The sequence below is a fragment of the Pseudoduganella sp. R-32 genome (assembly GCF_049913245.1).
Lineage (GTDB): Bacteria > Pseudomonadota > Gammaproteobacteria > Burkholderiales > Burkholderiaceae_D > Rugamonas.
Genome location: NZ_CP183987.1, coordinates 2,877,141 through 2,932,741 on the forward strand (window position 1 = coordinate 2,877,141; position 55,601 = coordinate 2,932,741).

Here is a 55,601-nt window from a genome sequence, read left to right on the forward strand (position 1 = left end):
AGGCGAAACCGAGGGCTGCCCGGCAAAGTCCTGCGTCGCGCTCGAACTGCGCAGCCGCAACGAAGCGGCCACCTATGCCAGGATCAAGCTGCTGGCCGCAAGGCAGGACGGGCGCTATGTGCCGCTCAAGGCAATGCTCTACGTCGCCAGCGGCAAGCTGCTGAAGATCGCCACTTTCGATGCAGCGCATGGAGGCCTGCCGCCGACCACGCGCTATGCCGACCCGCAGCAGCCCGGCGGGGAGACGCGGGTGGTGTTTGAAAAGGTGAGGGCGGCCGAATTCCCCGCCAATATGTTCAACCCGCGCACGCTGGAGCAATGAAGCGCCTGCAATGCCTGCCGCTGGCGGCGGCCGTCGCTGCCGCCGCTCCAGGCGATGCCTCGGCCGGCGAAGACTGGACCGGCGGCTTCGTTCTGGGTGCGCAAGAGCGCACGATCTTGCAGGACACGCCGCTGAATCGCGACAATTTTCTCGGCATTGCCGGCAGCGGCACGCGCGCCGTCGCACTGTTCGAAGGACGCCGGCAGGACTTCACGTGGCGCCTGCGCACCGAGGCGCTGCATACGGAGCGCGATGGCATGCGCGGCAAAGCAGTGCTGCAGGAACTGAACCGCGTGCTCGACCTTGGCGCAGGCGCATCGCTCTCGCTCGGCAAACGCCTGTATGCACTGGATCCCTCGTACATCAACCAGCCGCTAGGCTTCCTGCAAAAGCGCACGGACCTGAGCGACCCGCTGGACACGCTCGGCAATTCCGAAGGCATCCCGATGGCTGTCCTATCCTGGAGCGGCGCGCGCGCCAGTGCAGCGGCCCTGCACGCCCGCGAGGCAGGCGGCCGCGTGCAAACCATCCTCAAACTCGGCTACGAATTCGACGCCGTCAGCGCCGGCATGGTGCTGCGCCGCGCACATGGCGAACATGCCGGCATCGGTGCCACCATCAGTGCCGCGCCGGCCGATGCCCTGTCCTGGTACGCCTCCGCCTACCGCGCCGGCGGCGCGGCCCGCTACACCCGCGCCACCGCCGGCCTGGTGCTGACACCCGCGGCCCAGCCCAAGCTGCAACTTGAATACGCCTACAATGGCCGGGGCATGCCGGACGGCGAATTCGAATTGCTGCAACAGCAAGCGCAATCAAGCCTGCCGCCCTATGTGCTGGCAACACTGGCAAGCCGCCTGCCCAGCCTGGGCGCAAGGCAGCACTACGCCAGCCTCACGATATCGAAAGCAGCAGGCGCCTGGGATGCCGGCGGCGGGATGTACCTGGGGCTGGACGACAGCAGCCGGGTGTGGCACGGCCAAGCCGACTACGCCTTCAGCGCCCGCACGCACCTGATGCTGTCAGCGATGCGCCAGCAAGGAAAGAACGGCAGCGAACGCGCCCTCTCGCCGGTAAAGGAAACGCTGGCACTACGGTTACGCCATGCGTTTTAAAAGTCGGGGTCAGCTCCGGCAATCTGCCACAAAACGCACGAATGTGCGTTTTGTGGCAGATTGCCGGAGCTGACCCCGACTTTTATTTTGGTTGGAAGCCGTCGGCGGTGATGTCGAGGTTGCTGACGTCGCCGTATTTGGCGGCGATCTTGCCGATCTCGGATGCTTTGCCTATCAGCACCATCTGCAGGTTCTTGCGTGGGAAGTGCTTCTCTACCAATTGCCTGGCGCGCTCGGGCGTCAGGCTGTCGACGTCTTGCATGAAGTTGTCGATCTGGCTGCGGCCTACGTCGTTGGCATACATGTCGCCGAGCAGCGATGCCAGCTGTTCGCTGGTCTCATAGCGCGGCGGGAACTGGCCTTTCACGTAGGCCTTGGCGGAATCCAGCGTCGCCTTGTCGATGCCTTTGCTCCACAAACGGTCGTAGGTTTTCAGCGCCAGGTCCAGCGCGGCTTCCGTCGTCGGCAGTGCGGTGAAGCTGGAGATCGAGAACGTCCCGGTTTGCGACAGCGTGTTGAAGCCGGAATTGGCGCCGTAGGTCAGCCCGGAGTTCACGCGCAGTTCGTCGTTGAGCCATGAAGTGAAACGGCCGCCCAGCACGGTGTTCAGCACTTGCAGCGGCACGTAGTCGGGGTCGTTGCGCGCAATGCCGGCGCCGCCGATCAGGAACGTGGTCTCGATCGCATCGGACTTGTTCACCACCCAGACGCGTGCCTTGTCCGCTTTCACCGCTCCGTAATCGGCGTGTTGCGGGGCGGGGCCTTCGGCTTTCCATTGGCCGAACAGTGTTTCGACTTTCCTGCGCATCTCTGCCGGATCGAAATCGCCGACCACCACCAGCGCTGCGTTGTCCGGGCGGAAGTAGCGCTTGTGGAAGGCTTTCACGTCGTCCTGCTTCAACCCCGCCAGGCTGTTGACTGTGCCCGAGGGGGGATTGGCGTAGGGCGCATGACCGAACAGCATGGCGCGGTAATAGTTGCCGGCCACCATGCGCGGGCTTTCCTTGGCCTGTTTCAAGCCGTCGACCTTGCGCGCACGCAGCTTGTCCAGTTCCGCGGCATCGAAGCTTGGCTCCTGCACCAGTTCTGCGAACAGCGGCAGCAGGGTATCGGTGTCTTTGCGGGCGAAGTTGGCGGCGATGGTCGATTGCTCGACGCTGCCGCCACCTGCCAGGACGGCGCCGCGGAAGTCGAAGGCCTGGTCGATTTCGGCCTTGCCATGCCTGGCGGAGCCGAGCAGCACGCCGTCGCCGGTCAGGTTGGCCAGGCCGGCCTGCGTGCCGTCGTTGACGGCGCCAGCTTTCACCACGGCGCGCACGGCGACCAGCGGCACGTCGTGGCGTTCCATCAGGTAGACGGTCAGGCCGTTTGGCAGCCTGGCGGTTTCAAACGCGGGCAGCTTGAATTCGGCGCCTTGTGCGGAGGCGGCAATTGCGCCGGTGAGCGCGATGGAAATCAGTTTCTTCATCAATCAGTCCTCCTTCGCGGCCAGCACGCCGATGGTGCGCTGCGATTTCTTAAGGTACTTGGCCGCGGCGGCCTGGATGTCGGCGGTCGTCAACTTTTCGTAGGCGGCAGGGGCGTTGAAGGCTTTCCTGTAGTCGCCGTTGAAGACTTCGTAATTGCCCAGCAACTGCGCTTTGCCGTTGATGGTTTCCTGCAGGCGGTAGATGCCCAGCAGGCGGGAATTCTTCACCTTTTGCAGTTCTTCCTCGCTCACGCCTTCCTTCACGACCTTGTCGATCGCTTCCAGCATCGCCTTCTCGATCCTGGACGGTTCGACGCCGGCGGCGGCCACTGTCATGATGTACAGCAGGCCGGGATCGAATCCGTCGCTGCTGTTGGCGCCGACGCTGGTTGCCAGCTGGGTTTCCACCAGGGCTTTGTACAGGCGCGACGTCTTGCCTTCGGTGAGCACGGATTGCAGCAGGTCCAGCGCGTAGGTGTCGGCGGAAGCCCGCTGCGGCACTTTGTAGGCCACGATCAGGTTGGCCGAAGTCGCGGACGGCTTGGCGACAAACAGGCGGCGTTCGCCTTTCTGTTCCGGCTCCACGGTGCGCACGGCGGGCGGCGCTGCGCGTTGCGGAATGCTGCCCAGGTATTTGGTGGCCAGCTTTTTCACTTCGTCCGCCTTCACGTCGCCGACGATCACGGACACCGCATTGTTCGGCGCATAGTAGGTGCGGAAGTAGTTCTCCAGGTCCTTCTGGGTCCAGGCCTTGATATCCGATTCCCAGCCGATGGTGGGAATCGCATAGGGGTGGGCCACGAAGGCGACGCTGTCCAGGTCCTGCATCAGCATCTGCACATTGGAGTTTTCCAGGCCGGTGCTGCGCTCGGACAGCACGACACCGCGTTCGCTGTCCACCATCTTCGGATCGATCGAGAGGTGGCCAATGCGGTCGCCTTCCAGCTTGAAGATGGTCTCCAGCGAAGAGGCGGGGAACCAGTCCTGGTACACCGTCACATCGCTATTGGTATAGGCGTTGTTGGAGCCGCCATTGGCTTCCATGGTGCGGTCGAACATCTTCGGCCCGTAGTGCTTCGAGCCGTTGAACATCATGTGCTCGAAGAAGTGCGACAGGCCGGTAATGCCCGGCGCTTCATTGCGCGAGCCGACCTTGAAGTAGGTGTACATGGTCGCATTCGGAATGCTCGAGCTTTCCAGCACGATGAACTTCATGCCGTTCTTGAGCGTGAAGGTCTTGACCTGGTCGGCCGTCAGCGCGGCCTGGGCGTGCGAGGCGGCCGCGCAGGCCAGCACCGTTGCCAGCATTTTCAACCTCATCTGGGTTTCCTTTTCATGACAGAGTTGCCGAAAGAGTACTAGATCCATAGGGGAAATGCCATTTTTTCAGGAAGGGCTAGAATGGGCCAGGAGCTGAGATGCCGATGAATGCGCCGAATACACTGAAGGCTGAGATGGGCATGGCCAGCGTAACCTTTCCGCTAGTCGGGATTGGTGCGTCGGCGGGCGGCTTGGCGGCGCTGGAACGTTTGCTCCCAGGCCTGCCGGCGCAACCGGGTTTTTCCATCGTGGTCATCATGCATCTGTTGCCGGACCATCCGAGCCAGTGCGCCGAAGCCTTGCAGCGCTTCAGCAAGCTGCCGGTGTCGCAGGTGACGCAGCACCCGACCGAAGTGCTGGTCAACCACATCTACGTCATTGCGCCCGGCACGCTGCTGAAGGTGGAAGACCGCTACCTTTTCATCGATGAAGCCAACGCCGGGCATACGACGCTGGGCGCCATCGATTATTTTTTCCATTCATTGGCCTTGTCGCACCGCCAGCGCGCTGTTGGTGTGCTGCTGTCGGGCATGGGGCACGACGGTTGCGGCGGGCTGGCGGCCTTGCGCGAGCAGGGCGGCAGCACCATCGTCCAGTTGCCGCAGGACGCGCAGTTCGGCACCTTGCCGCAGGCGGCCATCAAGGCCAGCCAGGCCGACATCATCCTGCCGGCCAACGATATCGCGGCGCGCCTGCTAATGCTGTGCAATGCCGCTGCCAGCCCCGTACTGGTTGGCGACGGCACGGAAGCGGAAACCGAGGCGCAAGCCTTGCAGGAAGTGCTGGAGATGGTGCACCGGCACACCGGGCACGATTTCCGCCATTACAAGCGGCCGACCATCCAGCGCCGCCTGGAACGGCACCTGCATCTGCATGGGGTGCACAATGTGGCGGCCTATCGCACGCTGATGGCCAATGATGGCGACGAAGCGCGCAGGCTGATGAAAGACCTGCTGATTGGCGTGACCGGTTTCTTCCGCGACCGGCAGGCATTTGAGAAGTTGCGCGAGACGGTGCAGCCGGCCGTGCTGGAGGCGCGCACCAAAGGCGAGTTCCGGGCCTGGGCTGCTGCCTGTTCGACCGGACAGGAGGCGTATTCCTTGGCCATGCTGCTGGCTGACGCGGCGCGCAATATGAGCGATCCGCCGCGCATCCACATTTTTGCTTCCGATATCGATGAACAGGCGCTGGGTGTGGCGCGTGCCGGCCTGTATCCGGCAACGATCCAGGACGAGGTGCCGCAGGAGAGCCTGGAGCGCTATTTTGTACGCTCCGGCAAGCAATACCGCGTGCGCCAGCCCTTGCGCGAACTGATCACTTTCGCCAGCCATAACCTGCTGCGCGATCCGCCATTTTCCGACCTTGACCTGGTGAGCTGCCGCAACTTCATGATCTATCTCGACCGCGCGATGCAGAGGCATGTGCTGCAGCGTTTCCACTTGAGCCTGGGCCGCGGCGGCATGCTCTTTCTCGGCAGTGCTGAAACGGCGGGGGGCGTGCCGGAACTGTTTTCACCGCTTGACCGCACGCACCGGATATACCGCGCGCGCGTCATCAAGAAGCTCGCGCCGGTGACGGAACCAGGCGGCGAGGTGCTTGCCGCTGTCGAACCGCCGTTACCGCCTTTGCAGCACCGCGTCAGCTTTGCTCACGTGCCAAATGGCGCCGGCGCCGCGCTTCCGCTGCATCTGTCGCTGGACGAGTTGCGCGACCGGCTTTCGCTAGCGGAAAGCGGCTGCGAAGAACTGCAGTCGCACAACGAGGAGCTATCCACCGTCAACGCCGAGCTCAAGGCGCGGCTTGACGATAGCGGCCGGGCCCACGACGACCTGGCCAACCTGATCGCTTCGGTCGACCTGGCCACCATCTTTGTCGGCCCCGACCTGACGGTCAAGCGCTTTACCCCGCGCGCTGCCGGCATCTTCAACCTGATCCCACGCGACGTGGGGCGCAGCCTGCTGGACATTACGAATCGCCTCGATTATCCCCAGCTCAAGGAGGACGTGGCCGCCACTTTTGGCAGCCTGCAGCCGCTGGAGCGGGAAGTGGCCGCGACCGACGGCAATCACTACATTGTGCGGATGCGGCCTTACCGCACCGGGGAAGACGTCATCGCCGGCGCAGTAATGACTTTCTTCGACATCAGCCTCCGCCGCGCGGCGGAGGATGTGGCGCGCGCCCTGGCCAGCGACCAGGAATTCCTGCTGCAGTTGGGCGACATCCTGCGTCCCCAGTCGGACCCGATGCAGGTGCTGGCGCTGGGCTGCCGCTTGCTGGGCGAACGGCTAGCGGTGCCGCAGCTGGCCTTCGCCAGGATCCAGTCCGGTCGCTATGCCGTGCTGCCGGGCCACGCGGCCGGCGTGCCAGCGCTGCACGGCGAAGGCGAGGTGGAGGACCTGGGCCAGCAGGCACTGGCCTGCTGGCGCGCCGGCGAGACAGCGGTGGAGGCGGACCTGTCGCGCGCCTGCGCCGGCGGCCTGGCCGAACTGGCCGGGGGGCGCGGCGCCTTGCTGGCGACCGCCTGCCGCAAGGGCGAGCAGTGGCTGGGCTTCTTCCTTGCCTGCCAGGCGGCTGCGCGCGAATGGAGCGCGACGGACATTACCTTGTTTTCCGAGGCGGTGGCCCGCATCGGTGTTGAATTCGAGCGTGCCCGTTCGCAGGCCGCCTTGTGCGCCAGCGAAACCCGCCTGCGCGACTTGCTGCGCGGGATCGCCAAAGTGTGCTGGGAGGCCGATGCCAGCGGCAAGGATGGCGAAGCCTGGCTCGCGGCTATCCATCCCGATGACCGAGCCCGCGCCCTGGCCATGTGGCGCGAGGCGGTGCGCACTGGCGGCAGCCGCGAAGCCGAAGTCCGGCTGGAAGATGCCGGCGGCGGCTGGAGCCGGGCCAGCGTGCTGGCCAACCCTTTGCTGGACGAGCAGGGCAACGTGCGCAAATGGACTGGCTGCATCATCGACATCGATGAGCGCATGCTCGCGCCATCGGGTAGCATATAGCCATCTATAACTACCCGTGGCAATAGCGATGGAAAATACGATGCACTGGTCGGCGCACGAGCTGTCGATGACGGTCTTGATGACGCCTGACATGGCAAACTTCTCTGGGAATGTGCACGGCGGCGCCATCCTCAAGCTGCTGGACGGCGTGGCCTATGCCTGCGCCAGCCGCTATTCGGGCAGCTATGTGGTGACGCTGTCGGTGGACCAGGTGATGTTCCTGCAGCCTATCCATGTCGGTGAACTGGTCACTTTCCTGGCCTCGGTCAACTACACCGGCACCAGTTCGATGGAAGTGGGCATCCGCGTCGTGGCGGAAGACATCCAGAAGCGCCTGGTGCGCCATGCGAACAGCTGCTACTTCACGATGGTGGCGGTGAGCCAGGACCGCAAGCCGCAGGCGGTGCCGCCGCTGGTGCCGCAGACGCCGGAACAGATCGCGCGCTGGGAAAAGGCAAAGCTGCGCAAGGCCGCGCGCCAGCAAGTGGCGGGCGCGGCCAAACAGGCTTAATTAAAAGCGACAGTAAAACCAGGCGGGTCTGGCCCTTGGGTCAGACCCGTCCAATCTGGCCTAGAGCGCGCGGCGGTGGGTCGGGTAGACCAGCGTGCGCAGCGCAATCGGCTGCGGCACGCCCATCGCGAACAGGAATTCGGCGGCGCGGCGCAAGCCCACTTCGGGCAGGGCGGCGACGGCCTGGTTGATGATGTCGCGCGTCCGGTGGTCGGTGCGCACTTGCTGCCGGTGCAGGTCTACGCTGTTCATGTCCACTCTCCTTATCTCCTCAGGCTCGCAGTCGGCGGGGCGCCGCGCTGGCTAGGTGCTTGCCTTCCTGCAACATCTGGCGCATGGCCGATGCGTCCACAGGACGGCTGAAATGAAAACCCTGGATCTCGTCGCAGCCATGGCGGCGCAGGAACTCAAGCTGCTCTTCAGATTCTACCCCTTCCGCAATCACGCGCAACTCAAGGTTGTGCGCCAGGGCGATCACCGACACCACGATGGCCGCATCGTCGGCGTCGGTGGCGATGTCGTTGACGAAGGAACGGTCGATCTTCAGCACGTCGATCGGGAAATTGCGCAGGTAGGACAGGCTGGAATAGCCGGTGCCGAAATCGTCGATCGACAGCGCCACGCCCAGTGATTTCAGTTCGTGCAGCAGGTTCACGCCTTGCGCCACGTCGTGCATGAACAGGCTTTCGGTCAGTTCCAGTTCCAGCGCGGAAGGCGGCAGGCCGGATTGCTCCAGCGCAGCGGCGATGGTGGACACCAGCTCCGGCTGCGCGAACTGGCGCGCCGACAGGTTGACCGCCATGCGCAAGTCCCTGAAGCCGGCATCGCGCAGCGTACGCGCCTGCTGGCAGGCCGTGCGCAGCACCCAGGCGCCGATCGGCACGATCAGGCCGGTTTCCTCGGCCAGGCTGATGAAGCGTGCCGGCGGCACCATGCCCAGTTCCGGATGCTGCCAGCGCAGCAGGGCTTCCATGCCGACGATCGCGCCGGAGGCCAGGTCCACCTGCGGCTGGTAATGCAGCACGAATTCATCGCGCTCCAGGGCATTGCGCAGGGCGCTCTCGATGCGCAGGCGCTCTTGTGCCTCGTCGTTCATTGCCGGCTGGTAGAACTGGTAGGTGTTGCGGCCCAGCTTCTTGGCCGAGTACATCGCGATGTCGGCGTGCTCGATCAGGTTCTGCGCCGGCGTGCCGCCGGCATCGTAGACCGCCACGCCGATGGAGCAGGTGACGAAGAATTCCTTGCCTTCCAGGAGCACCGGCTGCGCCAGGGCCTTCATCACCCGGTCGATGATGGCCGGCGACAGTTGCTCGTCCGGGTACTGGCTCAGGATCGCCACGAATTCGTCGCCCGACAGGCGCGCCACGGTATCGCTCTCGCGCACGCTCGATTGCAGGCGGCTCGCCACGGTCTGCAGCAGCTGGTCGCCGGCCTTGTGTCCCAGGCTGTCGTTGACGAACTTGAAGCGGTCCAGGTCGATCAGCACGACCCACATCGGCAGGCCGCTGCGGTTGGCGTAGGCGATGGCTTGCTGCAGGCGGTCTTGCAGCAGTACGCGGTTGGGCAGGCCGGTCAGCACGTCGTGGTGGGCGATGTGCTGGATGCGCTGCTCGGCTTCCTTGCGCTCCGTGATCTCGCTGCCGGTGCCGCGGTAGCCCTTGAATTCGCCCTGCGCGTCGTACACCGGCTCGCCGCTGGTGTTGAACCAGCGCGTCGCGCCGTCATGGCCGACGATGGCGTACTCGAAATTCGAGAAGGGCAGGCGGGCCTGTACCTTGTTGATGTGGTCGCGGCCGGCGCTGCTGGTATACAGCTCCGGCGTGCATTCCCAACGGGTGCGGCCGAGGAAATTCTCCTTCGCCACATGGCCTTTTTCGAAGAAGCCGCCGGTGATATGGGTGAAGCGGAACTGCGTGTCCTGTTCCCAGTACCAGTCGGAGGACAGGGCCAGCAGGCGGCGGAAGCGGTGCTCGGATTCCTGCAGCGCGCGTTCGGTGCGCTTGCGCGAAGCGACGTCTTCGGCCAGGCGCTGGTTGGAGCGCTGCAGGTCGGCGGTGCGGGCATCGACCAGCCATTGCACGCGGCGCGAGCGTTGCACCAGGGTGTGCACGAAAGCCGCAGCCAGGGCGCTGAACAGCAGGCCGCCAAGCAAGGTGCCGAGCGAGCCAAGATGGTCGGCCAGGAAGGGGCGCGGCAAGTCGTCGCTGCGGATATGCCAGGTGCGGCCCAGCACGTCGAAGCTGCGCATTTCGCTGCCGTGGTAATCGAAGTCCAGCCAGCGATGCAGCCAGTGCTGCTTGCGGTCCGCCGGCAACGGGCCGTGGCGGTAGGCCAGGGTGCCGTTCTCAGACGGGTCGCCGGCGTACACGCTCAGGCCCAGGCTTGCGTCGTCCAGCAAGCCGTTCTGCTGCAGGATGGTATGCACCAGGTGCGGCGTGCGGATCACGGCTGCCGTATCGCCAACCCAGGCCGCATGGCGCTCGTCGCGCGTGCCGGTCGGCATGCCGGGGCGGTACACCGGCATGATCATGATGAAGCTGTTGTGCTGGGCCGGGTCCTGTGCCAGTTGCAGCTGCTCGGTGGCGGAGGGGCGGCCGTTGTGCAGGATGCGGTCGATGGCGCCGCGCACATGCACGTTGTTGCCGGTATTCAGGCCCAGTGCAGGCTCGTTGCCGCGCATCGGCTCCAGGTATTCAACCACGTTGTAATAAGGCCGTTCCGGAGCGGGCACGGTCTTGCCTTCGGCAGAAAGCTCGGTGATCTGGAAGCCGGGGAAGCGCGCTTGCATGGAGGCTTCGAAAACCGGGCGCTCGGCTTGCGTCAGCACACGGTGGTAGTTGAAGGCCTGGATGAAAGGGTAGCGCTGCAGCAGCGGTGCCGAGAAGGTGTGGAATTGTTCACGGCTCACCGGTTGCACGGTGCGGAACAGTTCATTGATGACATTCAGTACTTCTTCGGCATCGGCCAGTCCGCGCTCGATGGCGGTCATGCGGGCATTGGCGCGCTGCTGGAAGCCCAGTTCCATCTTGCCGAATTCCAGGGCGCTGACGGAGACGAAAAGAACGGCAGTGGCCGCCAGGCCTGCGCCGAGCGTGAGTGCGGCTGCACCGTAGTGCGATAGTCTCCTGCGCCGACCTGCCATGGTGTCCCTTGCATAAAAAATGTAGTTTGTCACAATTCTCATGGCTTTGGGGCAATACCCATTAATTTCCCGTCAAATCTCCCTTGCGCAGGCGGGCAACGGTGTAAATTGCCAACAGTCGATTGGCCAGGCCAAAGCCAAGCCCGGGCGTTGGGCTGCCCCAGGCGGCCACGCGGCGCTGCATGGTGCTGGCCAGCGCACCGGGCGCGCGTCCTGGACGAATCGCAAACAGGATGTGGTTGTTGCCGGCGATGCCAGTGAACTGGCAGATGCGGTCATGGAAGGCATTGGACAGGCGCACCAGCACGCTGCGGTACTTGGGGTCATAGCTGAACACATTGGCCGCCAGCACGCCGTCCGGCCGCAAGGCGCGCCGGCAGTCGGCGTAGAAGTGCTCGCTCGCCAGGGCATTCGGCAAGCCGTCGGCATCGAAGCCGTCCACCAGCAGCACGTCGGCGCTGTCCTTCAATTCCTTCATGTAGCTGGCGGCATCGCAATGGATGACGCGGAAGCGCTCGCTGTCCGGCGGGATGGCAAAGCGTTCGCGCAGGGCGATGACGTCGGCGCGCAATTCGAGCACGGTAATGCGGGTGCGGGGCAGGTAACGATGGCAGAATTTGGCCAGCGAGCCGCCACCCAGGCCCACCATCACGATATGCTCCGGGTTGGGCTTGAACAGGACAAAGCACATCATGGCCCGGGCGTAGGCCAGCACCAGCGCGTCAGGATCGGCCGGATCCATCTGGCTTTGCACTTCGCCGGGCGTGAATTCCAGCGACAAGCGACCGCGCCGGTGGCGAACCAGGGGACGGTGGTGGTCGGGGATGGAAGTCATTTTGTCAACTTGTTACGAGCCGTGATGATCTGCTAAGCTGCCGGGCTCCGGTTTCGACCCCAGTGTACCGGATGAGCACTGCGTTTGGGCGCTCGCGTTTACATCGGCAACTTTTATAGGTACATTGCCAACATAGGCAGCTTGGAGACGATAAATGTTCTTAGACCATCCAACCATTACAGCGACCAACAGTTTTACCGAGCCGGATCGCATCGAGCGCCTGACCCGCGTGTATGGTTACGTGGCCGCACTGGCCGACCACGCCGGCAAGCAGCAGTTCATCGAAAAGGTCAGCCAGCTGCATGACCATAAAGGCACGCTGATCGTGTTCTGGCACGACGCGCCGACCGAAGACGAAAAAGAGTTCTTTTCCAAAGCCTGGGCCAGCAAGATCGGCGACGGCAGCAGCAACGTCGAACACGAAGTCTGATCGCGGCCCGTCCGCCAAGCAATGGATATCAAAACCCTGGTTCTCGCCCTGGCGCTGGGCAATCTCAGCCTGTGTGCAGCGCTGTTTTTCTTCGAGTACGAGAACAAGAAGTCGCTGACCCTGTCCACCTGGGCCATCGCGAAGCAGTGCCAGGCCGTGGGCTGGATCCTGCTGTATTTCCGCGGCGTGGTGCCGGAACTGCTGGCCGGGCCGCTGGCCAATACGCTGCTGCTGGCCGGCTTCGCGCTCGATGCCGGCGCCCTGTGGGAAGGCGTGGGCCGGCCGCGCTGGCGCAACATCCTGTACCCGGCGCTGTCGCTGGCAGTCGGCACGCTGCTGGCCTTCCACATCCTGGATACCTCGCCGGCGATCCGCATTTCTGTGGGTTCGCTGTTCGTCGGTTTCTTCTTCCTTGCCGGCGTGCTGGCGCTGGCGCGCGCCTGGCGCGGCGGCAGCATGCTGCGCCGGTACCTGGTGGTCGCCATGTTCGTGCTGGCGCTGGTGATCGTCGGGCGCGGCCTGCTGGCGGCGGCTTACCCTGAAGGCCTGTCCTGGATCAGCGCCAATGCGATGCAGCTGTTCGGCTTCGGCGGCTTCTACCTGATGATGCTGGTGAACGCTTTCGGCTACCTGCTGCTGTCGCGCGAAAAGCTGCAGATGGACCTGGCCCGCCTGGAAACCACCGATGCCCTGACGGACGTGCCGAACCGGCGCGGCTTTTACCAGGCGCTGGCGCCGTGGATGGCGCTGGCGCGCCGCCCCGGCCAGCCGACTGCCATGATCATCCTGGCGCTGGACCAGTTCAAGCGCGTCAACGACAGCTACGGCCACGCGGCGGGCGACGCTGCCCTGAAATCCATGGTGGAGACCTGCAAGAAGCAATTGCGCGATTCGGACCTGATGGGCCGCCTGGGCGGCGCCGAATTCGCCATCCAGCTGCCGCGTACCGAGCAGGAGGCCGCCATGCTGGTGGCCGAGCGCATCCGCCGCGCCATCGAGGCGACGCCGGTAAAGACCGAGCGTGCGATTATCAAGCTGACCGCCAGCATGGGCGTCACCACCATCCGTGCCGACGACAGCACGGTCAGCCTGTTCAAGCGCGCCGACGAAGCATTGCAGGCGGCGAAACTGCGCGGCGAAAACCAGGTGGCGCAGCCGCCGGAACCGCAATCCCTGGAGGCATTGTCATGACAGCGTAACACTGACGGCGTACTGTGCTACCATTTTCGTTATAAACGATATAAATGGATTCCTCGATGTACGCCGCAGTGGACCTGGGCTCCAACAGTTTTCGACTCTCCATCGGCCAGCACGATGGAGGCAAGATCCGCGTGCTTAACAGCATGCGCGAGCCGATCCGCCTTGCCGCCGGCCTGGATGCCGCCGGCAACCTCACCGACGAAGCCCTGCAGCGGGCGCTGATCTGCCTGAAGAACTTCCGCGTGGCGCTTGCCGCCTACCAGTTCGACGGCGTGCGCGTGGTTGCCACCGCCATCCTGCGCCAGGCGCGCAATGCAGCGGATTTCCTGCCGCAGCTGGAGCAGGCCATCGGCTACCCGATCGAGATCATTTCCGGCGAGGAGGAGGGGCGGCTGATCTACATGGGCGTGGCCAATGCGCTGGGCCAGCCGAACGAGAGCCGGCTGGTGGTGGACATCGGCGGCGGTTCGACCGAACTCATTCTCGGCCGCGGGCTCGATATCGAGCGCGTGGAGTCGTTCAGCGTGGGCAGCGTCAAGCAGAGCCTGTCCTTCTTCGTCGGCGGCCGCGTCGATGCGCGCTCCTTCGAAGCAGCCGTGCTGTCGGCGCGCTCGCATTTCGAGGATGGCGCACCGCCTTATCATCCGGAGTACTGGAAGCGGGCTTATGGCTCCTCCGGCACCATCCGCGCCATCGGCGAGATCATCGAAAAGAACAAACTGGGCGAGGGCATCACCCTGGCCGCCCTGAATGCAGTGCGCAAGCGCTTCATTGAATTCGGCCAGGTGTCGAAGATCGACATGCCGGGCCTGCGGCCGGACCGCGCCAGCACCGTCATCGGCGGGCTGGCAATCCTGATTGCGGTAGTGCAGGAGCTGGGCATCGAAAAGCTGGAGCCGATCGATGCTGGCCTGCGCATGGGGGTGATGTGGGACCTGTACCTGCGCTCGACCCGCCGCGACCGGCGCGACGAATCGGTAGGCGAGTTCCTGGCGCGCTTCCATATCGAATCGGAACGCGGCGTTCGCGTGTCGGAGGCGGCAACCATCCTCTTCCAGCAGATGAAGCCCGCCAGCGATGCCTTGCTGCGCCACCTGTCCTGGGGCGCCCAGTTGCACGAAGTAGGGCTGGTGGTATCGCAAACCGGCTACCACAAGCACTCGGCCTACATGATCGAGAACGCCGACTTGCCGGGCTTCACTACCCGCGATCAAAAGCTGATGGGGCGCCTGGTCCTGGCCCAGAAGGGCAACCTGCGCAAGGTCAGCGAGCACCTGACCGACAGCGATTTCGCCAAGGCTGTCGTGGCTTTGCGCCTGGCCATCGTGTTCATGCACTGCCGCATCGAGGTCGACGATCGCGCCGTGCGCTTGCGCATGAAGAACCGCATTGACCTGGAATTGAAGCGCGACTGCGTTACCAGCCATCCGACCCTGTCCTACTGGATGGAGAAGGAGCAGGAGTTCTGGGATGAAATCGGGGTTGACTTCAGTGTTCGTGCCGTTGCGTAATAATCGTATATACTGTTTATATTATTCAATAATGGAGTATCCATGAACGCAACCAAAGCGAAAGCCCCTGCCGCCAAGCCGGCAATCAGGACCACGGCCAAACCCGCCGCCAAGCGCGCGCCAGCCGCCGCGAAGGCCGCCGCAGCCGCCAAGCCGGCGCCAGTCAAGGCTGCAACCAGGCCGGCGGCAACCAAGCCCGCCGCCGCCAAACCGGCCTCGAAGGCTGCCGCCAAGCCTGCCGTGAAGCGCGCAGCCGCCCTCAAGCCCGCTCCAGCCCCGGCGCCAGCCGCCAAGCCGGCCAAAGTAGCCAAGGCCGAAAAACCAGCCAAGCAGCACAAGGAAAAACTGGTGCGCGACAGCTTCACCATGCCGGAATCCGAATACGCGGTGCTGGGCCAGGTCAAGAAGACCTGCCTGAAAAACGGCGTGGAAGTCAAAAAATCCGAGCTGTTGCGCATTGGCGTCGCCCTGATCAGCCGCCTGGACATGGCCACGCTCAGGGAAGTCCTGGCCTCCCTGCCGCAGCTGAAGACCGGCCGTCCGAAGAAGGCTTGATGTCATATTACTGACATGGAGTTGTCATGTTCGTGCAGCAATAGCGCAGCAAACTGGCTTCGTCACTACAGAAAGGACGAAGCATGCAAACTACGACGATTGCTACCGCCGAACAGCGGGTTTCCACCCCGCGACTGGCATTGAGCATGGCAGCCACCCCGGAAGAGGTGCGCGAAGTCCAACGCCTGCGCTATAAAGTCTTCATCGAAAACCAGGGCCTGACCGCCCTGGCGACGCCGGATGGCCTGGATTGCGACGAATTCGACGCCGCCTGCGACCACCTGATCGTGCGCGACACCGCCACCCTGAAAGTAGTAGGCACCTACCGCCTGCTGAACCCCGCCGGCGCCCGCAAACTGGGCCGCCACTACTCCGAAAACGAGTTCGACCTCGGTCGCCTGAAGCACCTGCGCAGCCGCATTGTAGAAGCTGGCCGCGCCTGCATCCACCCGGATTACCGTGGCGGCAGCGTGATCATGCTGCTGTGGTCCGGCCTGGCCGAATACATGCGCCGCCACCAGTGCGAATACCTGATCGGCTGCGCCAGCATCAGCCTCGCCGACGGCGGCCACAATGCAGTTGCCGTGTACCAGCAACTGCGCGAGAAGCACATGGCGCCAATGGAATACCGCGTCACGCCGCACCTGCCTTTTCCGGTGGAGAAGGTGGAGTCGGCACGCGCGGCCCAGGTGCCGGCCCTGCTGAAAGGCTACCTGCGCTCCGGCGCCTGGATTTGCGGCGCACCGGCCTGGGATCCTGATTTCGAAAGCGCCGACCTGTTCGTGATGATGCCGCTGGCGAACCTGGACGGCCGCTACGCCCGCCACTACAACGTTTGAAAAAACGTGCTATTCTTTCTGTACCGATCGGTAAATTGTGATCCGATCGGTACATTTGAAAGGATAAAACCATGTCGGTCCGACCACCTGTACCACCCTTCACCCGCGAAAGCGCCATCGAAAAAGTCCGCCTGGCCGAAAACGGCTGGAATACCCGCGACCCGGAAAAGGTCTCCCTCGCCTATACGGAAGACAGCTGGTGGCGCAATCGCAGCGAGTTCGCGCAAGGCCGCGCCGCCATTGTCGCCCTGCTGAAACGCAAGTGGGCGCGCGAACTGGAATACCGCCTGATCAAGGAATTGTGGGCCCATGACGGCAACCGCATCGGCGTGCGCTTTGCCTACGAATACCATGATGACTCGGGCCAGTGGTACCGCGCCTACGGCAATGAAAACTGGGAGTTCGACGAAAACGGCTTGATGCACCACCGCCACGCCAGCATCAACGAGCACCCGATCAAGCCTGAAGAACGCAAGTTCTTCTGGGATCGCAGCGGGCCGAGGCCTGACGATCATCCCGGCCTGACCGAGTTGGGGCTGTAAGCATGGCACGCGTTGTCGCAGAACGGGAAGACGTCATCCCCCTGGTGGCGGAAGTGTTCCGCACCTATGGCTTTGAAGGCTCCAGCCTGTCCCGCATCACCGAGGGGACGAAGCTGGGCAAGGGCAGCATCTATCACTTCTTCCCAGGTGGGAAGGACGAGATGGCCGCGGCCGTGCTGGAGGAAATCGACCAGTGGTTCCGCCTGCACGTCTTCGAACCGCTGCGCGAGAGCGCAGATGCAGGGCAGGGCATCGCCGCCATGTTTGCGGAGGTGGAGCGCTATTTCCTGTCCGGACAACGTGTGTGCCTGGTGGGCGTGTTCGCGCTTGGCAATGAGCGCGACCGCTTTGCCGAAGCTGTGCGCGACTACTTCGAAGAGTGGATCGAGGCGCTGGCGGCAGCGCTGGTGCGCAGCGGGCGTAAAGGCAAAGAGGCCACGGCGCTGGCGGAAGAAGTCGTGGGCGGCATACAGGGGGCGCTGGTGCTGGCTCGCGCGTTCAACAGGCCGGCGACGTTTAGGGCGGCGTTGAAGCGCTTGCGGGAAAGGCTGTAGAACAGCCTGAAATGGCGCCGGTGAATGCGATGCCGGCGCCTGGCATCTATCTCAGTGTGAACCGAGCTCAGTGTACTGAGGCATTCGACAGCTCTTTGAGCTCACGGATAGAGAGCTCGGATTTCTCATGCATGCGCAGCAGGATGGTGGCCCCGACTGCGAGCTTGCGGTGACGGATCTTGCTGATAATAGGCGGTTGCACTTCCAGCACCCTGCAGAGTTCCGCATCATTCTTCAGGTGCATCTTCTCGATTAGCGTGTCGAGCAGTTTATTTGGTACGAAACTGGATGGCTCCAGCGCGCGCGCCCTGTTCATTGCCTCGATTAGTTCGAGTTTCTTCTGCCTGACGCTCATTTGCTCCTCCTTGACGTTGTTAACTACGTGGATAGAAAAAGCAGGCTTGCATCTTGTATTGATAACGAAGCAAGTTAATTAAATAATACTCCGCTTACCAAAAAAGCCAAGAATTTGTGAGAAAAATAATGAGTTTTATTGCGTGGCAGGGTTGACGACTGTTGTAACTTTGAGTCCATTTTTAGTGAGGCGCAGAACTTTGTCGGCGCGCGCAGCGGCGGCCGGCGAATGCGTCACCATGATGGTCGTTGCGCCGCTGGATTTAAGTTCCTGGTGCAACAGTTGCAGTATGGAATTTGCCGTGTCTGGATCGAGGTTGCCGGTCGGTTCGTCCGCCAGCACAAGGGCCGGGCGGTGCACCAGGGCACGAGCTATTGCAACCCGTTGCATTTCACCGCCGGAAAGTTGATGGGGGTAGTCGTGGCCGCGGCCGCCGAGGCCAACGGCGTCGAGCATCTCGCGCTCGCGCCCATGCGGCATGCCGTTCAGCAGCAGTGGCAGGGCCACGTTTTGCTGCAAGGTCAGGTGGGGCAGCACATGGAAAGCCTGGAAGATGAAACCCATGCGCGCCCGGCGCAGGCGCGTGGCCGCGTCGTCGTCGAGCGAGGCGAGGGGCGTGCCATCGACGATGATCGCCGGCTCCTCGCTTGGGTCGGGCTGGTCAAGGCCGGCGATCAGGTTCAGCAACGTTGATTTGCCGACGCCGGAGTCGCCCATGATGGCGACGAATTCGCCGGGCTCGAAAGTCCAGCTCAGGCGATCGAGGACGCGCCTTTCGTTCGAGTAACTCTTGGTCAGGTTCTTTAACTGGAGCATGATTTAGCGGGTCAGGGAACGGCGCAGCGCAAAACTCAGGGCATCGACCACGGCCACCAGCAGCAGCATGGCCAGGATCACGGTGGCGGCGCGTTCCATCTGGAACAGGGACAGGTGATACTTGAGCATTTGCCCCAGGCCTCCGGCGCCCACCACGCCCAGCACTGCCGCGGCACGAATATTGTTCTCCCACCGATAGAGCGTGTAGGACAGCATCTGCGGCAAGGTTTGCGGCAGCGTAGCGTAGAAGAAGGCCGCCATCGGGCTGGCGCCGTTCAGGCGCAGGCTTTGTTCCGGCAGCGGCGGGGCATTTTCCAGCGCATCGGCGAACAGGCGGCCCAATACGCCGGCGGTGTGCGCGGCCAGCGCCATGGTGCCGGCGAATGGCCCAAGGCCCGCCGCCACGAGCAGGATCGACGCCCACACCAGTTCCGGGATGGAACGCAGTACGTTCAGCATGCCGCGCACCAGCGCACGCGGCGCACGCCCAAAGCGCCCAGCGCCGGGAATTGCCAGCAACAGCCCGCCAGCAACCGCCAGCAAGGTGCCGAGCGCCGACATGGCCAGCGTTTCCATGGTCGCGATGCCGGTCTTGCGCAGGAAGCCGCTGGCCATCTCCGGCGGGGCGAAGCCGGCCAGGAATTCGCCCATGCTGCGCATGGCTTCAATGGTGAACAGGTCGCCCAGCTTGAGCGACAGCGTGGCGAAGCTGGCGATGACCAGCGCCATGAGCGCGGCGGCAAACAGCCAGCCGGACCAGTTGCGTGCAGGCGGTGCGGGCATATGGCTCATCCCAGCCTCCTGCGCAGGAACTTGGAAACCAGGTCGGCCGCGGCAACCAGCAGCACGAACACGATCAGCATGGTGGCCACTTCACCGCCGGCCAGCATCTTGGTCGATTCGTCCATGCGCTGCCCCAGGCCGCCAGCGCCGACAAAACCCATGATCACCGAGCCGCGAATCGCGCACTCCCAGCGATAAACCGTATAGGAAACGAGTTCGGAAGCCGCCTCCGGCAGTGCACCGTACAGCAGGGCTGCCAGCCGCCCGCTGCCGTTTTGCAGCAGGACTTCGCTGGCGTGATGGTCGGTCGATTCCAGGATTTCGGCGTACACCTTGCCCAGCATGCCGGCATAGGTCAAGGCGATGGCCAGCACGCCGGCGGTCGGCCCCAGGCTGAAGATGCGCACGAACAGCAGCGCCCACACCAGCTCCGGCACGCTGCGCAGCAGGACCAGCAGCCAGCGCACCAGCTGGCGCACGGCGCGCGGGAAAGCAGCGATACGGCCGGTGCCGATGCGCGAGATCGACAAGCGCTCGGTGACGATCAGCGTTGCAGGGATCGCGCCGAGCAGCGCGAGCGTCAGGCCACAGGTGGCAATGGCCACCGTCTTCCATGCTTCGCGCGCCACCATGGCAAGGAATTCCGCGTCATGCGCCGGCTTCAGGAAATCGGACAGGAAGCGCCAGGTGGCCTGCAGGCTTTGCAGGTCGAACAGCGTCCACGGGTAGAACTCTGTCGCCACCACCAGCGGCCAGAGCAGCACGATGCCGACAGCAATAGCCGCCAGGCGCTGGCGCCACGCTGGATCGGGATGGTGGGGCGAAAGGGGAACGGCAGGAACGTTATGCATCGCTTACAGGCAGGCCCCAACGGCCAGCTTGGCTGCCATTTCTTCCGGTTGCGGCGAATTCGCCGGCGGCAGTTCGCCGAGATAGAGCTCATCGATCATCGCTTGCGTGACTTGCTCGCGCGGCAAGTCGAAGGCGACGCGGCCGTTTTTCAATGCCACGATGCGCGGGAAATAGGCCAGCGCCAGGTCGACCTGGTGCAGGCTGCACACCAGCAGCGCGTTGCGCTCGCGCGCTTCCTGCTGCAAGGTGTTCAGCGTCAGTTGCGACAGCGCCGGATCGAGCGCGGACAGCGGCTCGTCGACCAGCAGCGCCTGCGCTGACGACAGCAGCAGGCGTGCCAGGCCGCAGCGCTGGCGCTCGCCGCCGGACAGGCGATCGACGCGCGAATACAGCTTGTCGCCAAGGTTGAAGCGCGCCAGCGCGCGGTAGGCCGCCTCCGGATCGGAGGGCTTAAACAGCGACAGCAGCGCCTGGCCCAGGCTCCACTTCGGCAGGCGTGCCGCCAGCACAGCCGTCACCACGCGCTGGCGCGGCGGCAGCGGCGGCGTTTGCGGCGCCAGGAAAAGGCGTGCCCGCATGGCGTGGCGCCCGGCGTCCGTCAGATGCCAGGGATCGGTGCCAAAGGCCTTGAAAGCGCCGCTATCGGGGCGATGCGAGCAAGCCAGGGTGGAGAGCAGGGTGGTCTTGCCGGCGCCCGAAGGACCGATCAGCGCCACCTGTTCGCCAGGCTCGAAGTTCAGCGAGATGTCTTGCAGCGCAAGGCCGCGCGAACCGCCGATATGGCGGACCGAGAGGCCTTGCAGTTCGTACCAGGCAGAAGACATTGATTACTTCAGCAGGCCGGCGTTCTTGGCTGCCGCTTCGATATTGGTGTAGTTGGCAGCCTTGGTCGGGATGAACTTCGACGCGCGCTGCAGGTCCAGGATCGCCTTGTCTTCAGGCTTGGCGCTGTCCAGCGCCAGGAAGGCGTCGGTGATCTTCTTTTTCAGCGCTTCCGGCATGTCGGAGCGGACGGTCCAGTTGTAGTCGTAGTAGGCCGGGGTGGTGTAGAACACGCGCACCACGGATGGGTCGACTTTCTTCTGTTCGTTCAGCTTTTCCCACACCGAGATATTCAGTGCGCCGGCATCGACCTTGCCGCCGGCAACGGCTGCCACGGTTGCATCGTGCGCGCCGGAGAAGGAAATGCGTTTCAGGTCGGTGTCCGGGTCGATCTTGGCCGCCAGCAGGAAGGAGCGCGGCATCAGGTGGCCGGAAGTCGAGGACTCGGAGCCGAAGCTCAGGGTCTTGCCTTTCAGGTCGGCCAGCGAGTTGATCGACTTGTTGGTGGTCACGAAGACGGAGCGGAATTTTTCATCTTCCACACGCTGCACCAGCGGCACGACCTTGCCCTTGCTCATGTGGTTGGCCTGCACGAAGGTGAAGCCGCCGAACCAGACCATGTCCAGTTTGCCGTTCACCAGGCCTTCCACCGAAGCGGCGTAGTCGGTCACCGGGGTGAATTCCACTTTCATCGCCAGTTTCTTCTCGAGGTATTCGCCGAGGGGCTTGAATTTACGCTGCAGCTCGGTTGGCGCTTCATCAGGAATCGCGGAAACGCGCAGGACTTGCTGGGCTTGGGCGCCGGCAGCGGCGAAGAGCACACCGGCTGCAAACAGGGCCGATTGAATGGTGCGGAGGGAAAACAGGGACATGGAAGATCCTTTTTTATGTTAATGACGAGCCGCACGCCTCGGGCGAGGGTCCGGTACCTGGTCTTGGATATTCAGCTATGATAGCAAAAATGTCCCTGGAGCCTGAGCCATGACCTTGTCACGCACGGCTGCGATCCGCGTGGTCGCACCGGAAACGAGCAGTGTGTTGTCCCCCAGAACCGCCCACGGCGATGCCGCAACCATTGCAGAGATCAGCGCAGGGCTGCTGGCGCCGCAAGCTTCCACCTCGCCCAAATACTTCTACGACAGCCTCGGTTCGCACCTGTTCGAAGCCATCTGCGAATTGCCCGAGTACTACCCGACCCGTACCGAAGCAGCGATCTTCGCCCGCCACGGCGCCGACATGGCAGCACGCATCGGACCCGGCATGACGCTGGTCGACCTGGGCGCCGGCAATTGCGCCAAGGCTGCCAGCCTGTTCCCCTTATTGCAGCCAAGCCAATACGTGCCGGTCGACATCGCCGGCGAATTCCTGCAGCAGGCCGCCGCGCAACTGCGCCAGCGCTTTCCCGCCATCGAGATCACGCCGCTGGTGATGGACCTGTCGCAGCCCTTAATCTTGCCGCCGTCGTTGCCGGCAGCGCGGCGCCAGTTCTTCTATCCCGGTTCATCGATCGGCAACTTCACGCCCCACGATGCGGTAACCTTCCTGCGCCAGGTGCGCGAGAACGTGGGCGCGGACGGCGGGCTGCTGATCGGCGTGGACTTGGTCAAGGACCCGGCGGTGCTGGACGCGGCCTATGACGACGCGATCGGCGTCACCGCCGCCTTCAACATGAACCTGCTGCGCCACCTGAACCATCTCGCCGGCGCAGACTTTGATCCGGCGCAGTGGCGCCACGTGGCCTTCTTCAATGACGCGGAAAGCCGCATTGAAATGCACCTGGAAGCGCGCTGCGCATTGAGCGTGCACTGGTGCGGCGGCGAGCGCAGTTTCGCCCAGGGCGAGAGAATTCATACGGAGAACAGCTACAAATACACGCTGGAAGGCTTCCGCAGCCTGCTGTGGGAGGCCGGCTTCCGCGTCGACGGCACCTGGACGGACGATGCCCACTGGTTCGCAGTGATGCACGCCGCGGCGGCATATGCGTGACGCCAGCCCCTGGACCGAACGCTACGCGCAAGTGCGCGCGGCAACCATGGCGCTGGCCGCGCCGCTGTCCGACGAGGATTGCGGCGCGCAGTCGATGCCCGATGCCAGTCCGGTCAAATGGCACCTGGCGCATACCACATGGTTTTTCGAGACCTTTATCCTGGAACGCTTCGAGCCCGGCTTCCAGCCTTTCCACCCGGCGTTCAGGGTACTGTTCAACTCTTACTACAATGGCGTCGGCGACAAACACCCACGGCCGCATCGCGGCCTGCTGACGCGGCCCTCGATGGCCGAAGTGCGCGCCTATCGCGCCAATGTCGACGCCCGGATCGCGTTGCTGGCAACGCGGCTCGCGGCCACGGATTCCCGCCTCGCCGCGCTGCTGACGCTTGGACTGCAGCACGAACAGCAGCACCAGGAACTGATCCTCACCGACCTCAAGCACCTGCTGGCGCAGAATCCGATGGCGCCAGCCTACCTGCCCGGCCCGGGGCCGGCCGCGCCCGCTGCTACAGCCCTGTCCTGGCACTGCTTCGAAGGCGGCGTACAGGAAATAGGCCATCATGGCGACGGCTTCTGTTTCGACAATGAGCTGCCGCGCCACAAGGTCTTCATCGCCCCGTTCGAACTATCCACGCGCCTGGTGAGCAACGCGGAATACCTCGCCTTCATCGAGGCCGGCGGCTACCGCGACCCGAGCCTGTGGCTGGCGGAAGGCTGGGACTGGATTCGCGCCCAAGGCATCGAAGCCCCGTTGTACTGGCGGCGCGGGGAGGGGAGCGCAGGCTGGACCGCCTACACCCTGCATGGCCAACAGCCGCTGGAGATGGGGGCGCCGGCAAGCCACATCTCCCTGTTCGAGGCCGACGCCTATGCCCACTGGTCCGGCGCCCGCCTGCCGACCGAAGCGGAATGGGAGCACGCAGCCGGTGCCGGCGCACTCACGCAAATGTTCGACCATTGCTGGCAATGGACCAGCAGCAGCTACGCCCCATACCCCGGCTTCCGCCCGGCCGAAGGCGCCATTGGCGAATACAACGGCAAGTTCATGGTCAACCAATACGTACTGCGCGGCTCCAGCGTGGCGACCCCGCCAGGCCACGCCCGCTCCAGCTACCGCAACTTCTTCCCCGCCAGTGCACGCTGGCAATTCACCGGCATCCGCCTCGCAAAATAAAAGTCGGGGTCAGGTCTGGCAATCCGCCACAAAAGGCACGCATGTGCCTTTTGTGGCGGATTGCCAGACCTGACCCCGACTTTTTAGTTGCGAGTTACAGGCGGATGCCGAGGGCCTGGACGATCTCTGCCTTGAACTTGGCTGCCTGGTCGGCGTTAGGAATCTCGCCGGCCAGTTTCAATGCCAGCAGGCGCACGTCGGTGATCTCGTCGAAATAGTCCCCGCAGACGATCGCTGCCATCGGGCCAATGTAGGTGGCCAGGGTGTTTTCGAAGATGCTGCGCTGCGCTTCCGTCAGTGCCGGCTTGCCGGCAGGCTTGCTGGCGGGGGCCGCTTCCGGTGCTGCTGCCGGGCGGCGTGCGACGCCGGCCAGCAGGGTGGACGCCGGGGAGCTGCCTTCCGGCAGTTCAGTGATGCTGCCGTACAGGTAGTCGAGAATCGCTTCGGTCGACCATGGCAGAGGCTCGTTATTGCCCACGCTCGGACGGTCCATGCTCATCCGTGCGCGCTGGATGGTGCGCAGGATGTCCAGGCCGTCACGGCCGCGGCGGCCGCGGCACAGGACGAACACGATGCGTCCGTTGTCGAGATGGATCTGCGCCATGCGGTTGTCATCGCTGACCAGCATGATGGTCGCGGTGTCGCCCTGGGCGCAGAAGCCGGCGATCTTGTCGAGCAGCTCTACGAAGGGAGTGAACTCTGGCTGTGCCATATCAGTTCGCCTTTATCAATTATTTCTTACGCAGGCGATCCATCGCCATCTGGATACTCACGCCCAGGCGTTCCACAGCACGCGCCAGCGAACCGATTTCGTCGCCGCGGCTGGTCTGTGGAATGGTCACGTCGAGCTGGCCCTTGCTGAGCTTCTCTGCGATGTCGGTCAGGTGGTTGATCGGGCGGGTCAGTTGCTTGCCCAGCACGAACGCCAGGGCGCCAACCAGGACGATAACGATGATGATCAGCAGGCGCGCCTCGCTGCGCATCTTGGTCATGGCAGCATAGGCTTCGTCGTAGCGCTGTTCAACCAGCACGGTCCAGCCTTGCGGCAGGTTGCGCACGAAGCCCACCATCTTCACGTCGCCGTCCATATAGACTTTTGGCTCGTCGGTGATGCCTTCCACTTGCAGGGCAGGGTGCTTGCTGAAGTCTTGCAGTGCGGATTTGATCTTGCTCGCGTCGCCGTGGGCGATGACTTTCTTGTCGCCGTCCAGCAGGATGGCGTGGCCGGTTTCGCCGATGCGGATGTCGGTGACGGTGCGCGATACCACGCCCAGGTCCATCGCCATCGCGAACACGCCGACGATGGTGCGGTTTTCATTGCGGATCGGGACGCCGATGTTCAGCGATGGCTTGCCGCTGGTCTTGCCGATGGCCACCAGGCGGCCTTCGTTCTTGCCGGACATGATGGCTTTGAAGTACGAGCGGTCGCCGTAGTCGAGCATGGCGCTGCCGTCGCTGCGTGCCACGTCCTTGCCGGTGGTGTCCAGGGTGTGGATCAGGTACACCCATTCGTAGGACGCGGCGGTTGCCATCAGGACCGGGGTCTGGCGGCCGGTGTTCATGGAAATGACGTCGTCCAGGCGGGCGGCCTGGCGCATGGCGCGCATATTGGTGTCGTCCCAACCGTTAACGCCAGTGGCCACGGTGTCCGTGGTGGCGATCAGGTTTTCCGAAATTTTCGTGGTCAATTCCTGTTCGGCGGAAGAATTGCCCAGGTACCAAAGGGCAAACAGCGGCACGAGGGTTACCACGAGCAGGGTGATCAGGACTTTTTGAAAGATATTAAGAGACAGTTTCATTTTTATAAATCATTCGTAATAATCGAGCTGACACAACCGCATTCAGAATACGGACAACGTCTGCATTATGGCTGATTTCGAGGCAAAGCTGATGACTTGCCCGAGGCGGTTCGCAGCGCCAAGCACGCTACTTCGGGCATATGCCTGAGCAACTTTTTGTGAAACCACAGGCCGCTTCTGGGCCCTTGTTGGCGTGATTTCGCTGTTGCTCAGTTTATAAGTACACGATTATACATCAGCCGCTTTCCATGCGGAAATGATTTATGTGTCGCGCGAATTGGCCAGGCGCGGCGTGTTGCGCGCCTGCGCCGGCAGGGCCGGGCGCTGGCGTTGCTGGCCAGCTTCCCCGGACAGGCGGAATTGGCTGACCAGGTTCTCCAGCCCGACGGCCTGGTCGCTCATGGCCGCGGCGGCGGCCGCAGCTTGCTCCACCAATGCGGCATTCTGCTGCGTGGTCTGGTCCATCTGCATGATGGCCATGTTCATCTGCTCGATGCCGTCGGTCTGCTCGCGCGTGGCCAGGGAGATCTCGGCGACGATGCCGGTGACGCGCTGCACGGCCGACACCACTTCTTCCATCGTGGCGCCGGCCTGTGCCACCAGCCTGGCGCCGGCATCGACCTGTTCGACCGAGCTGGAAATCAGTTCCTTGATCTCTTTGGCGGCGCTGGCCGAGCGGGCTGCCAGGTTGCGCACCTCGCTGGCGACCACGGCGAAGCCGCGGCCTTGCTCGCCGGCGCGCGCCGCCTCCACCGCGGCATTCAGGGCCAGGATATTGGTCTGGAAGGCGATGCCGTCGATCACTGCGATAATGTCCACCACCTTGCGCGAGGAATCGTTGATCGAGCCCATGGTCGTCACGACCTGGGACACCACTTCGCCGCCGCGCTGGGCGATGGTCGAGGCGGAGCTGGCCAGCTTGTCCGCTTCGCGCGCATTGTCGGCATTGGCCTTGACGGTCGACGTCAGTTCTTCCATTGATGACGCGGTTTCTTCCAGCGCGGACGCCTGGTTCTCGGTGCGCGCCGACAGGTCCATATTGCCGGTGGCGATTTGGCCGGAGGCCGAGGCAATGGCGACCGTGCCATTGCGCACCTGCCCGACGATCTGCGACAGTGCATCGTTCATCTCGCGCAGGGCTTGCAGCAGCTGCCCGGCTTCGTCCTGCGAATGGGCCTTGATATGGCTGGTCAAATCGCCGGATGCGACGGTGCGTGCCACCTGCAGGGCATAGTTGATCGGACGCGTAATCGAACGGGTAACCCAGTATGCGCACGCAACGCCCAGCACCAGCGCCGCCACGCCCAGCGCGACCATCATGACCTGGGCGGAGCTGATGTGCTGCTTGATCTCGGCGCCGTTGGCGGTGACGATGCCGTCCTGCAGGTCGGCGAGTTTTTCCACGGTGGCCTGCAGCCTGGCCAGGCGCGGCATGGTGTCCGACAGTGCGCGCTGCGTCGCCTGTTCGCGCTGCCCTTCCGCGAGCAGATTGAGCACGCCGGTAAACGATTGCACGTAGGCGCTGCGCTCGCTGCCCACTTGCGCCAGCAGTTCGCGGCCGGCGGGCCGGTAGACCAGCTTGTCGAGCGTGGACAGGGCGGCTGTGATGGTGGCCTTGTTCCTGTCGACCTGCTTGCGCAGTTCCGCCGCTTGCGCGGCATCGGTCACCAGCAGCAGTTGCAGCACCAGCGCCGAATTTGCGCGGGTGGTGGCGGCAACGGTGGCGGCCGCATCTGCCTTCGCCCAGTCCTTGTCGATGATGGTGGAACTCAGCTCGCCGATACTGGAGAGGCGCAGGCTGGCTACGGCAATCAGCATGGCCATCAAGGCGAAGACAATCGCGAAACACAAGCCCAGGCGGGTCCCGATCTTCAGGTTGGCAATGCGCATGACTGCTCCTTCCGGCGGCGTGGAAAACGATTTACCAGTATAAATACTTGCCAAAAGGAGATAAATTCGGGGGGCGGCGCGCAAGCCGTCCCCGAATGAAAAAGCGCTTAAGCTTCGGCTTGTGCGATGCTAGCCGAGGCCTCGGCCTTCAGCGCGATCTGGCGGTTGATGGCGCTGAGCACGGCCTTGAACGAGGCGGTGACGATATTGCTGTCGATGCCCGCGCCGAACAGGGTAGGGCCGCCGTCCAGGCGCAGTTCGACATAGCAGGCTGCCTTGGCGTTGGCGCCGTGGCCGATGGCGTGCTCGTGGTAGTCCATCAGCGTGACGTCCAGGCCGAGCGCGTCGACGAAAGCGTCGATCGGGCCGTTGCCGCCGCCCTGCAGGGACATTGACGCCTTGTTGTGCAGCAGGCCGATGTCGATCTGCACCGGCTCGTCGCTGGAGCTGTCCTCCACCATCTTGTGCGATACGTAGGCGTATGGCGTGCCCTGGGCCAGATACTCGCTTTCGAAGATCTGGTAGATGCCTTCGGAGGTGATTTCCAGGCCGGTCTGGTCGGCCACTTTCTGCACTGCGCGGCTGAATTCGATCTGCAGGCGGCGCGGCAATTCGAGGCCGTAATCCTGTTCCAGCAGGTAGGCCATGCCGCCCTTGCCGGACTGGCTGTTGACGCGGATGACGGCGTCGTAGCTGCGGCCCAGGTCTTGCGGGTCGATCGGCAGGTATGGGATTTCCCACGGCGCGCCTTCCTGTTGCTTGGCGAAGCCCTTCTTGATCGCGTCCTGGTGCGAACCGGAGAAGGCGGTGAACACCAGGTCGCCCACGTATGGATGGCGCGGATGTACCGGCAGCTGGTTGCACTCCTCGACCACTTTGCGCACGGAGTCGATGTCGGAGAAGTCCAGGCCAGGATGCACGCCCTGGGTGTAGAGGTTCAACGCCAGGGTCACCAGGTCGACGTTGCCGGTGCGTTCGCCGTTGCCGAACAGGCAGCCTTCGACGCGCTCGGCGCCGGCCATGACGGCAAATTCAGCGGCAGCGATGCCGGTGCCGCGGTCGTTATGCGGGTGTACCGAGATGATGATGGAATCGCGGCGCTCCAGCTTGCGCGACATCCATTCGATCTGGTCGGCGTACACGTTCGGCGTCGAGCATTCGACGGTGGCCGGCAAGTTGACGATCATTTTCCTGTCCGGAGTCGGCTGCCAGATGGCGGAGACTGCATCGACGATGTGCTTGGCGAAATCCAGCTCGGTGGTGGAGAAGGACTCGGGCGTGTATTCGTAAGTCCAGTCGGTTTCAGGATGCTGGGCCAGCAGTTGTTTCACCAGCCTGGTGCCGTCCGTGGCGATCTTGGTGATTTCTTCGCGGCTGGCGCCGAACACCACTTTGCGGAATACCGGTGCGGTGGAGTTATACATGTGCACGATGGCGCGCTTGGCGCCAATGCACGATTCAACGGTGCGGCGAATCAGTTCTTCGCGCGCCTGGGTCAGCACGATGATGGTGACGTCGTCCGGAATGCGGTTTTCCTCGATCAGCTTGCGCACGAAATCGAAATCGGTTTGCGAGGCGGAAGGGAAGCCCACTTCGATTTCCTTCAGGCCCACCTTGATCAACAACTCGAAGAACTTGATTTTCTTTTCCACGCTCATCGGCTCGATCAGCGCCTGGTTGCCGTCGCGCAGGTCGGTGCTCATCCAGATCGGCGGCTTGGCGATGACGGCGTTCGGCCAGGTGCGGTCGCTCAAGCCGACGGTTGGGTATGGACGATATTTGGCGGCAGGGTTCTTCAACATCATGGTGATACTCCTGTGTTTTTCAAATTTTGGGAAACCGGGACGTGGCGCGAGGGAGGCCGACGTGGGGTACTGCAGGGGGAAATCAGGCGCGTGCCAGTAGTAGCGCGCCTGGTAGTAGGGCGCCTGGCAGGTGTGCAGAAATGTGCAAATGCGAGGTCATGTCGACCAATGTAAGGCACCGGATTTGACCTTGTCAAGAAAAAATCTCAACAGCAATTTGCGATGTTTTCGCACTTTCTGCTGATAAAATGGTGGTCATGGCGAGGATAAATCGGATATGGATAAGATTGATCGAGAAATAATCGGACTTTTGCGCGATGATGCGAGGATAAGTTTTAAGGATCTGGGCGAGCGCGTAAGCCTCAGTGCGAACACGGTGGCGGACCGCGTGCGGCGCTTGGTGGCCGACGGCGCCATTCTCGGATTCGAGGCTCGCCTCGACCACGCGGCGCTCGGCCTGCACCTGCAAGCCTATATCGACGTCAAGCTGAAGTCGGGCACCAATACCCACGAGTTCGAGGAAATCGTCAAAACCATCCCCGGCGTGCTGGAAGTGGCGCTGCTGACCGGGAATTACGATGGCTTGCTTCGTGTGGCCTGCAAAGACCAGGCCCACTTGCTGCGCCTGATCGACACCTTGCGCGACCGGGCGGGCGTGCAGGATACCTACAGCCGCGTGATCCTGCACCAGACTCCGGTCAGCGCGCCGCTGACTGTGACAGAATAACGGCCCTGATGTTTGATTGCGGAATTCCGATGCAAAAGCTGAATGCAGAATTGACCCGGCTCTATCTCGCTCCACCGGCCGGTGGCACGCGCAGCATTTCCCTTGCGTTCAAGCGGCTGGCGGGCGACGGCGAGGCAGGACATTGGGAGCGCCTGTGCCAGGTGGCGAATGCACTGCATGCGGAGCTGGGCTTGCCGGCGCCTGCAGTGAGCATTTCGGGCGCCGGCGCTTTCGGGCTCTGGCTCTCGCTGGAAAAGCCGGTGACGGAGGCGCAAGCGCAGGAGTTTGCGGCGCTGCTTTGTCCCGAGGCCGAATCCGCTGCGGCAGCGCTGCCGCCATACCTGGACCAGGCGAGCGGTAAATGGGCGGCATTCATTCACCCTGGCATGGGGGCGTCCTTTGCGGGCGATGAGGGCCTCGATATGCAGCCGCCGGAAGCGGGGCAGGTCGCCTTGCTGGAAGGGCTTGAGAGCATCGGCCCGGCCCCGTTTGCGCAAGCGCTTGACCAATTGCGGCGACCTGTTGGCACCGCGCTTCAGCCGTCCCCGCCAGCGCCCGAGGCCAGCGCCACGCCAGGAGGTTTGCTGTTGAAGGACGCGACGCTGGAAGACATCGTCAACTTCCTCCATTCAAAGAACATCGAGCCTACTTTCCGCTTCCTGAAATAAGCGGCAACTGCTCGACGAGTTGCGCTGTGGCCTCTGGCGTCATGTTGATGAATTTGCAGCCTATATGAAGCTGTTCGCCCAACAGGAAGGAGCGGAAACCTCGCGTGAAGCGCACTTCCAGCTCGGTGGGAATCTCAATGTCCGGCCCCAGCTCCAGTACCACCTCAGGAATCTTGCGGCCCTTGAGCAAACCCTTCGCTTCGATCTTCGAGCAGCGCAGCCCGATGCCGCCTAGCGAAAAATCGTAGATCGGCAGCTCGTAGCGGTGGCCGTTCAACTCGAAGGCGGCCATGAAATTCGCCCCCAGCGGCGTTTCCACGCGCTCTGATGCGCGCCGGTTCAGGACCGTGCAGGTTTCAGGGAAGGTCATCGGAATGAGCTGGGGCTTGCCGGGCACCGGCTTCCATTCCTGGTCTGACAGCTTGAATTGCAGCTTCGCCGTGCGCAGCCAGCTTACAAAGGTGACCTTGCCCGGCTGAAGGACCGAGCCCGCGTTCAACTCCATCACGAAATGCGGCAACTGGGGATCGACCGACAGGATGCGGCCAAGGACCGGCTCACGGCTGCCGGGCACGTACATCGAGATCGCATCGCCGCTTGCGGCCAGCAGGGTCAGCGCGTCGCCGATGTCGTCTTCGCTCGTCATGTCAAACGAACTCGCGGAAGCGATGAATGGGGCTAACGCGTCCTGTGGCCGTGGCGGACCTTTGCGAATCGGGACCGCATGGTGCTCATTGAGCTGCATATCGCGTAGATGGGTCAGGTGATGACTTCATCATAGGACGTGAATTGCCAAATAGCAACCTAGTTTAAACCTTTGAAAATAAACTGGAACAAGCCCGCCCTGGCGGGCCTGCTGCATCAGGATGCGTAATTGCAGCGCTGCCTGACGTTCGCCCAGTTCCTTTTCCAGGGCGGGTGACGCGGCGAATGCCCTGCACCGGGGCGCGGCCTTCGGGAGCAGACGGTGCCTAGGCGGCGACCTGCACGCTTGCTTCGCCGGCGGCCATTGCGCCGATGACGGCGGCGTGTTCGAAGCCGTGGTTGCGGAACAGGGCCAGTACTTCGTCGACGCTCGCCGGATCGCAGGAGACCAGCAGGCCGCCGGAAGTCTGCGGGTCGGTCAGCAGGGTATGCTGCGGCTGGGTGATGTTCGGCGACAGCAGCACGTCCTTGCCGTAAGCATCCCAGTTGCGGCCCGAAGCGCCGGTGAAGAAACCGTCGTGCGCCAGCTTCTCAACCCCTGGCAGCAGCGGTATTTGCGACATATTCAGCTTGGCGGTCAGCTTGGCGCCTCGCGCCAGTTCCAGCAGGTGGCCAAGCAGGCCAAATCCGGTGACGTCGGTCAACGCATGCACGCCCGGCAGTTCGGACAAGGCCTTGCCCGGCTTGTTCAACTTGGTGGTGTTGTCGATCATGGCCTGGTAGCCTTCATCGCCGAGGACGCCTTTTTTCAGCGCTGCGGACAGCACGCCCACGCCCAGCGGCTTGCCCAGCACCAGCACGTCGCCGGCCTTGGCATCCGCATTGCGTTTCACTTTGGATGGATGCACCAGGCCCAGGACCACCAGGCCGTAGATCGGCTCCACGGAATCGATGGTATGGCCGCCGGCAATCGGGATGCCGGCTTCGTTGCAGATCGATTCGCCGCCCTTGATGATCTTGCCGATCACCTCGATCGGCAGTTTGTTGACAGGCATGCCGACCAGGGCTAGCGCCATGATCGGAGTGCCACCCATGGCGTAGACGTCGGAGATGGCGTTGGTAGCGGCGATGCGGCCAAAGTCGAACGGATCGTCGACGATCGGCATGAAGAAGTCGGTGGTGGCGATCAGGGCCTGCTCGTCGTTCAGTTTGTAGACCGCAGCGTCGTCGGCCGTTTCGATGCCGACCATCAGTTCCTTCGGCACTGGGAAGCCGTTGGTGTTCTTCAGGATCTCGGACAGCACGCCGGGCGCGATCTTGCAGCCGCAGCCGCCGCCGTGGGAGAAGGAGGTGAGTTTGATTGGTTCAGTGCTCATGATGGGGTCTTTCAGTTCGTATGGAGCAGATTATCCACCAAGTCGAGCAGGGCTGCCTGCTCGGCTTCGGGAGTGAAAAGCCTGGCGCGGCGGGCGCATTGCTCTTGCAGCCTGGCGTACCAGCCGGCGTCGTCGATGCTTTTGTCAACCAGGGCTGCCAGCGCTCGCGCGTCGCCCAGCGGGAAGTAGCCGAGGTAGTCGTCGCCCAGCATGCCGCGGTTGCCGCTGATATCGCTGGCCAGCACGGGCACGCCGCTGGTGACCGCTTCGATGATGACGTTGGCGCCCCCCTCCATGCGCGAGCAGATGGCCATGGCGTGGGCAGCTTTGAGCCGCTGGCGCGTTTCGGCATGGGGCAGGGGACCAAGCCAATGGTAGCGTCCTGGCCAGGCCGCATTGGCTGCGGTGGCAGCCTCGCCTAGCGCGGGATCAAGCACGCCGCCGATATGCACCAGGCGCGCGCTGCGGGCGGTGACGTGCGAGGCGGCCAGCATGAACGTGCGCGGGTCTTTTTCCTCGCGCAGGTGGCCGACCATCAGGATGTCGTGGTGATGCGGCGCCGCGGCACGGGCGGCCGGCTGGAGCGAGGGCGCGGATTGATAGATGACGCGGGCCTTGGCGCGCAGGTGCGGCGGCAGCTCGTCCAGGCCGGCCGGCTGCAGCAGGACCAGCGCGCTGGCGCGCTGCAGCGAAGCTTGCGCGTCGGCGTCGACGCGGATGTCGCGATACAGGTCGGTGCCGGTCAATACCAGGACCGTTGGACGCTCGGGATGCGCTGCGCAAAAATGCGCCAGCGGCGCCGCCGAGCGGCGCGCATGAAGGGCAATCAGCAGGTCCGGCGCGGCCTCGGCAGGCCAATCGGAAGCGATGTCGGCCTGGTAGCGCGGGCGCAGGAATTGCGCCCAGCGGCGCGCTGTTTGCCAGTTGCCGTTGTTGGCCTGTGCCAGCGCCGGGCTGACGATGCAGATTGTCTGCTTGCTCACTGGTGTAATTCGCTCAAATATCGCTACAATCGACCCATGAACGCCATCCATGCCTCGTTCCGGACCGCCCGAACACAGCAACTTGCCGATGCCTTGCAGGCTGCGCGCAATTATACGCTGAGCCTTTTCGAATGCTTTGCCGCCGCCGGCATGGATGTATCGATGCGCGTGCCGCAGATGCGCATCGTCAATCCGCCGTTGTGGGAACTGGGCCATACCGCCTGGTTCGCCGAATGGTTCGTCTTGCGCGAAGCGATTTCCAGCCATCCGGCCGACGCGTTGTACATGTCCTTGCTGCGCAAGGGCGATGACTGGTTCGATTCCAACATGGTGCCGCACCGCAGCCGCTGGAGCCTTGACCTGCCCAGCACGGGCGGCGTGAAGACCTACTGCCACGAGGTCCTGGACCGCGTCCTGGACAAGCTGTCGCGCGAACCGAACACGGACGAAGCGCTGTACCCATACCGGCTGGCGCTGGCCCACGAAGACATGCATGGCGAGGCCTTCCTCTACACCTTGCAGACGCTGGGCTTGCAGGCGCCGGCGCACCTGACCCACGACGAACGTGCATCCGGCGCTCCCGGCGATATTGCTTTCCCAGGCGGCACGCTGCAACTGGGAAGCGCGCCGGAGACGGGCGGCTTCATCTTCGACAACGAAAAGTTTGCGCATCCCTGCTACGTGGCGCCATTCCGGATGGATGCCACGCTGGTCACCAACGCCCAGTATGCCGACTTCGTGGAAGATGGCGGCTACGAACGACGCGAGTTCTGGAGCAATTCGGGCGCCGACTGGCTGCTGCGGCAGGAGCGCTCGGCGCCGCGCTACTGGCGCCGCGACAACGGCCAGTGGCGCACGATGCGTTTCGGCCGGCTCACGACGCTGGCCGCGCACGAGCCTGTGCGGCACGTGTCCCTGTACGAAGCGCAGGCCTATTGCGCCTGGGCCAATCGCCGCCTGCCGACCGAGATGGAGTGGGAGTACGCGGCCTTGCACGGCCATCCTGCTTTCCGCTGGGGCCAGTTGTGGGAATGGACGGCATCGCCGTTCGAACCGTATCCCGGTTTTGTGGCAGACCGCTACCGCGAATATTCGGCTCCGTGGTTCAGTACGCACCAGGTACTGCGCGGCGCATCGTTCGCCACGCCATCCCGGCTTGGCTCCGCCAAGTTCCGCAACTTCTACCTGCCGGAACGGGACGACATCTTCAACGGCTTCCGCACTTGCGCATTTGAATAAGAAAGTCGGGGTCGGCAATTAAAATGGGGACGTACCCTTTGAAGGGGTACGTCCCCATTTAATTGTTACTTCTTCAGGTGGTCATCCAGCCAGCCGATCACGGTGTGGTGCCACAGGATCGAGTTGGCGGGCTTCAGGACCCAGTGGTTTTCGTCCGGGAACACCAGCAGCTTGGACTCGATGCCCTGGCGCTGCAGCGCCGTGAAGGTGCCCAGTGCCTGCGCGGTCGGGATGCGGAAGTCCAGGTCGCCCTGTACCACCAGCATCGGGGTCTTCCACTTGGCCACGTGGTGAACCGGGTTGAACTTTTCGTAGCCGTTCGGGTTGGCGTAGTAGGTACCGCCATTGTCCCATTCAGTGAACCACAGTTCTTCGGTGGAGTAGGCCATGCCGCGCTGGTCGAACACGCCGTCGTGGTTGACGATGCACTTGAAGCCGTCGCTCCAGTTACCTTCGATCCAGTTCATCATGAAGCCGCCGTACGAAGCGCCCAGTGCGCAGGCGTTCTGGCCGTCCAGGAAGTCATACTTTGCCACGGCTGCCGCCAGGCCTTTCTGCAGGTCTTCCAGCGGCTTGCCGGCCCAGTCGCCGCTGATCGAATCGGTGAAGCCCTGGCCGTAGCCGGTCGAACCGTGGAAGTCGATGAACACCGAGGCGTAGCCTGCGCCGGCATACACCTGCGGATTCCAGCGGTAGCTCCAACTATTGCCGAAGCTGCCCTGCGGGCCGCCGTGCACCAGGAAGGCGACCGGATATTTCTTGCCTGGCTCGTAGTTCCATGGCTTCATCACGTGGCCGTACACGGTCTCGCCGTTTGCGCCCTTGAAGGAGAACTGTTCGTACTCCGCCATCTTCACGTCTTTCAGGCGTTCGGCATTGGCCCAGGTCAGCTGCGTGCCTTTCTGCTCGGCGCCATCGGCCTTCAGCTTGACCAGTTGTGCGCCGCCGCCCAGCGAGGCTTGCGCGGAGATCACGGTGTCTTTCTGCACGTCGAACTCGCCGGCGTAGCCTTTGCCGGTCAGCGCGGTGACCTTGCCCGAGGCGACGTCCAGCGAGAACAGGCGGTGGTTGCCGATATCGTCGGCATTGGCCAGCAGGGCCTTGCCGTCAGGGCGCCATTTGTAGTCGGCGATGGAACGATCCCATTCCTGGGCCAGCACGCGCTTCTTGCCGGTGGCGACATCCATCAGCACCATATGGAAGCGGTCGGCTTCAAAGCCTGGGCGCTTCATCATCAGGTACGCGAGGGTCTTGCCGTCCGGGGAGAAGGATGGTTTGGCGTCCCATGCCGGGTTTTCGGCAGTCAGGTTGCGCGGGGCAGTGCCGCCGGCCGCAGGAACTTCGTACAGGTCGAAGTTGGTGGACCAGGATTCGGCCTTGCCGGCCACGCGTGCCGAGAACACGACCTTCTGGCCGTCCGGCGAGAACTGGTAGTCGGCGTTGTCGCCGAAAGGCTTGGAATGGACGTCGCCGTCCAGCGCGCCGCTCAGGCTGACCGGTGCACCAGCCTTGCCGCCGGCGTCGATCGGTGCCGAGTACAGCACATTGCGGCGGCCGTCGGCCCAGGTATCCCAGTGGCGCACGAACATTTCGCTGTACAGCATGCCGGTGGCCTTGTTCCTGGACTTGTCGTCCAGGCGCTTTTTGGTGCAGGCCAGGTCGGCGCAATCGCGGAACACTTCGAAGGCCATGGCCAGGCGGTCACCTTTTGGCGACAGGCGGAAGCTCTCCACGCCCAGCGGGTAATCGGTGACGCGCACAGCTTCACCGCCGGCGTTCATTGGCAGGCGCCACACTTGCGCGGAGCCCGAACGGCCGCTCACGAAATAGAGCGCGTCGCCCGAAGGGGACCATTGCGGCTGGCTGCTGCTGGCATCGTTCTGGGTCAGTTGGACCGGGGCCGGCTTGGCGGCCTTCAGGTCGATCATCCACAGTTGCGTGATGCCGCGGTTCTTTTCCATATTGGTGGCGCGGACGGTATACACCACGCGGCTTGCGTCCGGCGACAGCACAGGGCTGCCAACACGGTCCATGCTCGCCAGGTCTTCGATGGTCAGGCCGCGCGGGGCGGCAACGGCATTGGTTGCCGCTGCGATGGCGGCGCCCAGTACCAGCAGGCGTAAGGTCATTCGGGATCTCCGGTCTGTTATCAAATCTGCCAGCGGGTGGCTGGCCAAGCGGGCATGATACTGTAATATTTCGCGCATGGAGATCAATACTAAGAAAATCGCGGTCTGGGGATTGACCGGCGCGACGGCTGTTTTGTGCGCCGGCGCCGTGCTGTTGACGCAAACGTGGTATTCGAAACCGCTCAAGCTCGAATGGTTTTACATGCGCGGTTTTGCAGCGGCCGCGCTGAAAAGCCCGGAGATGATGTCGCGGCTTCACGTGCTGCCGGGCTGGCTGGATTTTTCCAGCTCGCGGCTGGACGACGAATCGCCCCGGCGCCGGCATGAGTTTTACCAGGACATGAAAGACAACCTGGCCATGCTGGAGCGCTACGACCGCAATGAGCTGGGGCGCGAGGCCCAACTGTCCTACGATACGCTGCACTATTACCTGAACACCGTGACGGAAGGCGAGCGCTTCCAGCTTCATGAATTCCCTGTCAATCAGGTGCACGGCCTGCAAAGCGCGCTACCTGAATTCATGGCCGACGTGCACAGCGTGAGCTCCCGCAGCGAGGCCGAGAGCTATATCGCCCGCCTGCAGAAGTTCCCGCTCAAGTTCGAGCAGTTGATCGAGAGCCTGCGTGCGCAGGAAGCTGCCGGCATCTTGCCGCCGCAATTCCTCGTCGAGAAAGTGCTGCTGCAGATGCACGGCTTCGCGGGACGCCCGGCGCGCGAGAACATGCTGTACACCACCTTCAAAGCCAAGCTGGATGCGATCCCGCTGTCGGGCATGAGTGAGAAGGTGCGCAGCGAATTATTGCAAGGCGTGGGCGACGCAATCCAGAAAAGCGTCTATCCGGCTTATGCTGAACTGATCCGCCACTTCGTCGAATTGCAGGGGCGCGTTCGTTCAAATGACGGCGCCTGGTCGCTGCCAAACGGCGATGAATACTACGCCTGGTGCGTGCGCTATCACACCTCGACCAACCTGACGCCGCAGCGCGTGCACGACCTGGGACTGGCCGATGTCGATCGCCTCACCGGCATCATGGACCGCCTGCTGCGCCAGATCGGGTTGGAAGATGGGAGTATTGGCGAGCGGATGCAGCAACTGCAGCGCGATCCGAAATACCGTTACCCAGACACTGAGGAAGGCCGCAAGGAAATGCTGGCCGACTACCGCGCCATCATGAAAGAAGCCGATGAAAAGTTGACCGGGGCCTTCCTCAAGCACCCCAAGGCTGCGATCGAAGTGCGTCCGGCGCCTGCCGAATCGGCCGCCACCGCGCCAACCGCCTATTACATGCCGGGAGCGATGGATGGCTCGCGTCCTGGCGTGTTCTATGCAAACATGCGCTCACTGAAAGACACGCCGAAGTACGGCATGCGCAGCACGGTATTCCACGAAGTCATGCCGGGCCATCATTTCCAGATATCGCTGGCGCAGGAGATGAAGGGTGTGCCGTTTTTCCGCCGGGTGATCGGTTTTTCTGCATACCAGGAAGGCTGGGGGTTGTACGCGGAACGGTTGGCGTCTGAAATGGGCCTGACGCCCGATCCGGTCGACCAATTAGGCCGCCTGCGCGACGACATGATGCGCGCCGCAAGACTGGTGGTCGATACCGGCATCCATTACAAACGCTGGTCGCGCGAAGAGGCCATCGACTACATGATGGACAACACCGGCATGGGCGAACAGGAAGCGACGGCGGAAGTGGAGCGCTACATCGTCTCGCCGGGCCAGGCGCTGGCATACAAAGTTGGCATGCTGTCGATCCTAGGCTTGCGCGAGAAGGCGCGCGCCGAATTGGGCGACAAATTCGACCTCAAGGAATTCCACAACGAAGTCCTGGGCCACGGCGCATTGCCGATGACCGTGCTGGAGCGTGTGGTGGACGACTGGATCGCCCTGCGCAAATGAAAGTCGGGGTCAGGTCTGGCAATCCGCCACATTTTTCGCATGGCGAAAAATGTGGCGGATTGCCAGACCTGACCCCGACTTTAATTACAGGAGCTGCTTGCCGAGCGCTTCCAGGCGCTCGAAGTAGGCGGTCATGTCCAGCTCTTTACGGGCTACGCCGCTGCGCATTGCTGCTTGCGCGATTTTCGGGGTGACGGTTGGCAGCAGGCGGTCGTCCAGCAGGCCGGGGACCACGTAGTCCTTGCCGAAGCGGGCGTCGCTATGCGCCAGGCCGGCCAGGGCGGTTACGCAGGCGCGCTTCATTTCCTGGTTGATCGTGGTGGCGCCGGTGTCCAACGCGGCGCGGAACAGGTATGGGAAGCACAGTGCGTTGTTGATCTGGTTCGGGTAGTCGGAGCGGCCCGTGGCGATGATCGCATCCGGCGCCACTTCGCGTACCAGTTCAGGGCGCAGTTCAGGCTCGGGATTGGCCAGGGTGAACACGATCGGCTGCTTCTTCATGCGCTGGACGTCGGCTTGCGACAGCACGCCAGGGCCGGATACGCCGAGGAATACGTCGGCGCCTTCCATCACGTCGGACAATGTGGTGGCAGTGGTGTCCTGCGCCCAGTCGGCTTTTTCGCCGGTCAGGTTGCGGGCCTTGGTCAGCACGCCTTTGGAGTCGCACACGAAGATGTTCTCGCGGCGCGCGCCGATGTCCACCAGCAGTTCCAGGCAGGCGATGGCTGCGGCGCCGGCGCCGGAGCAGACGATCTTCACGTCGGCGATGTCGCGGCCAGTCATTTCAACGGCGTTCAGCATGCCGGCGCCGACCACAATCGCGGTGCCGTGCTGGTCGTCGTGGAATACCGGGATCGACAGGCGTTCGCGCAGCTTGCGTTCAATGTAGAAGCACTCCGGCGCCTTGATGTCTTCCAGGTTGATGCCACCGAAAGTAGGGTGCATGGCGGCGATGATGTCGACCAGCTTGTCCGGATCGGTTTCGTCCAGTTCGATGTCAAAGGAATCGATGCCGGCGAATTTCTTGAACAGGATGGACTTGCCTTCCATGACCGGCTTGCCGGCCAATGCGCCGATATTGCCCAGGCCCAGCACCGCGGTGCCGTTGGTGATGACTGCCACCAGGTTGCCCTTGGCCGTGTATTCGTAGGCCAGTGCCGGGTCACGCGCGATTTCCACGCAAGGCGCCGCTACGCCCGGCGAGTAGGCCAGGGCCAGGTCGTCCTGGCTGCCAACGCTCTTGGTCACTGCAATGGCCACTTTGCCGGGCGTGCCGGCCTTGTGGTATTCCAGTGCCTTTTGTTCAAGACTGCTCATTCTGTGCTTCTCCTTTAGTTCTGCGAAAAACGCCCGCTACAGGCCAGTTTAGCCTGTGCGGGCGTGCTTTGCAGGGCGCTACGCGGGCGCCCGGCTCAGTATTTGATTATGGATACAGGCCACGTACTTCGCGGGCAGCCAGCACGCGGGTGCATGCCAGGATGAAGGTTGCGGTGCGCAGCGATACCTTCTTCTCTTGCGAGACTTCCCACACGGAGTTGAACGCGTCCTGCATGATGCGGGTCAGGCGTGCATTGATTTCTTCCTCGCTCCAGAAGAAGGAGGAGAAGTCCTGCACCCATTCGAAGTAGGACACGGTCACGCCGCCGGCGTTACACAGCACGTCCGGAACGATCAGGATGTCTTTGTCGTTCAGGATGTCGTCCGCTTCAGGGGTGGTTGGGCCGTTGGCGCCTTCCAGGATGATCTTGGTGCGGATCTGGCCTGCGTTCTTGGCGGTGATCTGCTGTTCCAGCGCTGCCGGTACCAGGATGTCGGACTCGATGCCCCAGAAGGAATCGCGGTCCTGGGTCGCTTCTGCGCCTGGGAAGCCGGCCACGCCGCCGGTTTCGGCTACGTGCTTGTGCAGTTCAGCCACGTTCAGGCCGCCCTGGTGCACCACGGTGCCGGTGTGATCCTGCACGGCGATGATCTTGGAACCCGCTTCCGCGAACATGTTGGCAGCGATGCCGCCCACGTTGCCGAAGCCCTGGATGGCAATGCGTGCGCCCTGGATTGCCACGCCGCGCTTTGCAGCCGCTTCACGGCCGGTCACGAACACGCCGCGGCCGGTTGCTTCGCGACGGCCCAGCGAGCCGCCCATCGAAATTGGCTTGCCGGTGACAACGCCGGTCGACAGGTTACCTTCGATCATGGCGTAGGAGTCCATCATCCATGCCATCACCTGTTCGTTGGTGTTGACGTCTGGTGCAGGGATATCCTTGGTCGGGCCGATGATCAGGCTGATCTCGCTGGTGTAGCGGCGGGTCAGGCGCTGCAGTTCACCTTTGGACAGGGTCTTTGGATCGACACGGATACCACCTTTTGCGCCACCGTATGGCACGTTGACGGCGGCGTTTTTCACCGTCATCCATGCCGAAAGGGCCATCACTTCCGACAGGGTGACATCCTGGTGGAAGCGCACGCCGCCCTTGCCTGGGCCGCGAGACATATTGTGTTGAACGCGATAGCCTTCGTAGTGGGCGATCGAGCCGTCGTCACGTTCGATCGGAACGTCGACAACGAGGATGCGCTTAGGGCGCTTCAGGGTTTCAACCCAGCGGGACAGGCCGCCCAGGTGAGGGGTGACGCGATCAATTTGTTTCAGGTACTGGCCCCAAGGACCGAGATCTTCAGCGTTGAGGTAAGACGGCAAGGCGTGGTTGGTCATTGTGTGACTCGCTCAGGTTGTTCGGTAACGCGGCGAATCTTATTCCTGTGCAATTGCCGAGGCCAATGCCGAGTGCGCATTCGGTTATGCAAAATTTGCATAACATGTCTTTTTGGTATCGCTTGGTAGGCAAACTACAAACCGGTACCCCAGTGTCTGACCCGCGGGGTCAGACACTGGTACGCGGCCGCTGCAGGCTAGTGTCAGACCCTGTGGGTCGGACACCGGTTTACCGGTTTTAGCGGTCCGAAGCCGGCACGCGCCGCTTCGCCGAAGCCGGCTTTTGTTTTTCCGCCAAATGCTCCCAAAGCCGCGCCACCACAGCCTTCCCAGGCCGCGCCGTGCTGGGCCGCTCGCGATAGAGCCGAATCTCCATCTCGATTTCCCACTCCGCCCGCCCGCCATCGGCCGGTGCCAGCAGCTTCTGTTTCACCTCGCGCGTCACCGCCGATTCGGGCAGGAACGCGATCCCGCGCCCCTCCAATGCCATCATCTTCAACCCTTCCGCCATATCGGTCTCGTAATGGGTCTCAAGGTGCAAAGCCTGCTTGGCATCGGACATGATCAGGTCGACCATGCGACCCAGGTAGGCATTGGTCGTGTAGGAAAGGAAGGGCAGGGGCGACGTCTTCCGCCCCGGCAGCACGAACTCCGGCTGCCTGGCCTTGTCGCAACGCGCATAGGCACGCAAAGCCTCGCGCCCCAGCACCAGCATGTCGTAGCGCCCCGGATCAAGCTGCACCGGCTGGCGCGGATGGTGGTAGCAAAGCAGCAGGTCGCAGCCGCCTTCCACCAGCTGCAGCACCGCATCGTGCACGTTCAGCGCCATCAGGCGCGAATTGATCGGCGCGAATTCCTCCTCAAGCTGCGCGATCCATTTCGGGATGAAGGTCAGCGACAGCGTGTGCGGCACGGCGAGATCGATGCTGTTCTGCGTCGCCGCCCGCTTGCCGCGCAACAGCTCGCGCACGCCGTTGATCTGGCTGAGCATTTCCAGCGCCTGTTCGTAGAACACCAGCCCCGCCGGCGTCACGCGCGTCGGGTAGGAGGTGCGGTCGATCAGGTCCATGCCCAGCCAGTTTTCCAGCGACTGGATGCGCCGCGAGAACGCAGGCTGCGTGACGTGGCGCAGTTGTGCGGAGCGGCTGAAGCTATTCGTTTCAACCAGGGAGATAAAGTCTTCCAGCCATTTTGTTTCCATGAACGAGATCCTAAGCAGCGGTTGCGATGCGGCGCATTGGCGTGAACAGCAGCGCAAGCGTAGCGCATACCACCAGGATGACGCCACCTCCAAAGAACATCTGCGGCAAGGTCGCGCTCTGCATGATCCAGCCGGTTGCGGCGGATGACAGCGGCGCCAGGCCGAACATGATGAACATGAAGATGCTCATCACACGTCCCATCATCTGCGGCGGCACACGCTTCTGGATCCAGGTGAACACGGCCACCTGCACCAGCCCGACCAGCGCGCCAAGCGAGAGCAGCAGCAAGCCGCCTTGCCACGCCGTGGTAATCAGGCCGAGCGGCATGATCAGCAGGCCGGCCATCGCATCGACCGACAAGGCGAGCAGGCCAATGCGCACCGGCTTGCCGGCATTGTACTTGGCCGTCATGCCGGAGAAGGCCATGCCCGCCAGCATGCCTGCGCCATGGGCTGCCATCAGCATGCCAAAGGCCGAGCCGTCGTGCAGGCGCTCCTTGGCCAGCACCGGCAAGGCCACCTGCATGGTGCCGCCGATCAGTACCGATACCAGGCCCCAATAGGCGAAGCAGGTGCGCATCTCCACGTCGCGCCATACTGCCAGCAGGCCTTCGCCGACAGCATGCAGCACGTTTTGCGGCACCGCAGGTGCGCCGCCTGGCAGCGGCACCACGCGCGACAGGGTCCACGCGGAGACCACGAAGCTCAGGCTGTCGAACGCGAAGGCCATGCCCAGTGCGCGCATGCCGCCATCGGAGCCGCCGGCGTCGCCGATCGCCAGCAGCAAAGCGGCCAGCAAAGGACCCGCAAGCATGCCGACCTGGCGCACGCCCATGATGGCGCCGTTCGCTGCCTGCAGCAGGTCCGGAGGAATGGCGCGCGGCATGATCGAACTGCCGGATGGATAAGCAAACGCCTGCGCCAGCCCGATGCCTAGCGAGAGCGCATACACCAGCGGCAGCGTAGCTGCGCCGGCCAACGTCAGCACAGCCAATGCGCCTACCAGCAGCGCGCTGGCGTGCTTGGTCAGCATCAGTACGCGCTGGGGCGAATGGCGGTCCACCACGGCGCCGCCAATCAGGATGAAGATGGCGCGTGGTGTGCCCAGCAGGGCGAGTACCAGTCCGAGCGACAGCGGATCGCCGGTCAGTTTAAGCACGAGCCAGGGCAGGGCGATCAGGGTGAACTGGTCGCCTAGCATGGACAGGATGCCGCCGCTGAGCAGCCAGCGGAAATTGGCATTGTTTTTAAGGGTGGGTGTCATTATCAGGGGCCGATCAAGTTGGCGAGGACGGCGTTCAGCGGCGCCAATTCTTCATCCTTTGAATGGCGCAGCAGGTCCGCAGCGTATTCGGCGGCGGTGCGCTGGGCGTTATCCAGCAGTGCGTGGCCGGGCGCAGTGATGACGGCATAGCCGACGCGCGCATCACGTTCGTCAGCCTGGCGTGCCACCCAGCCGGTCTTTTCCAGCGGCAGCAGGGTACGGGTGACCCCTGATGCGGTCAGTCCCAAGCGGTCGGCCAGGTCGACGCGGCGCAGGCGGCCGCCTGGTGCGTTGGCCAGGCTTTGCAGCAGCATGAAGTCGCTGAAGCTCAGGCCGTGGTGGCCGCCCAGCACGGTGTCGAGGCGGCGGATAATGGTGGCGTGGGCGCGCGCAAGGCGCAGGCAGAATTCGAGTGCGTTATCCATGACTATTCATTGAAAAGTGCTTGAGTAATCAAGTATATAGAAACTTCTTGCTGCGCGCCATAAAAACTTCGAATCGGCGTCAGCGGTAGACTAGAGCCATGAATAAGCGCAGATCATTCCTCAAGAGTTCAGTCGCGGTGGCATCGGCTTTGGCGCTGCCGGCAATGGCTCGCGCTGCCATCGCTGCGCCGCACGAACGCAGCCTGCGCTTCTACAACACGCACACCGGCGAAACCTTGCGCACGATGTTCTGGGCCGAGGGGCAGTTCATTCCCGAGGCGCTGCAGGACATCAACCACCTGCTGCGCGACCATCGCAACGACAAGGTCGCAACCATCGATCCCGAACTGATCCTGCTGCTCGACCGCGTCAGTTCGCAATTCAGCAACCACGAAGTGATCCATGTGATTTCCGGCTATCGCTCGCCTGAAACCAACCAGATGCTGGCCGAAGCCAGCGGCGGCGTGGCGAAACACAGCATGCATATCGAAGGGAAGGCGATCGATGTGCGCCTCCCCGGACGCGACCTGGAACGCCTGCACAAGGCGGCGCTGGCGCTGAAGGGCGGCGGCGTTGGCTACTATCCAACCTCACAGTTCGTGCACATGGACACGGGACGCGTGCGTCACTGGTGAACTACTGGCGGCCCAGCAGCGGATAGGGATTGATTGGCTTGCCCTGCCACCAGTTCTTCTCCGGACCCAGTTCAAACATGGCGAAATGCAGGTGCGGCGCGGTGGGATCGGCATTGCCCGTGGCGCCTACATAGCCGATCAGGTCACCGCGCTTGACCTGCTGGCCTTCTTTCAGCGCCGTGGCGTAGTGGTCGAGGTGGGCGTAGTAATACGAATACTTTTCATTCGGATCGAACTGATAAATCGTCAGGCCGCCGGGCTTGCTGGTAAACAGCTTGGCGATCTTGCCGTCGGCTACTGCGTAGACCGGGGTCCCGACCGGTGCAGGGATGTCCAGCGCTTCATGCATTCGCTCCGAGCCGCGCGGCTGGGCGTAGGTGTCCTGGATCTGCTCCGGCTTCACGCCAGCCACGGGGATAAACAGGGAAGTGCCGCTGCCGCTGGCAACCAGCCCGCCGGTGCCGCTGGTGTCGCCCGCGCGCATGCCGGCCAGCGAGTCGCCGGCCTTGCCGGCACCGGCGACATGCGGCGGATCGATCGGCGCCGCCTGGGCTGGCGTGAGCACCGGGGCTGCTGTTGTTGCTGGCTCGATGACTGGCGCGGATGCCGGCACGGTCTGCGGTACAGGCGCCGGCCGGTCGCCGGGAATCGTAATGGCAGCGGTCTCTCGGTTGTCCAGTGGCACGCGGCTAATCAGCAGCAGTGTGCCGCCGGCGCCAAGGACAATCCCGGCAATCAGGGTGCCGAATGCGCCTATGGGTCTCATGGCAGCCTCCTTATTCCTGTAGCACGGCTGGCGTCCCCGGCCCTACTGCATCGGCGACGCGTGCGGCGTCCCAGTTGGCGAGCCGGATGCAGCCATGCGACTGCGTTTGGCCGATCTTGCCCGGTTCGGGCGTCCCGTGGATGCCGTAATGGTCTTTCGACAAGTCTATCCACACGACGCCAACCGGATTGTTCGGTCCGGGCGGGATGGTGGCCTTGCCGTCGCCCGGCTTCGCATCCCAGAATAGTTTCGGGTTGTAATGGAAGGGAGGATTCCGTGCCACGCCATTTATCTTCCAGTGACCGACCGGTAGCGGATCATGTTCGCTGCCGGAAGTGACGGGCATTTGTGCGATCACCTTGCCGCCGGCATCGAGCAGCGAAAGCGTGCGGTCGCTGCCGTCCACCACGATGCTGGCCGCTTTCGGCAGGGGCGGCGCGGCGCCCACGTTCGGCACCATGATTTGCGCGCCTGCCTGTTCGATGTCCCTGCCGGAGTTGAGCTTGCGCAGCAGCGCCGGGCTGGCGTGGAAGCGCTCTCCCAAGGCTTCGGCGGCGCTCGAGTAGCTCAGTGCCTGAAGCTTGGCCTTGTCGGCCATTTCTTCCGGTACCGGCACGAACGGTCCGGCGACGTCGGCATCGGTGACCGTGTAGGCAGCCAGCACTGGCTGGCCATCATCAAGCGCCGCCAGCGTAGCGTCATCTGCCTTGCCGGTCTGGGGCAGGCCGCGTGCACGCTGGAAGCCAAGCAAGGCTTGCCGCGTATTGCCGCCTGCGGTGCCGTCGATCTCTCCGACGGAAAAATTGGCCCGGTCCAGCAGCACCTGGGCGCGCACGGTTGGGGAGGGCGAGTCCTGGGCCGCATGCGCGCCCGTGCTGGCTAACAACAGGGCAATCAGGATTGTTCTCATGGGCGCAGTGTCGCGCTGATTTTGCGGCCGCTCCGTTCGGTAACGTACAAAAGAAAAAGGCCGCCAGGTTGCCCGGGCGGCCTTGCTTATTGCACGCTAATGATTAGCGATCGCCCCAAGGACGACGCGGCGCATCGGTGCGCGGACCCTTGAAGCCGCCGGCATCACGATCGCGGTTGCGGAAGTTGCTCTCGCCGCGCTCGCGGAAACCGCCTTCTTTGCGGACGCCGCCTTCAGGGCGCTCAGCGCGGAAGCCGCCTTCGGAACGGAAACCGCCGCCATCAGCGCGATTGCGGAAACCGCCTTCGGCTGGACGCTCGGAGCGGAAGCCGCCTTCATTGCGGTTGCGGAAGCCACCTTCAGGACGCTCGTTGCGGAAACCGCCTTCAGCACGGAAGCCGCCTTCGTTGCGATTGCGGTAGCCGCCCTCGCTGCGTTCACGGAAACCGCCTTCGTTACGATAGCCACCTTCCTTGCGCTCGCCCGCAAACGGATTGCCTTCGCTGCGATAGTGGCCGCCTTCCGAGCGCGGGTTGGAGAAGGAGCGCTGGCCCGGCTTGCTGTTGCGGCCATCGCCTGGCTTCCAGCCTGGGCGCGATGCGGAGCGCGAAGGCGCTGCACGCTTAGGCTCGAAGCCTTCGATCACTTCGACCGGAATCGGCTGGCGGGTCAGGCGCTCAATACGGCGCACCAGCATGTTTTCAGCGTGGTTCACCAGCGATACTGCGATACCGTTGCGGCCGGCGCGGCCGGTACGGCCGATGCGGTGCACGTAATCTTCAGGGAATTTAGGCAGGTCGTAGTTGAACACGTGAGTGATGTTCGGCACGTCGATGCCGCGTGCTGCCACGTCGGTTGCAACCAGCACTTTCACGTTACCGCGGCGCAGGCCGTCCAGGGTGCGGTTGCGCGCGCCCTGGTGCATGTCGCCATGCAGCGCAGCGGCGGAAAAACCGGCGATGTTCAGGCGGTCTGCGATGGTGTCTGCGTCACGCTTGGTGGCGGTGAAGACCACTGCCTGGTCCATGGTTTCGTCGCGCAGCAGGTGGTCCAGCAGGCGGTTCTTGTGCGACAGGTCGTCCACGAAGTGCACGCGCTGTGCAATGTTTTCGTGCTTGGTGGTCGCGGTGTTGATCTGGATGACCAGCGGGTCCTTGGTGATGCGGCGGGCCATATTGCCCACCACGCCGTCCAGGGTTGCCGAGAACAGCATGGTCTGGCGCGAATCAGGGGTGGCGGCAACGATCTTCTCGATGTCCTCGATGAAGCCCATGTCCAGCATGCGGTCGGCTTCGTCCAGCACCAGCACTTGCAATTGCGAGAAGTCGATCTTGCCCTGTTCCATGTGGTCGATCAGGCGGCCTGGAGTCGCAACCAGGATTTCCGGATTCTTCGCCAGCAGTTGCATCTGTTTAGGGTAAGGCATGCCGCCCAGGATCGCCACGGACTTGATGTGGCGCAGGTTGGCGCAGTACTTGGTGGTGTTGGTGGTGACCTGCAGGGCCAGTTCACGAGTAGGAGTCAGCACCAGCATCTTTGGCTGGGCAGGGCGGAAGCGCGGGCGCTCGCCGCGGGCACGCGCGGACTGGGCTTCCTGCGCTGGAGTCTTGCCGGCGCCGGTGAAAGGCGCGCTGGCCAGGCGGTGCAGCGATGGCAGCATGAAGGCCGCGGTCTTGCCGGAGCCGGTTTGCGAGGAAACCAGCAGGTCCTTACCCTCGATCGCGGCAGGAACGGCCTGCTGCTGGACTGCGGTCGGCGCGGTGTAGCCGGCTTCGGTCAGTGCGGAGAGGATGGACGCGTGGAGACCAAGTGCTTCAAAAGTCATGTAAATCTTTCGTAAAAAGCGAGAAAATAGCTACGCTAAACCAGAACGAAACGACTCTATTTGTATAGAAATTTCGGCACAAAAGCTTTGCGCCGGGACGGTGTCATTTGACTACGACACACAGGGCGGAGGGCTTTTTAGGCGGCATCCAATGTTCAGGATGCGGCAGATAGTTTCGCGAAGCTGCTATTTGTGTTGTTATTTTCAGCTGCGTTATATGTGTTGCAGCGCACAAGCGATGAATTATACACGGAATCTCGGCTGCGCGGTAGCTTTCCATTCGGTTTGCGGCAGAGCAATATTGCTTAGTTTGGGGCGGACATGGGTAGCCCAACCATATGCAGATTGCAGTTGCATGGCCCGGCATGCGGCGCCGGGCAATATCATTTGTCGACGACGTTAAAACTGTCAATCACGCCTGCGACTCCAAGAAGATCAAAGCCATCTTCATAGTATGACTTTCCCCATTCAATAAACTCGACCGCGTTCATCTGAACCATGCTTAAAAGCCAGGCCGAGCCATCGTCGACTCCTGCAGGGAACAAGGCGGTTCCAGTTTCCCACGTTTTACCGTCAGTACTCCAGAAGCAAAATGTAACGTCTTCATGTTCTACCGCATCGTCCTTTAGCAGATCCAAAAGATCCGAAGGTAGACCGTCGTACATACCGGGCCAGACTGCGTATTCCTCGCGCGCGTATGGGCTAGCCTCTGATTCATGGTCAAAACCCTTGATCAGTGCTTTTCCGTCTTGCGTAAAAAATACAAATGCATGGTCCCCTGCACCGTTGTCGTACTTCGCCATGGCAGTTCCATTTGACCAGTCTTCGTCATACCAAAAGGCTCTGAGCCAATCTTCAGACGTAATGATGGCATCGCAACACGCAGCTGACCGCAGCGCATGCCGAAGTTCGATAGGGGAGAGCTTAGGAATATTCATTGCGGGAGGCAGTTTAATTCAGCAGTAGGCAGTTTGAAGTCAATCCGATTTGAATCTTGTGGAACTTACTCGTCATCGTTCGCCGCCGAGTCGCGCGTCGTTCTCGGCTTGATGCCCCGGCGCGCCAGCGCCTCGCGCAGCAGGAACTCGATCTCCGCGTTCACGCTGCGCAGGTCCTGGGCAGCCAGACGTTGCAGTTCGTCCCACAACGCCGGGTCTATCCTTAGAGGGAAAGCTTTTTTGCCGGGGCTTGCCATCTTGACTCAGTTATACAGGGTGCCTGTGTTGACGATAGGCTGGGTCTCTTTGTCGGAGCACAGTACCACCAGCAGGTTGCTGACCATCGCCGCCTTGCGTTCCGCATCCAGTTCAACGATTTCGCGCTCGGCCAGCGCGTTCAGGGCCGATTCAACCATACTGACTGCGCCGTGCACGATGCGTGAGCGGGCGCTGACGATGGCTTCGGCCTGCTGGCGCCGCAGCATGACTTGTGCGATTTCGGGAGCGTAGGCGAGGTGGGTCAGCTTGGCATCCACGGTTTCCACGCCGGCGGCCTTGAAGCGTTCCTGCAGTTCGCTGCGCAGCGCAAGCGAAACTTCATCCATGCCGGAGCGCAGCGTCATTTCGCCCTTGGCGAGGTCTTCGCCGTCATCGTAGGCATAGCGCGAGGCGAGGTGGCGAATTGCGGCCTCCGCTTGCACCGCGACGTAGCGCTCGAAATCATCCACATCGAAGATGGCCTGCGCCGTGTCCTGCACGCGCCAGACGATGGCAGCTGAAATTTCGACCGGGTTGCCGCGCTTGTCGTTCACCTTCAGTGTTGGCGCGTTCAGGTTGCGGGCGCGCAGCGACAGGCGCTGTTTGCGATACAGCGGGAAGGCCCAGCGCAGGCCTTCGTTGCGGTCGGTGCCGATGTACTGGCCGAACAGGGTCAGGATGGCGCTTTCGTTTGGCTGCAGCATGTACAGCCCCGGCGCCAGGAAAACCGCCACGATGACGCAGGCTGCTGCCAGCAGCGGCTGGAATCCGCGCGCCAGAAGGAATGCGAAAATCGCCAGCAAAACGACGACGGTCAGCGCCAGGTAACCACTGTGAGACGAGAAGGGCTTTTCGGTTCGGTTCATGATCAATCCAGAGGGGGTTAAATCAAAGTGATATCACTTTAGTCTCACCTTTCCAAGTTGTCAATTTGATTCTGCATGAAGGCTTAATGGTGGGCCGCAGCGTTTTGAGCGTGCCAAACAGGTTGAGGTTGGCGTCCGCTGCAGCGGATTCGCAAGTGCGATAAAGAAAAAGCCGCCCGGATCAATCGGGGCGGCTTTGGCAGGCTTAATTGCCGAGATTGAGGCGGGTGGCGGTTGGAGTTTGCTGCACCAGGTCACGCGGGATTGGGATCGCGGCGATCTTTTTATTCCCTGCCCAAATGATGGTGTTACTGGATGGTGTGATGCTGAGCGCGCCGCGATAATCGCAGTTGGTGTTCGTTGGGCATTCGGACACGCCAGTCGGCAACGGAATCTCTCCGATCTTGGTCATGTCCGAGGTGCGGATCACGTCCAGGCGCACCAATCGGTTGGTGCCTGTATTTTGACTGTATTGCATTGCCGATGCATAGATCAGGCTGCCGTCGTAGGAGACCAGCGCTGGTTGGTAATAGCCGCCCGTCCCGCTTGGCAGGCGGCCGATCCGGCGGTAGTCCGCCACTTCGAAATAATCCGTGGCGCCGGTCAGCAAGTATTTGCCGTTACCGGACAGGGCAATGCCAGCGCCATAGTTGTACGGCGGTGCATTGTTCGGCATGACCATTTGGCCGTCCAGCGGATCGTAGCGGTAGGATTCACCATGGCCACCGGACCCGGTCGAGACGATCATGCGGCTGCCATCGCTGGAGACAGTGAATTTCGGATCGCTCAGGCTGACCCGGGCTGGGTTGAACGTGATAAACGTTTTGGTGCGCGGGTCAAAGTACATCAGATCGGACCATTGCGAAGACGTCAGCCATACTCGGCCATCGGCCGTGATTGGCAGTTCGAGGCCGTTCCACATGTAATCCTGGTACATCTGGGTGCATTTCTCGCACTTGTAGGTCGCCGTCACTTCCAGCGTGTCCGGACTGCGTGCCTCCAGCACGCCGGAGCCGTTGGTGGTGTATAGGATCTGTTGGTCGGCCGTCAAGCCGAGGCGTGCGCCGCTGCTGACTGGCATCGACTTAGCCAGGCTCCAGGCGCCATTGCTGGCGACGTATTGCTGCAGGACTGCGCGGTCGGCATTGACTACGTAGAAGGCATTACGCGGCGGGCTGAATGCGATCGACTTCTTTTCGCCTACGTTATCCAACATGGCGGCCGGCAAAGCCTCGGCGCTAGCCACAAAAATGCCGGGGTAGCCGGCAGTCAGGTTGGAAGCGAGCTCAAATGTGATCGGGTAACGTCCGATGGCAAGGCCCGGCAAGTTCAGCACGATCTCGGTATCGGAGACGATGGTGCCGGATGTAATCTGCGCGCCTTGCATCTTGACGCGCGCAATACTGCCCAGTTGCAGGAAGCCGCGGCCACGCAGGCGCACTTCTCCCGCTACCGATGGATGCAAGAGGTAAGGGCTGGAGGCAATTACCTCGGGCAGTTTCTTGCTCAGGGTAATGCTATACACAATGTCGTCCAGGCCTGCCGACTTGAACGTCAGCTTTGCAGTATCGCTGGTGAAATTCGGCACGTCGGCGAGTTTGCTGCCGTCGATGCGGTAAGCGACATTGCTGCTACCCTGGCCGCTGAGCGAGCCAAGTGTCAGCCATGGCTTGTCGCTATATGCGGTCCATGCAGGCGACTGGCCGCCTTGGTAGGTCAGGTCGAACGTGCTATCGATGACGGACGGCGAACTAGCGTCAAAATCAAGCGAGCGATTGGCTGGTAGAGCTGCGCCCGCTCCTATATCAGCAATGACCTGGATTTGAAGACTGATACCAGGCATCGATTTCGCTCCAACCCACACCGTGCCGTTGAAGCGGCCTCGGGGCATGCCGGCGCCGTCAACATAAACCTGCAACCGGCCTTCGCTATCGATTTGTGAGCTCAACCATTTGCTGCCATTGTCTGCATAAGCCCTGACGGTCAAATCGGATGCTGCCTCTTTATAGCCCAGGTTGCGCAGCAGGATGGCTTGCCCTCCCTGGAAAGCGGTGATGCTGATTGGCGAAGCATCGATCTTGTAAGTACGGATCGAATAAGGGATGGTGCGCGACCATGCAACAGATCCGCAGTTGGCATCGTTGCATAGCTTGAACACGAACTTTCCATCGACATTTCCTGTCACGTTGGTGGTGCTAATGTTTACGGTCACCGACGTCAGGTTTTGCGATGCCGAAGTGTTAAAAACCGCCTGATTGTCCGATTCCACCTTCGCATAATAGGTTGCGTTGGCTGGAGCGCCGTTGAGCGAGAAGCGGATGACGTCACTTGTCGCGGATGGAGTGCCATTTAAGGTAACAAAAGCCAATGACGATTTATCGGCGGCGATTGAGAGTCCGGCTGTATTGACGTCGGCGCCGCTGCTTGAGCCACCGCCAGTGTTGCTACCCCCGCCGCCGCAAGATGCAAGAACCGCACAAGCCGCAATCAGCAGGAGTTTTTTAAATGAATAGAAATATTGCACAATATTTACAGTTGTATCAAAACAGTAATTGTAACAAATGCTACGCATGTTCGTGACAAGTAACTATCTACTTGGATGTCCGTGGCGTCGATTGCGCCTAGCTGTCCTGTTCGGTTCCATAAGTGTGTGGACAATATGCATAAACGCCCTGACCTTGCAGCAAGAGCAGGACGGACTGGCTGCGCAATCTTCGCGAGTAAAAAAAAACCGCCCGAAGGCGGCTTTTTTCCGAAGCGGGAGATTATTCGTAATCGCTCGAGTTCAGGCCCATCACATGGGAGAAGCCGCCGTCGACGTACATGATGTCGCCGGTGATGCCGGACGACAGGTCCGACAGCAGGAAGGCTGCGGCATTACCCACTTCTTCGATGGTCACATTGCGGCGCAGCGGGGCGTGGCCGGCGGCAAAGCCGAGCAGCTTGCCGAAGTCCTTGATGCCGGAGGCTGCCAGGGTCTTGATCGGGCCGGCGGAAATGCCGTTGGAGCGGATGCCGTGCTGGCCCAGGTTCTCTGCCAGGTAACGCACGGAGGCTTCCAGCGATGCCTTGGCCAGGCCCATGGTGTTGTAGTAAGGGATCGCACGAACCGCGCCCAGGTAGGACAGGGTCAGCACGGAGGAGCCTGGCTTCAGCAGCGGCAGGGCGGCTTTCACCATCGCTGGGAAGCTGTACGCCGAAATATCGTGGGCTACGCGGAAGTTTTCGCGGGTCAGGCCATCCAGGAATTCGCCGGCAATCGCTTCGCGTGGGGCAAAGCCGATGGCGTGCACGAAACCGTCCAGGCGGTCCCAGCTCTTGGCCAGGTCGGTGAACAGGTTGGCGATTTGTTCGTCGCTGGTCACGTCGCAGTCGAAGACCAGATTGCTGCCGAATTCGGCGGCGAATTCAGTGATGCGGTCTTTGAAGCGCTCGCCAACGTAGGTGAAAGCCAGTTCGGCGCCTTCGCGGTGGGCTGCCTTAGCAATGCCGTAAGCGATGGAACGGTTGGACAGGACGCCAGTAATCAGGATTTTTTTGCCTTGCAAGAAAGCCATATCTACTCCAATGGGGTTATACCGCAAGAACGGGATTGTAAACGTGCTGACGCCACCCCTGCAAGTTTGGCAAGGGGTAGCGTGTTGGCAACACGGTTAATTGCTGCGGCGGGACTTCGATTTGCCGGCTTCGTCACGCTTCACGCGTGCCTTTACCATGCTGACCGCTGGCTTGGAATCGCCGCGCGATGAGGAGGCTTGACGGTAGTTGCTGCGTTTTGGGCCGGAGCGTTCGTTTTCCACGGCCATCACGGCGTTTTCAATCACGTCGGTCGAAATGTCCGGGCCGGCGGCGGAGGCGGAAATATTCGGCACCAGGATGGTCGAGCCAGCCTTCAGCACCGACCGTTGCGGCATATTATTGGCCTGGCGGATGGCATCCGGGGTGGTGCCGAACTTGCGGGCCAGGGAGGCAATGCTCTCACGGGCGCTGGAAATCTTGTGGGTGGTCCAGCTCGACAGGGCGTGGGTCCACGAGGCCAGGTTGGCGGCGAACTTGGCGGCATTCTCGGTCGGCAGCAGGATCTTGGTCTGCTCGTTGCCGGTAATGACGGGCTTCTTGAACTGCGGGTTCAGGGCCTTGAACTCGTCGACCGAGATTTCGGCCAGCTTGGCAGCCAGCGCCATGTCGATGTCGCGGGTCTTGTCGATCGCGGTGAAATACGGCTCGTTGTCGATCACCGGCAGGTGGACGGCGTATTGCGACGGGTTGGCGACGATATTCTTCACCGCCTGCAGCTTCGGCACGTAGTTGCGGGTCTCGGCCGGCATGAGTTCGGCCAGGCTTTCGAAATTGGTCGGCTTGCCGGCGGCGCGGTTGCGCTGGACGGCTTTCTGCACATTGCCTTCGCCCCAGTTGTAGGCGGCCAGGGCCAGGTGCCAGTCGCCGAACATGGTGTACAGGCGCTGCAGGTAGCTTAGGGCGGCATCGGTGGAAGCCAGCACGGAGCGGCGGTC

Annotated in this window: 51 protein-coding genes (2 of these 51 cut by a window edge); 18 read left to right on the forward strand and 33 right to left on the reverse strand. The window is 62.6% G+C overall.

The features are described from left to right. Together ACN9MU_RS13255 and ACN9MU_RS13260 are read left to right on the forward strand one after the other, a co-directional pair. Positions 1 to 322: the 3' portion of an outer membrane lipoprotein-sorting protein gene (locus ACN9MU_RS13255; RefSeq protein ID WP_426344708.1), read on the forward strand. 389 nt of this gene lie to the left of the window's left edge; only the last 322 of its 711 coding nucleotides appear in the window; the start codon falls outside the window, past its left edge; the stop codon is at positions 320 to 322. After that, positions 319 to 1,434 carry a hypothetical protein gene (locus tag ACN9MU_RS13260; RefSeq protein WP_426344709.1) on the forward strand — a complete coding sequence of 372 codons (1,116 nt, stop codon included), beginning with the start codon at positions 319 to 321 and terminating at the stop codon, positions 1,432 to 1,434. Before ACN9MU_RS13255 ends, ACN9MU_RS13260 begins: the two co-directional genes overlap by 4 nt. A gap of 82 nt (positions 1,435 to 1,516) precedes the next feature. Here the strand turns inward: ACN9MU_RS13260 and ACN9MU_RS13265 are convergent, their stop codons facing one another. Beyond that, positions 1,517 to 2,902, reverse strand: a complete 1,386-nt coding sequence (locus ACN9MU_RS13265) for a M16 family metallopeptidase (RefSeq protein WP_426344710.1) — start codon at positions 2,900 to 2,902, stop codon at positions 1,517 to 1,519. 3 nt (positions 2,903 to 2,905) lie between these two features. Further along, on the reverse strand, positions 2,906 to 4,222 hold the full coding sequence (locus tag ACN9MU_RS13270) for a M16 family metallopeptidase (RefSeq protein WP_426322881.1): 1,317 nt from the start codon (positions 4,220 to 4,222) through the stop codon (positions 2,906 to 2,908). Positions 4,223 to 4,320: 98 nt separating this feature from the next. Between ACN9MU_RS13270 and ACN9MU_RS13275 the strand changes: the two genes are divergently transcribed. Next, positions 4,321 to 7,218, forward strand: a complete 2,898-nt coding sequence (locus ACN9MU_RS13275) for a CheR family methyltransferase (protein ID WP_426344711.1) — start codon at positions 4,321 to 4,323, stop codon at positions 7,216 to 7,218. A gap of 28 nt (positions 7,219 to 7,246) precedes the next feature. Next, positions 7,247 to 7,729 (forward strand): acyl-CoA thioesterase, encoded by a 483-nt coding sequence (locus ACN9MU_RS13280; RefSeq protein ID WP_426171228.1) that lies wholly within the window; start codon positions 7,247 to 7,249, stop codon positions 7,727 to 7,729. Positions 7,730 to 7,789: 60 nt separating this feature from the next. Here the strand turns inward: ACN9MU_RS13280 and ACN9MU_RS13285 are convergent, their stop codons facing one another. The 3 genes from ACN9MU_RS13285 to ACN9MU_RS13295 form a co-directional block, all read right to left on the reverse strand. Continuing rightward, positions 7,790 to 7,981, reverse strand: a complete 192-nt coding sequence (locus tag ACN9MU_RS13285; RefSeq protein WP_426171229.1) for a hypothetical protein — start codon at positions 7,979 to 7,981, stop codon at positions 7,790 to 7,792. 19 nt (positions 7,982 to 8,000) lie between these two features. Continuing rightward, positions 8,001 to 10,871, reverse strand: a complete 2,871-nt coding sequence (locus ACN9MU_RS13290; protein WP_426322886.1) for a bifunctional diguanylate cyclase/phosphodiesterase — start codon at positions 10,869 to 10,871, stop codon at positions 8,001 to 8,003. 61 nt (positions 10,872 to 10,932) lie between these two features. Then, a complete protein-coding gene (locus tag ACN9MU_RS13295) occupies positions 10,933 to 11,706 on the reverse strand; it encodes a transferase spermidine synthase (protein WP_426322888.1) in 774 nt (257 codons plus the stop codon). 154 nt (positions 11,707 to 11,860) lie between these two features. On the opposite strand from ACN9MU_RS13295, the gene ACN9MU_RS13300 reads away from it, so the two are divergent. The 7 genes from ACN9MU_RS13300 (at position 11,861) to ACN9MU_RS13330 (ending at position 17,337) form a co-directional block, all read left to right on the forward strand. Further along, positions 11,861 to 12,136, forward strand: coding sequence for a hypothetical protein (locus tag ACN9MU_RS13300; protein ID WP_426171234.1), 276 nt, complete (start codon positions 11,861 to 11,863; stop codon positions 12,134 to 12,136). Positions 12,137 to 12,157: 21 nt separating this feature from the next. Then, positions 12,158 to 13,327, forward strand: coding sequence for a GGDEF domain-containing protein (locus tag ACN9MU_RS13305; protein WP_426322890.1), 1,170 nt, complete (start codon positions 12,158 to 12,160; stop codon positions 13,325 to 13,327). 65 nt (positions 13,328 to 13,392) lie between these two features. After that, on the forward strand, positions 13,393 to 14,847 hold the full coding sequence (locus ACN9MU_RS13310) for a Ppx/GppA phosphatase family protein (protein WP_426344884.1): 1,455 nt from the start codon (positions 13,393 to 13,395) through the stop codon (positions 14,845 to 14,847). Between the two features lie 42 nt (positions 14,848 to 14,889). Then, a complete protein-coding gene (locus tag ACN9MU_RS13315) occupies positions 14,890 to 15,402 on the forward strand; it encodes a hypothetical protein (RefSeq protein ID WP_426322892.1) in 513 nt (170 codons plus the stop codon). 83 nt (positions 15,403 to 15,485) lie between these two features. Further along, the gene (locus tag ACN9MU_RS13320) at positions 15,486 to 16,241 is read left to right on the forward strand and encodes a GNAT family N-acetyltransferase (protein WP_426171239.1); all 756 of its coding nucleotides are present in this window, start codon (positions 15,486 to 15,488) and stop codon (positions 16,239 to 16,241) included. Positions 16,242 to 16,312: 71 nt separating this feature from the next. After that, on the forward strand, positions 16,313 to 16,783 hold the full coding sequence (locus tag ACN9MU_RS13325) for a DUF1348 family protein (RefSeq protein WP_426344712.1): 471 nt from the start codon (positions 16,313 to 16,315) through the stop codon (positions 16,781 to 16,783). A 2-nt stretch (positions 16,784 to 16,785) separates the two neighbouring features. Next, entirely contained in the window at positions 16,786 to 17,337 is a 552-nt protein-coding gene (locus ACN9MU_RS13330; RefSeq protein WP_426171243.1) for a TetR/AcrR family transcriptional regulator, read from the forward strand. Between the two features lie 67 nt (positions 17,338 to 17,404). On the opposite strand, the gene ACN9MU_RS13335 is transcribed toward ACN9MU_RS13330, so the two are convergent. From ACN9MU_RS13335 to ACN9MU_RS13360, 6 genes are all read right to left on the reverse strand, one after another. Then, complete coding sequence (locus tag ACN9MU_RS13335) at positions 17,405 to 17,692, reverse strand: hypothetical protein (protein WP_055934583.1); 288 nt, start codon at positions 17,690 to 17,692, stop codon at positions 17,405 to 17,407. 135 nt (positions 17,693 to 17,827) lie between these two features. Then, positions 17,828 to 18,508, reverse strand: coding sequence for an ABC transporter ATP-binding protein (locus ACN9MU_RS13340; protein ID WP_426344713.1), 681 nt, complete (start codon positions 18,506 to 18,508; stop codon positions 17,828 to 17,830). A 3-nt stretch (positions 18,509 to 18,511) separates the two neighbouring features. After that, positions 18,512 to 19,300: a phosphonate ABC transporter, permease protein PhnE gene (phnE, locus tag ACN9MU_RS13345; protein ID WP_426171246.1), complete on the reverse strand. Its 789-nt coding sequence runs from the start codon at positions 19,298 to 19,300 to the stop codon at positions 18,512 to 18,514. Beyond that, the gene (locus tag ACN9MU_RS13350) at positions 19,297 to 20,142 is read right to left on the reverse strand and encodes a PhnE/PtxC family ABC transporter permease (protein ID WP_426322901.1); all 846 of its coding nucleotides are present in this window, start codon (positions 20,140 to 20,142) and stop codon (positions 19,297 to 19,299) included. The genes phnE and ACN9MU_RS13350 overlap by 4 nt, the downstream gene beginning before the upstream one ends. Before the next feature lie 3 nt (positions 20,143 to 20,145). Next, complete coding sequence (locus ACN9MU_RS13355) at positions 20,146 to 20,967, reverse strand: phosphonate ABC transporter ATP-binding protein (RefSeq protein ID WP_426344714.1); 822 nt, start codon at positions 20,965 to 20,967, stop codon at positions 20,146 to 20,148. A gap of 3 nt (positions 20,968 to 20,970) precedes the next feature. Further along, positions 20,971 to 21,837, reverse strand: coding sequence for a putative selenate ABC transporter substrate-binding protein (locus ACN9MU_RS13360; protein WP_426171251.1), 867 nt, complete (start codon positions 21,835 to 21,837; stop codon positions 20,971 to 20,973). A gap of 109 nt (positions 21,838 to 21,946) precedes the next feature. Here ACN9MU_RS13360 and egtD point away from each other — a divergent pair, with 109 nt between their 5' ends. Beyond that, complete coding sequence (gene egtD, locus ACN9MU_RS13365; protein ID WP_426322907.1) at positions 21,947 to 22,951, forward strand: L-histidine N(alpha)-methyltransferase; 1,005 nt, start codon at positions 21,947 to 21,949, stop codon at positions 22,949 to 22,951. After that, positions 22,944 to 24,128 carry an ergothioneine biosynthesis protein EgtB gene (egtB, locus tag ACN9MU_RS13370; protein ID WP_426344715.1) on the forward strand — a complete coding sequence of 395 codons (1,185 nt, stop codon included), beginning with the start codon at positions 22,944 to 22,946 and terminating at the stop codon, positions 24,126 to 24,128. Before egtD ends, egtB begins: the two co-directional genes overlap by 8 nt. Positions 24,129 to 24,222: 94 nt before the next feature. Here egtB and ACN9MU_RS13375 read toward each other — a convergent pair whose 3' ends face one another. The 4 genes from ACN9MU_RS13375 to leuA form a co-directional block, all read right to left on the reverse strand. Next, positions 24,223 to 24,840 (reverse strand): hypothetical protein, encoded by a 618-nt coding sequence (locus ACN9MU_RS13375; protein WP_426171255.1) that lies wholly within the window; start codon positions 24,838 to 24,840, stop codon positions 24,223 to 24,225. Between the two features lie 19 nt (positions 24,841 to 24,859). After that, a complete protein-coding gene (locus tag ACN9MU_RS13380; protein ID WP_426171257.1) occupies positions 24,860 to 25,927 on the reverse strand; it encodes a HAMP domain-containing protein in 1,068 nt (355 codons plus the stop codon). Positions 25,928 to 26,188: 261 nt separating this feature from the next. After that, complete coding sequence (locus tag ACN9MU_RS13385; protein WP_426322911.1) at positions 26,189 to 27,817, reverse strand: methyl-accepting chemotaxis protein; 1,629 nt, start codon at positions 27,815 to 27,817, stop codon at positions 26,189 to 26,191. A gap of 107 nt (positions 27,818 to 27,924) precedes the next feature. Further along, entirely contained in the window at positions 27,925 to 29,622 is a 1,698-nt protein-coding gene (gene leuA / locus ACN9MU_RS13390; RefSeq protein WP_426322913.1) for a 2-isopropylmalate synthase, read from the reverse strand. A 277-nt stretch (positions 29,623 to 29,899) separates the two neighbouring features. Between leuA and ACN9MU_RS13395 the strand changes: the two genes are divergently transcribed. Together ACN9MU_RS13395 and ACN9MU_RS13400 are read left to right on the forward strand one after the other, a co-directional pair. Then, entirely contained in the window at positions 29,900 to 30,349 is a 450-nt protein-coding gene (locus tag ACN9MU_RS13395; RefSeq protein WP_426171262.1) for an Lrp/AsnC family transcriptional regulator, read from the forward strand. Positions 30,350 to 30,378: 29 nt separating this feature from the next. Continuing rightward, entirely contained in the window at positions 30,379 to 31,017 is a 639-nt protein-coding gene (locus tag ACN9MU_RS13400; protein ID WP_426171263.1) for a hypothetical protein, read from the forward strand. On the opposite strand, the gene ACN9MU_RS13405 is transcribed toward ACN9MU_RS13400, so the two are convergent. From ACN9MU_RS13405 to senB, 3 genes are all read right to left on the reverse strand, one after another. Beyond that, positions 30,995 to 31,663 carry a flagellar brake protein gene (locus ACN9MU_RS13405; protein ID WP_426344716.1) on the reverse strand — a complete coding sequence of 223 codons (669 nt, stop codon included), beginning with the start codon at positions 31,661 to 31,663 and terminating at the stop codon, positions 30,995 to 30,997. The genes ACN9MU_RS13400 and ACN9MU_RS13405 overlap by 23 nt on opposite strands. A gap of 325 nt (positions 31,664 to 31,988) precedes the next feature. Then, the gene (selD, locus tag ACN9MU_RS13410; protein ID WP_426171267.1) at positions 31,989 to 33,038 is read right to left on the reverse strand and encodes a selenide, water dikinase SelD; all 1,050 of its coding nucleotides are present in this window, start codon (positions 33,036 to 33,038) and stop codon (positions 31,989 to 31,991) included. A gap of 11 nt (positions 33,039 to 33,049) precedes the next feature. Then, on the reverse strand, positions 33,050 to 34,021 hold the full coding sequence (gene senB / locus ACN9MU_RS13415; RefSeq protein WP_426171268.1) for a selenoneine biosynthesis selenosugar synthase SenB: 972 nt from the start codon (positions 34,019 to 34,021) through the stop codon (positions 33,050 to 33,052). Between the two features lie 36 nt (positions 34,022 to 34,057). Here senB and senA point away from each other — a divergent pair, with 36 nt between their 5' ends. Then, entirely contained in the window at positions 34,058 to 35,260 is a 1,203-nt protein-coding gene (gene senA / locus ACN9MU_RS13420; protein ID WP_426344717.1) for a selenoneine synthase SenA, read from the forward strand. Between the two features lie 65 nt (positions 35,261 to 35,325). Here senA and ACN9MU_RS13425 read toward each other — a convergent pair whose 3' ends face one another. Continuing rightward, positions 35,326 to 37,389, reverse strand: a complete 2,064-nt coding sequence (locus tag ACN9MU_RS13425) for a prolyl oligopeptidase family serine peptidase (RefSeq protein WP_426344718.1) — start codon at positions 37,387 to 37,389, stop codon at positions 35,326 to 35,328. 76 nt (positions 37,390 to 37,465) lie between these two features. On the opposite strand from ACN9MU_RS13425, the gene ACN9MU_RS13430 reads away from it, so the two are divergent. Beyond that, on the forward strand, positions 37,466 to 39,292 hold the full coding sequence (locus tag ACN9MU_RS13430) for a DUF885 domain-containing protein (RefSeq protein ID WP_426344719.1): 1,827 nt from the start codon (positions 37,466 to 37,468) through the stop codon (positions 39,290 to 39,292). Between the two features lie 84 nt (positions 39,293 to 39,376). Here the strand turns inward: ACN9MU_RS13430 and ACN9MU_RS13435 are convergent, their stop codons facing one another. The 5 genes from ACN9MU_RS13435 to ACN9MU_RS13455 all read right to left on the reverse strand — a co-directional run bounded on the left by ACN9MU_RS13435 (position 39,377) and on the right by ACN9MU_RS13455 (position 44,889). After that, positions 39,377 to 40,609: a malic enzyme-like NAD(P)-binding protein gene (locus tag ACN9MU_RS13435; RefSeq protein ID WP_426344720.1), complete on the reverse strand. Its 1,233-nt coding sequence runs from the start codon at positions 40,607 to 40,609 to the stop codon at positions 39,377 to 39,379. 106 nt (positions 40,610 to 40,715) lie between these two features. Next, positions 40,716 to 41,999, reverse strand: a complete 1,284-nt coding sequence (locus ACN9MU_RS13440) for a Glu/Leu/Phe/Val family dehydrogenase (RefSeq protein ID WP_057263199.1) — start codon at positions 41,997 to 41,999, stop codon at positions 40,716 to 40,718. A gap of 238 nt (positions 42,000 to 42,237) precedes the next feature. After that, positions 42,238 to 43,200: a LysR substrate-binding domain-containing protein gene (locus tag ACN9MU_RS13445; RefSeq protein ID WP_426171276.1), complete on the reverse strand. Its 963-nt coding sequence runs from the start codon at positions 43,198 to 43,200 to the stop codon at positions 42,238 to 42,240. A 10-nt stretch (positions 43,201 to 43,210) separates the two neighbouring features. Next, complete coding sequence (locus ACN9MU_RS13450) at positions 43,211 to 44,464, reverse strand: MFS transporter (RefSeq protein WP_426322930.1); 1,254 nt, start codon at positions 44,462 to 44,464, stop codon at positions 43,211 to 43,213. Between the two features lie 2 nt (positions 44,465 to 44,466). Next, positions 44,467 to 44,889, reverse strand: a complete 423-nt coding sequence (locus ACN9MU_RS13455) for a MarR family winged helix-turn-helix transcriptional regulator (protein ID WP_426322932.1) — start codon at positions 44,887 to 44,889, stop codon at positions 44,467 to 44,469. 98 nt (positions 44,890 to 44,987) lie between these two features. On the opposite strand from ACN9MU_RS13455, the gene ACN9MU_RS13460 reads away from it, so the two are divergent. Beyond that, positions 44,988 to 45,524 carry a DUF882 domain-containing protein gene (locus ACN9MU_RS13460; RefSeq protein WP_426171281.1) on the forward strand — a complete coding sequence of 179 codons (537 nt, stop codon included), beginning with the start codon at positions 44,988 to 44,990 and terminating at the stop codon, positions 45,522 to 45,524. Position 45,525: 1 nt separating this feature from the next. On the opposite strand, the gene ACN9MU_RS13465 is transcribed toward ACN9MU_RS13460, so the two are convergent. From ACN9MU_RS13465 to ACN9MU_RS13505, 9 genes are all read right to left on the reverse strand, one after another. Next, a complete protein-coding gene (locus tag ACN9MU_RS13465; protein ID WP_426322934.1) occupies positions 45,526 to 46,290 on the reverse strand; it encodes a M23 family metallopeptidase in 765 nt (254 codons plus the stop codon). Between the two features lie 10 nt (positions 46,291 to 46,300). Further along, positions 46,301 to 47,200 carry a L,D-transpeptidase family protein gene (locus tag ACN9MU_RS13470; RefSeq protein WP_426322936.1) on the reverse strand — a complete coding sequence of 300 codons (900 nt, stop codon included), beginning with the start codon at positions 47,198 to 47,200 and terminating at the stop codon, positions 46,301 to 46,303. A 103-nt stretch (positions 47,201 to 47,303) separates the two neighbouring features. Continuing rightward, positions 47,304 to 49,025, reverse strand: coding sequence for a DEAD/DEAH box helicase (locus tag ACN9MU_RS13475; protein ID WP_426344721.1), 1,722 nt, complete (start codon positions 49,023 to 49,025; stop codon positions 47,304 to 47,306). Positions 49,026 to 49,408: 383 nt separating this feature from the next. After that, positions 49,409 to 49,828, reverse strand: coding sequence for a hypothetical protein (locus ACN9MU_RS13480; protein WP_426344722.1), 420 nt, complete (start codon positions 49,826 to 49,828; stop codon positions 49,409 to 49,411). A 200-nt stretch (positions 49,829 to 50,028) separates the two neighbouring features. Then, positions 50,029 to 50,220: a hypothetical protein gene (locus tag ACN9MU_RS13485; RefSeq protein WP_426322942.1), complete on the reverse strand. Its 192-nt coding sequence runs from the start codon at positions 50,218 to 50,220 to the stop codon at positions 50,029 to 50,031. 6 nt (positions 50,221 to 50,226) lie between these two features. Continuing rightward, positions 50,227 to 51,087, reverse strand: coding sequence for an SPFH domain-containing protein (locus ACN9MU_RS13490; protein WP_426322944.1), 861 nt, complete (start codon positions 51,085 to 51,087; stop codon positions 50,227 to 50,229). A 205-nt stretch (positions 51,088 to 51,292) separates the two neighbouring features. Beyond that, positions 51,293 to 53,611: a hypothetical protein gene (locus ACN9MU_RS13495; RefSeq protein WP_426344723.1), complete on the reverse strand. Its 2,319-nt coding sequence runs from the start codon at positions 53,609 to 53,611 to the stop codon at positions 51,293 to 51,295. A 241-nt stretch (positions 53,612 to 53,852) separates the two neighbouring features. Further along, the gene (gene fabI / locus ACN9MU_RS13500; protein ID WP_426171296.1) at positions 53,853 to 54,644 is read right to left on the reverse strand and encodes an enoyl-ACP reductase FabI; all 792 of its coding nucleotides are present in this window, start codon (positions 54,642 to 54,644) and stop codon (positions 53,853 to 53,855) included. A 96-nt stretch (positions 54,645 to 54,740) separates the two neighbouring features. Next, positions 54,741 to 55,601 carry the 3' portion of a transglycosylase SLT domain-containing protein gene (locus ACN9MU_RS13505; RefSeq protein ID WP_426344724.1) on the reverse strand. The gene runs 453 nt beyond the window's last position, so 861 of the gene's 1,314 nt are visible here — the last part of the coding sequence; its start codon lies beyond the right edge, outside the window — the gene reads right to left on this strand; its stop codon occupies positions 54,741 to 54,743.

Excerpts from the sequence above, each read along its gene's own strand:
- ACN9MU_RS13460 (WP_426171281.1), top strand. The coding sequence starts at position 44,988 with ATGAATAAGCGCAGATCATTCCTCAAGAGTTCAGTCGCGGTGGCATCG.
- ACN9MU_RS13400 (WP_426171263.1), top strand. The coding sequence starts at position 30,379 with ATGCAAAAGCTGAATGCAGAATTGACCCGGCTCTATCTCGCTCCACCG.
- fabI (WP_426171296.1), bottom strand. The coding sequence starts at position 54,644 with ATGGCTTTCTTGCAAGGCAAAAAAATCCTGATTACTGGCGTCCTGTCC.
- ACN9MU_RS13335 (WP_055934583.1), bottom strand. The coding sequence starts at position 17,692 with ATGAGCGTCAGGCAGAAGAAACTCGAACTAATCGAGGCAATGAACAGG.
- ACN9MU_RS13315 (WP_426322892.1), top strand. The coding sequence starts at position 14,890 with ATGAACGCAACCAAAGCGAAAGCCCCTGCCGCCAAGCCGGCAATCAGG.
- ACN9MU_RS13425 (WP_426344718.1), bottom strand. The coding sequence starts at position 37,389 with ATGACCTTACGCCTGCTGGTACTGGGCGCCGCCATCGCAGCGGCAACC.
- ACN9MU_RS13435 (WP_426344720.1), bottom strand. The coding sequence starts at position 40,609 with ATGAGCAGTCTTGAACAAAAGGCACTGGAATACCACAAGGCCGGCACG.
- ACN9MU_RS13485 (WP_426322942.1), bottom strand. The coding sequence starts at position 50,220 with ATGGCAAGCCCCGGCAAAAAAGCTTTCCCTCTAAGGATAGACCCGGCG.
- ACN9MU_RS13285 (WP_426171229.1), bottom strand. The coding sequence starts at position 7,981 with ATGAACAGCGTAGACCTGCACCGGCAGCAAGTGCGCACCGACCACCGG.
- ACN9MU_RS13465 (WP_426322934.1), bottom strand. The coding sequence starts at position 46,290 with ATGAGACCCATAGGCGCATTCGGCACCCTGATTGCCGGGATTGTCCTT.
- ACN9MU_RS13330 (WP_426171243.1), top strand. The coding sequence starts at position 16,786 with ATGGCACGCGTTGTCGCAGAACGGGAAGACGTCATCCCCCTGGTGGCG.
- ACN9MU_RS13445 (WP_426171276.1), bottom strand. The coding sequence starts at position 43,200 with ATGGAAACAAAATGGCTGGAAGACTTTATCTCCCTGGTTGAAACGAAT.
- ACN9MU_RS13380 (WP_426171257.1), bottom strand. The coding sequence starts at position 25,927 with ATGAAACTGTCTCTTAATATCTTTCAAAAAGTCCTGATCACCCTGCTC.
- ACN9MU_RS13325 (WP_426344712.1), top strand. The coding sequence starts at position 16,313 with ATGTCGGTCCGACCACCTGTACCACCCTTCACCCGCGAAAGCGCCATC.
- ACN9MU_RS13310 (WP_426344884.1), top strand. The coding sequence starts at position 13,393 with ATGTACGCCGCAGTGGACCTGGGCTCCAACAGTTTTCGACTCTCCATC.
- ACN9MU_RS13300 (WP_426171234.1), top strand. The coding sequence starts at position 11,861 with ATGTTCTTAGACCATCCAACCATTACAGCGACCAACAGTTTTACCGAG.
- ACN9MU_RS13490 (WP_426322944.1), bottom strand. The coding sequence starts at position 51,087 with ATGAACCGAACCGAAAAGCCCTTCTCGTCTCACAGTGGTTACCTGGCG.
- ACN9MU_RS13440 (WP_057263199.1), bottom strand. The coding sequence starts at position 41,999 with ATGACCAACCACGCCTTGCCGTCTTACCTCAACGCTGAAGATCTCGGT.
- ACN9MU_RS13450 (WP_426322930.1), bottom strand. The coding sequence starts at position 44,464 with ATGACACCCACCCTTAAAAACAATGCCAATTTCCGCTGGCTGCTCAGC.
- egtD (WP_426322907.1), top strand. The coding sequence starts at position 21,947 with ATGACCTTGTCACGCACGGCTGCGATCCGCGTGGTCGCACCGGAAACG.
- ACN9MU_RS13480 (WP_426344722.1), bottom strand. The coding sequence starts at position 49,828 with ATGGCGAAGTACGACAACGGTGCAGGGGACCATGCATTTGTATTTTTT.
- ACN9MU_RS13470 (WP_426322936.1), bottom strand. The coding sequence starts at position 47,200 with ATGAGAACAATCCTGATTGCCCTGTTGTTAGCCAGCACGGGCGCGCAT.
- ACN9MU_RS13270 (WP_426322881.1), bottom strand. The coding sequence starts at position 4,222 with ATGAGGTTGAAAATGCTGGCAACGGTGCTGGCCTGCGCGGCCGCCTCG.
- ACN9MU_RS13385 (WP_426322911.1), bottom strand. The coding sequence starts at position 27,817 with ATGCGCATTGCCAACCTGAAGATCGGGACCCGCCTGGGCTTGTGTTTC.
- egtB (WP_426344715.1), top strand. The coding sequence starts at position 22,944 with ATGCGTGACGCCAGCCCCTGGACCGAACGCTACGCGCAAGTGCGCGCG.
- ACN9MU_RS13265 (WP_426344710.1), bottom strand. The coding sequence starts at position 2,902 with ATGAAGAAACTGATTTCCATCGCGCTCACCGGCGCAATTGCCGCCTCC.
- ACN9MU_RS13340 (WP_426344713.1), bottom strand. The coding sequence starts at position 18,508 with ATGCTCCAGTTAAAGAACCTGACCAAGAGTTACTCGAACGAAAGGCGC.
- ACN9MU_RS13260 (WP_426344709.1), top strand. The coding sequence starts at position 319 with ATGAAGCGCCTGCAATGCCTGCCGCTGGCGGCGGCCGTCGCTGCCGCC.
- ACN9MU_RS13360 (WP_426171251.1), bottom strand. The coding sequence starts at position 21,837 with ATGTCCCTGTTTTCCCTCCGCACCATTCAATCGGCCCTGTTTGCAGCC.
- ACN9MU_RS13350 (WP_426322901.1), bottom strand. The coding sequence starts at position 20,142 with ATGCATAACGTTCCTGCCGTTCCCCTTTCGCCCCACCATCCCGATCCA.
- leuA (WP_426322913.1), bottom strand. The coding sequence starts at position 29,622 with ATGATGTTGAAGAACCCTGCCGCCAAATATCGTCCATACCCAACCGTC.
- ACN9MU_RS13375 (WP_426171255.1), bottom strand. The coding sequence starts at position 24,840 with ATGGCACAGCCAGAGTTCACTCCCTTCGTAGAGCTGCTCGACAAGATC.
- ACN9MU_RS13290 (WP_426322886.1), bottom strand. The coding sequence starts at position 10,871 with ATGGCAGGTCGGCGCAGGAGACTATCGCACTACGGTGCAGCCGCACTC.
- ACN9MU_RS13280 (WP_426171228.1), top strand. The coding sequence starts at position 7,247 with ATGGAAAATACGATGCACTGGTCGGCGCACGAGCTGTCGATGACGGTC.
- ACN9MU_RS13355 (WP_426344714.1), bottom strand. The coding sequence starts at position 20,967 with ATGTCTTCTGCCTGGTACGAACTGCAAGGCCTCTCGGTCCGCCATATC.
- phnE (WP_426171246.1), bottom strand. The coding sequence starts at position 19,300 with ATGAGCCATATGCCCGCACCGCCTGCACGCAACTGGTCCGGCTGGCTG.
- ACN9MU_RS13295 (WP_426322888.1), bottom strand. The coding sequence starts at position 11,706 with ATGACTTCCATCCCCGACCACCACCGTCCCCTGGTTCGCCACCGGCGC.
- ACN9MU_RS13275 (WP_426344711.1), top strand. The coding sequence starts at position 4,321 with ATGCCGATGAATGCGCCGAATACACTGAAGGCTGAGATGGGCATGGCC.
- senA (WP_426344717.1), top strand. The coding sequence starts at position 34,058 with ATGAACGCCATCCATGCCTCGTTCCGGACCGCCCGAACACAGCAACTT.
- ACN9MU_RS13305 (WP_426322890.1), top strand. The coding sequence starts at position 12,158 with ATGGATATCAAAACCCTGGTTCTCGCCCTGGCGCTGGGCAATCTCAGC.
- ACN9MU_RS13405 (WP_426344716.1), bottom strand. The coding sequence starts at position 31,663 with ATGACGAGCGAAGACGACATCGGCGACGCGCTGACCCTGCTGGCCGCA.
- ACN9MU_RS13395 (WP_426171262.1), top strand. The coding sequence starts at position 29,900 with ATGGATAAGATTGATCGAGAAATAATCGGACTTTTGCGCGATGATGCG.
- ACN9MU_RS13455 (WP_426322932.1), bottom strand. The coding sequence starts at position 44,889 with ATGGATAACGCACTCGAATTCTGCCTGCGCCTTGCGCGCGCCCACGCC.
- selD (WP_426171267.1), bottom strand. The coding sequence starts at position 33,038 with ATGAGCACTGAACCAATCAAACTCACCTCCTTCTCCCACGGCGGCGGC.
- ACN9MU_RS13475 (WP_426344721.1), bottom strand. The coding sequence starts at position 49,025 with ATGACTTTTGAAGCACTTGGTCTCCACGCGTCCATCCTCTCCGCACTG.
- ACN9MU_RS13320 (WP_426171239.1), top strand. The coding sequence starts at position 15,486 with ATGCAAACTACGACGATTGCTACCGCCGAACAGCGGGTTTCCACCCCG.
- ACN9MU_RS13430 (WP_426344719.1), top strand. The coding sequence starts at position 37,466 with ATGGAGATCAATACTAAGAAAATCGCGGTCTGGGGATTGACCGGCGCG.